General features: G+C 67.5%; 59 protein-coding genes (2 of these 59 cut by a window edge). 32 read left to right on the forward strand and 27 right to left on the reverse strand.

Annotated elements, in window-relative coordinates; all coding sequences use genetic code 11:
• The 3 genes from RMCB_RS25100 to RMCB_RS25110 form a co-directional block, all read left to right on the forward strand.
• Positions 1-928: the 3' portion of a septum formation family protein gene (locus tag RMCB_RS25100; protein WP_062830918.1), read on the forward strand. It extends 506 nt beyond the left edge of the window; 928 of the gene's 1434 nt are visible here — the last part of the coding sequence; its start codon lies beyond the left edge, outside the window; the stop codon is at positions 926-928.
• A gap of 3 nt (positions 929-931) precedes the next feature.
• Positions 932-1282: a metallopeptidase family protein gene (locus tag RMCB_RS25105; RefSeq protein ID WP_029371880.1), complete on the forward strand. Its 351-nt coding sequence runs from the start codon at positions 932-934 to the stop codon at positions 1280-1282.
• An 81-nt stretch (positions 1283-1363) separates the two neighbouring features.
• Positions 1364-1552, forward strand: a complete 189-nt coding sequence (locus RMCB_RS25110) for a hypothetical protein (protein ID WP_062830919.1) — start codon at positions 1364-1366, stop codon at positions 1550-1552.
• A gap of 5 nt (positions 1553-1557) precedes the next feature.
• Here RMCB_RS25110 and RMCB_RS25115 read toward each other — a convergent pair whose 3' ends face one another.
• Positions 1558-2244: a histidine phosphatase family protein gene (locus RMCB_RS25115; protein ID WP_029371877.1), complete on the reverse strand. Its 687-nt coding sequence runs from the start codon at positions 2242-2244 to the stop codon at positions 1558-1560.
• The gene (gene pheA / locus RMCB_RS25120) at positions 2241-3167 is read right to left on the reverse strand and encodes a prephenate dehydratase (protein WP_062830920.1); all 927 of its coding nucleotides are present in this window, start codon (positions 3165-3167) and stop codon (positions 2241-2243) included. Before pheA ends, RMCB_RS25115 begins: the two co-directional genes overlap by 4 nt.
• A 127-nt stretch (positions 3168-3294) precedes the next feature.
• Between pheA and RMCB_RS25125 the strand changes: the two genes are divergently transcribed.
• The 4 genes from RMCB_RS25125 to RMCB_RS25140 all read left to right on the forward strand — a co-directional run bounded on the left by RMCB_RS25125 (position 3295) and on the right by RMCB_RS25140 (position 6872).
• Positions 3295-4077 (forward strand): DUF2470 domain-containing protein, encoded by a 783-nt coding sequence (locus tag RMCB_RS25125; RefSeq protein ID WP_062830921.1) that lies wholly within the window; start codon positions 3295-3297, stop codon positions 4075-4077.
• Positions 4078-4125: 48 nt separating this feature from the next.
• Positions 4126-4887: a CPBP family intramembrane glutamic endopeptidase gene (locus RMCB_RS25130; RefSeq protein WP_062830922.1), complete on the forward strand. Its 762-nt coding sequence runs from the start codon at positions 4126-4128 to the stop codon at positions 4885-4887.
• Between the two features lie 183 nt (positions 4888-5070).
• Positions 5071-6198: an LCP family protein gene (locus RMCB_RS25135; protein WP_407662142.1), complete on the forward strand. Its 1128-nt coding sequence runs from the start codon at positions 5071-5073 to the stop codon at positions 6196-6198.
• Positions 6199-6323: 125 nt separating this feature from the next.
• Positions 6324-6872, forward strand: a complete 549-nt coding sequence (locus RMCB_RS25140; protein ID WP_029371871.1) for a ferritin — start codon at positions 6324-6326, stop codon at positions 6870-6872.
• On the opposite strand, the gene RMCB_RS25145 is transcribed toward RMCB_RS25140, so the two are convergent.
• The 3 genes from RMCB_RS25145 to RMCB_RS25155 are packed head-to-tail and all read right to left on the reverse strand — an operon-like array spanning position 6869 to position 9238.
• Positions 6869-7729 carry a glycerophosphodiester phosphodiesterase gene (locus RMCB_RS25145; RefSeq protein WP_062830923.1) on the reverse strand — a complete coding sequence of 287 codons (861 nt, stop codon included), beginning with the start codon at positions 7727-7729 and terminating at the stop codon, positions 6869-6871. The two genes, RMCB_RS25140 and RMCB_RS25145, sit on opposite strands and share 4 nt — an antisense overlap.
• Positions 7726-8862, reverse strand: a complete 1137-nt coding sequence (locus tag RMCB_RS25150; protein ID WP_062830924.1) for a DUF4328 domain-containing protein — start codon at positions 8860-8862, stop codon at positions 7726-7728. Before RMCB_RS25150 ends, RMCB_RS25145 begins: the two co-directional genes overlap by 4 nt.
• A 34-nt stretch (positions 8863-8896) precedes the next feature.
• On the reverse strand, positions 8897-9238 hold the full coding sequence (locus tag RMCB_RS25155) for a rhodanese-like domain-containing protein (RefSeq protein ID WP_029371868.1): 342 nt from the start codon (positions 9236-9238) through the stop codon (positions 8897-8899).
• Between the two features lie 549 nt (positions 9239-9787).
• Here RMCB_RS25155 and RMCB_RS36105 point away from each other — a divergent pair.
• The 4 genes from RMCB_RS36105 (at position 9788) to RMCB_RS25170 (ending at position 12529) form a co-directional block, all read left to right on the forward strand.
• Positions 9788-9946, forward strand: a complete 159-nt coding sequence (locus tag RMCB_RS36105) for a hypothetical protein (RefSeq protein WP_165606321.1) — start codon at positions 9788-9790, stop codon at positions 9944-9946.
• Positions 9947-10072: 126 nt separating this feature from the next.
• Complete coding sequence (locus tag RMCB_RS25160) at positions 10073-10696, forward strand: superoxide dismutase (protein WP_019972634.1); 624 nt, start codon at positions 10073-10075, stop codon at positions 10694-10696.
• A gap of 200 nt (positions 10697-10896) precedes the next feature.
• Positions 10897-11430, forward strand: a complete 534-nt coding sequence (locus RMCB_RS25165; protein ID WP_029371867.1) for a hypothetical protein — start codon at positions 10897-10899, stop codon at positions 11428-11430.
• Between the two features lie 700 nt (positions 11431-12130).
• Positions 12131-12529: a helix-turn-helix transcriptional regulator gene (locus RMCB_RS25170; RefSeq protein WP_062831006.1), complete on the forward strand. Its 399-nt coding sequence runs from the start codon at positions 12131-12133 to the stop codon at positions 12527-12529.
• Positions 12530-12631: 102 nt separating this feature from the next.
• Here the strand turns inward: RMCB_RS25170 and RMCB_RS25175 are convergent, their stop codons facing one another.
• The 3 genes from RMCB_RS25175 to RMCB_RS36660 are packed head-to-tail and all read right to left on the reverse strand — an operon-like array spanning position 12632 to position 15531.
• The gene (locus RMCB_RS25175; RefSeq protein WP_062830925.1) at positions 12632-13738 is read right to left on the reverse strand and encodes a hypothetical protein; all 1107 of its coding nucleotides are present in this window, start codon (positions 13736-13738) and stop codon (positions 12632-12634) included.
• Entirely contained in the window at positions 13735-14226 is a 492-nt protein-coding gene (locus tag RMCB_RS25180) for an ImmA/IrrE family metallo-endopeptidase (RefSeq protein ID WP_029371863.1), read from the reverse strand. Before RMCB_RS25180 ends, RMCB_RS25175 begins: the two co-directional genes overlap by 4 nt.
• A gap of 27 nt (positions 14227-14253) precedes the next feature.
• Positions 14254-15531, reverse strand: coding sequence for a hypothetical protein (locus tag RMCB_RS36660; protein WP_234792231.1), 1278 nt, complete (start codon positions 15529-15531; stop codon positions 14254-14256).
• 211 nt (positions 15532-15742) lie between these two features.
• On the opposite strand from RMCB_RS36660, the gene RMCB_RS25195 reads away from it, so the two are divergent.
• The 8 genes from RMCB_RS25195 to rraA all read left to right on the forward strand — a co-directional run bounded on the left by RMCB_RS25195 (position 15743) and on the right by rraA (position 20964).
• Entirely contained in the window at positions 15743-16399 is a 657-nt protein-coding gene (locus RMCB_RS25195) for a DUF6474 family protein (RefSeq protein ID WP_029371859.1), read from the forward strand.
• Between the two features lie 8 nt (positions 16400-16407).
• On the forward strand, positions 16408-16941 hold the full coding sequence (locus tag RMCB_RS25200; RefSeq protein WP_062830927.1) for a hypothetical protein: 534 nt from the start codon (positions 16408-16410) through the stop codon (positions 16939-16941).
• A 41-nt stretch (positions 16942-16982) separates the two neighbouring features.
• Positions 16983-17678, forward strand: coding sequence for a YcnI family protein (locus RMCB_RS25205; protein WP_029371856.1), 696 nt, complete (start codon positions 16983-16985; stop codon positions 17676-17678).
• Positions 17675-18181: a copper resistance CopC family protein gene (locus tag RMCB_RS25210; RefSeq protein ID WP_062830928.1), complete on the forward strand. Its 507-nt coding sequence runs from the start codon at positions 17675-17677 to the stop codon at positions 18179-18181. The genes RMCB_RS25205 and RMCB_RS25210 overlap by 4 nt, the downstream gene beginning before the upstream one ends.
• Positions 18157-19098: a CopD family protein gene (locus tag RMCB_RS25215; protein WP_062830929.1), complete on the forward strand. Its 942-nt coding sequence runs from the start codon at positions 18157-18159 to the stop codon at positions 19096-19098. Before RMCB_RS25210 ends, RMCB_RS25215 begins: the two co-directional genes overlap by 25 nt.
• 91 nt (positions 19099-19189) lie before the next feature.
• Complete coding sequence (locus tag RMCB_RS25220; RefSeq protein ID WP_062830930.1) at positions 19190-19648, forward strand: hypothetical protein; 459 nt, start codon at positions 19190-19192, stop codon at positions 19646-19648.
• Between the two features lie 48 nt (positions 19649-19696).
• Complete coding sequence (locus RMCB_RS25225) at positions 19697-20488, forward strand: MerR family transcriptional regulator (protein WP_062830931.1); 792 nt, start codon at positions 19697-19699, stop codon at positions 20486-20488.
• Positions 20485-20964, forward strand: coding sequence for a ribonuclease E activity regulator RraA (gene rraA, locus RMCB_RS25230; protein WP_062830932.1), 480 nt, complete (start codon positions 20485-20487; stop codon positions 20962-20964). Before RMCB_RS25225 ends, rraA begins: the two co-directional genes overlap by 4 nt.
• Positions 20965-21037: 73 nt before the next feature.
• On the opposite strand, the gene RMCB_RS25235 is transcribed toward rraA, so the two are convergent.
• Positions 21038-22507, reverse strand: coding sequence for a flavin-containing monooxygenase (locus tag RMCB_RS25235; RefSeq protein ID WP_062830933.1), 1470 nt, complete (start codon positions 22505-22507; stop codon positions 21038-21040).
• A 75-nt stretch (positions 22508-22582) separates the two neighbouring features.
• On the opposite strand from RMCB_RS25235, the gene RMCB_RS25240 reads away from it, so the two are divergent.
• The 3 genes from RMCB_RS25240 (at position 22583) to RMCB_RS25250 (ending at position 24895) form a co-directional block, all read left to right on the forward strand.
• Entirely contained in the window at positions 22583-23224 is a 642-nt protein-coding gene (locus RMCB_RS25240) for a TetR/AcrR family transcriptional regulator (protein WP_029371843.1), read from the forward strand.
• Positions 23225-23250: 26 nt separating this feature from the next.
• Positions 23251-24501 carry a DNA polymerase IV gene (dinB, locus tag RMCB_RS25245; protein ID WP_062830934.1) on the forward strand — a complete coding sequence of 417 codons (1251 nt, stop codon included), beginning with the start codon at positions 23251-23253 and terminating at the stop codon, positions 24499-24501.
• Between the two features lie 103 nt (positions 24502-24604).
• The gene (locus tag RMCB_RS25250) at positions 24605-24895 is read left to right on the forward strand and encodes a YiaA/YiaB family inner membrane protein (protein ID WP_029371839.1); all 291 of its coding nucleotides are present in this window, start codon (positions 24605-24607) and stop codon (positions 24893-24895) included.
• On the opposite strand, the gene RMCB_RS25255 is transcribed toward RMCB_RS25250, so the two are convergent.
• Positions 24884-25891: a PHP domain-containing protein gene (locus RMCB_RS25255; protein WP_062830935.1), complete on the reverse strand. Its 1008-nt coding sequence runs from the start codon at positions 25889-25891 to the stop codon at positions 24884-24886. The genes RMCB_RS25250 and RMCB_RS25255 overlap by 12 nt on opposite strands.
• A 91-nt stretch (positions 25892-25982) precedes the next feature.
• On the opposite strand from RMCB_RS25255, the gene RMCB_RS25260 reads away from it, so the two are divergent.
• Positions 25983-27617, forward strand: coding sequence for a SulP family inorganic anion transporter (locus RMCB_RS25260; protein ID WP_062830936.1), 1635 nt, complete (start codon positions 25983-25985; stop codon positions 27615-27617).
• Between the two features lie 26 nt (positions 27618-27643).
• On the opposite strand, the gene RMCB_RS25265 is transcribed toward RMCB_RS25260, so the two are convergent.
• Positions 27644-28987, reverse strand: a complete 1344-nt coding sequence (locus RMCB_RS25265; protein WP_062830937.1) for an NAD-dependent succinate-semialdehyde dehydrogenase — start codon at positions 28985-28987, stop codon at positions 27644-27646.
• Positions 28988-29125: 138 nt separating this feature from the next.
• Here RMCB_RS25265 and RMCB_RS25270 point away from each other — a divergent pair, with 138 nt between their 5' ends.
• Entirely contained in the window at positions 29126-29977 is an 852-nt protein-coding gene (locus tag RMCB_RS25270) for an LLM class F420-dependent oxidoreductase (RefSeq protein ID WP_062831007.1), read from the forward strand.
• A 671-nt stretch (positions 29978-30648) separates the two neighbouring features.
• Positions 30649-31494: a patatin-like phospholipase family protein gene (locus RMCB_RS25280; protein ID WP_062830938.1), complete on the forward strand. Its 846-nt coding sequence runs from the start codon at positions 30649-30651 to the stop codon at positions 31492-31494.
• A gap of 11 nt (positions 31495-31505) precedes the next feature.
• Here the strand turns inward: RMCB_RS25280 and RMCB_RS25285 are convergent, their stop codons facing one another.
• The 4 genes from RMCB_RS25285 to RMCB_RS25300 all read right to left on the reverse strand — a co-directional run bounded on the left by RMCB_RS25285 (position 31506) and on the right by RMCB_RS25300 (position 41372).
• Positions 31506-32846, reverse strand: a complete 1341-nt coding sequence (locus RMCB_RS25285) for a glycosyltransferase family 87 protein (protein WP_062830939.1) — start codon at positions 32844-32846, stop codon at positions 31506-31508.
• Between the two features lie 36 nt (positions 32847-32882).
• Positions 32883-34349, reverse strand: coding sequence for a glutamate synthase subunit beta (locus RMCB_RS25290; RefSeq protein ID WP_062830940.1), 1467 nt, complete (start codon positions 34347-34349; stop codon positions 32883-32885).
• Positions 34342-38937 (reverse strand): glutamate synthase large subunit, encoded by a 4596-nt coding sequence (gltB, locus tag RMCB_RS25295; protein ID WP_062830941.1) that lies wholly within the window; start codon positions 38935-38937, stop codon positions 34342-34344. The genes RMCB_RS25290 and gltB overlap by 8 nt, the downstream gene beginning before the upstream one ends.
• Before the next feature lie 380 nt (positions 38938-39317).
• Positions 39318-41372: a heavy metal translocating P-type ATPase gene (locus RMCB_RS25300; protein WP_407662143.1), complete on the reverse strand. Its 2055-nt coding sequence runs from the start codon at positions 41370-41372 to the stop codon at positions 39318-39320.
• Between the two features lie 69 nt (positions 41373-41441).
• Between RMCB_RS25300 and RMCB_RS25305 the strand changes: the two genes are divergently transcribed.
• On the forward strand, positions 41442-42260 hold the full coding sequence (locus tag RMCB_RS25305) for a PaaI family thioesterase (protein ID WP_062830942.1): 819 nt from the start codon (positions 41442-41444) through the stop codon (positions 42258-42260).
• Here RMCB_RS25305 and RMCB_RS25310 read toward each other — a convergent pair.
• The 3 genes from RMCB_RS25310 to RMCB_RS25320 are packed head-to-tail and all read right to left on the reverse strand — an operon-like array spanning position 42257 to position 44399.
• Positions 42257-43084, reverse strand: coding sequence for an MBL fold metallo-hydrolase (locus RMCB_RS25310; RefSeq protein WP_063979670.1), 828 nt, complete (start codon positions 43082-43084; stop codon positions 42257-42259). The genes RMCB_RS25305 and RMCB_RS25310 overlap by 4 nt on opposite strands.
• A gap of 46 nt (positions 43085-43130) precedes the next feature.
• The gene (locus RMCB_RS25315; RefSeq protein WP_029371824.1) at positions 43131-44030 is read right to left on the reverse strand and encodes a DNA-3-methyladenine glycosylase family protein; all 900 of its coding nucleotides are present in this window, start codon (positions 44028-44030) and stop codon (positions 43131-43133) included.
• A gap of 9 nt (positions 44031-44039) precedes the next feature.
• Positions 44040-44399 carry a DUF427 domain-containing protein gene (locus RMCB_RS25320; protein ID WP_029371822.1) on the reverse strand — a complete coding sequence of 120 codons (360 nt, stop codon included), beginning with the start codon at positions 44397-44399 and terminating at the stop codon, positions 44040-44042.
• 124 nt (positions 44400-44523) lie between these two features.
• On the opposite strand from RMCB_RS25320, the gene RMCB_RS25325 reads away from it, so the two are divergent.
• The 3 genes from RMCB_RS25325 to RMCB_RS25335 all read left to right on the forward strand — a co-directional run bounded on the left by RMCB_RS25325 (position 44524) and on the right by RMCB_RS25335 (position 46377).
• Entirely contained in the window at positions 44524-45501 is a 978-nt protein-coding gene (locus tag RMCB_RS25325) for an aldo/keto reductase (RefSeq protein ID WP_062830943.1), read from the forward strand.
• A gap of 13 nt (positions 45502-45514) precedes the next feature.
• Positions 45515-45982, forward strand: a complete 468-nt coding sequence (locus tag RMCB_RS25330) for an SRPBCC family protein (protein ID WP_062830944.1) — start codon at positions 45515-45517, stop codon at positions 45980-45982.
• A gap of 185 nt (positions 45983-46167) precedes the next feature.
• A complete protein-coding gene (locus RMCB_RS25335) occupies positions 46168-46377 on the forward strand; it encodes a hypothetical protein (RefSeq protein ID WP_062830945.1) in 210 nt (69 codons plus the stop codon).
• Positions 46378-46436: 59 nt separating this feature from the next.
• On the opposite strand, the gene RMCB_RS25340 is transcribed toward RMCB_RS25335, so the two are convergent.
• From RMCB_RS25340 to RMCB_RS25355, 4 genes are all read right to left on the reverse strand, one after another.
• Positions 46437-47255 (reverse strand): class I SAM-dependent methyltransferase, encoded by an 819-nt coding sequence (locus RMCB_RS25340; RefSeq protein WP_062830946.1) that lies wholly within the window; start codon positions 47253-47255, stop codon positions 46437-46439.
• Positions 47256-47319: 64 nt separating this feature from the next.
• Positions 47320-48345, reverse strand: coding sequence for an NAD-dependent epimerase/dehydratase family protein (locus RMCB_RS25345; protein WP_062830947.1), 1026 nt, complete (start codon positions 48343-48345; stop codon positions 47320-47322).
• Positions 48342-48854, reverse strand: coding sequence for a nuclear transport factor 2 family protein (locus tag RMCB_RS25350; protein WP_062830948.1), 513 nt, complete (start codon positions 48852-48854; stop codon positions 48342-48344). The genes RMCB_RS25345 and RMCB_RS25350 overlap by 4 nt, the downstream gene beginning before the upstream one ends.
• A gap of 19 nt (positions 48855-48873) precedes the next feature.
• Positions 48874-49275, reverse strand: a complete 402-nt coding sequence (locus RMCB_RS25355) for a hypothetical protein (protein WP_062830949.1) — start codon at positions 49273-49275, stop codon at positions 48874-48876.
• A gap of 72 nt (positions 49276-49347) precedes the next feature.
• Between RMCB_RS25355 and msrA the strand changes: the two genes are divergently transcribed.
• Positions 49348-49863 carry a peptide-methionine (S)-S-oxide reductase MsrA gene (gene msrA, locus RMCB_RS25360; RefSeq protein ID WP_062830950.1) on the forward strand — a complete coding sequence of 172 codons (516 nt, stop codon included), beginning with the start codon at positions 49348-49350 and terminating at the stop codon, positions 49861-49863.
• 3 nt (positions 49864-49866) lie between these two features.
• On the opposite strand, the gene RMCB_RS25365 is transcribed toward msrA, so the two are convergent.
• The gene (locus tag RMCB_RS25365; RefSeq protein WP_062830951.1) at positions 49867-51210 is read right to left on the reverse strand and encodes a cytochrome P450; all 1344 of its coding nucleotides are present in this window, start codon (positions 51208-51210) and stop codon (positions 49867-49869) included.
• A gap of 90 nt (positions 51211-51300) precedes the next feature.
• Here RMCB_RS25365 and RMCB_RS25370 point away from each other — a divergent pair, with 90 nt between their 5' ends.
• Complete coding sequence (locus RMCB_RS25370) at positions 51301-51933, forward strand: TetR/AcrR family transcriptional regulator (protein WP_029371808.1); 633 nt, start codon at positions 51301-51303, stop codon at positions 51931-51933.
• Here RMCB_RS25370 and RMCB_RS25375 read toward each other — a convergent pair.
• On the reverse strand, positions 51910-52479 hold the full coding sequence (locus tag RMCB_RS25375) for a TetR/AcrR family transcriptional regulator (protein WP_029371807.1): 570 nt from the start codon (positions 52477-52479) through the stop codon (positions 51910-51912). The two genes, RMCB_RS25370 and RMCB_RS25375, sit on opposite strands and share 24 nt — an antisense overlap.
• A gap of 53 nt (positions 52480-52532) precedes the next feature.
• On the opposite strand from RMCB_RS25375, the gene RMCB_RS25380 reads away from it, so the two are divergent.
• On the forward strand, positions 52533-53243 hold the full coding sequence (locus RMCB_RS25380; protein ID WP_062830952.1) for a class I SAM-dependent methyltransferase: 711 nt from the start codon (positions 52533-52535) through the stop codon (positions 53241-53243).
• Here RMCB_RS25380 and RMCB_RS25385 read toward each other — a convergent pair.
• The 3 genes in view from RMCB_RS25385 to RMCB_RS25395 are tightly spaced (at most 3 nt apart) and all read right to left on the reverse strand, a layout consistent with a single transcriptional unit that may run on beyond the window.
• On the reverse strand, positions 53240-54310 hold the full coding sequence (locus RMCB_RS25385; protein ID WP_062830953.1) for an MMP endo-(1,4)-3-O-methyl-alpha-D-mannosidase: 1071 nt from the start codon (positions 54308-54310) through the stop codon (positions 53240-53242). The genes RMCB_RS25380 and RMCB_RS25385 overlap by 4 nt on opposite strands.
• A 3-nt stretch (positions 54311-54313) precedes the next feature.
• Entirely contained in the window at positions 54314-55042 is a 729-nt protein-coding gene (locus RMCB_RS25390) for a class I SAM-dependent methyltransferase (RefSeq protein ID WP_029371804.1), read from the reverse strand.
• A protein-coding gene (locus tag RMCB_RS25395; protein ID WP_062830954.1) for an MMP alpha-(1->4)-mannosyltransferase crosses the window boundary here: on the reverse strand, positions 55036-55838 show its 3' portion. It continues 442 nt past the right edge of the window; only the last 803 of its 1245 coding nucleotides appear in the window; its start codon lies beyond the right edge, outside the window; the stop codon is at positions 55036-55038. The genes RMCB_RS25390 and RMCB_RS25395 overlap by 7 nt, the downstream gene beginning before the upstream one ends.

Consider the following 55838-nt stretch of genomic DNA (forward strand, 5'->3'; position numbering starts at 1 on the left):
CCTGCTGTGGTCCGGCGAAAAGGCCTGGAAGCAGTCCGGTGAACGACGCATGCTGTGCGGCCTCCAATTGCTCGGTCCCGGGGACACCCAGCTGCCGTTCCGGGGCAACGTCGCCGACATCGACCAGTCGAAGGTGTGGGCCGCCGGAACCTGCCTTGGCATCGACCCTGCCACCAACCAGCCCACCGATGTTCCTGTCGACTGCGCGGCGCCGCACGCCATGGAGGTCACCGGCGCGGTGAACCTCGCGGAGAAGTTCCCCGGTGGGCTGCCTGCGGACCCCGATCAGGACGCGTTCATCAAGGACACCTGCACCAAGCTGACCGACGCCTACCTCGCGCCGGTGCAGCTGCGCGCCACCACGCTGGCGCTGAGCTACAGCACCATCTCGCTGCCCAGCTGGTCGGCGGGCAGCCACCAGGTGTCGTGCAACATCGGCGCCACCCTGGGCAACGGCGGCTGGTCGACCCTGGTGAACAGCGCGAAGGGCCAGCTGCTGATCAACGGGCAGCCGCCCGTCGCACCGCCGGACATTCCCGAGGAGCGGCTCAACCTGCCGCCGATCCCCATGCCCGACACCTCGTCGGGCTCGCAGTCGTCGAGTTCCCAGTCCGGGTCGTCGTCGAGCTCGGGATCGTCCTCCGGCTCGTCAAGCTCGTCGGGTTCGTCCTCCGGCTCCTCGTCCTCGGCCAACCAGACCCAGCACATGCCGCAGCAGCCCGCCTCCAGCACGGCCGCACCAGCACCGGCGTCGAACACCAACCCGCCGCCTGCCGCACCCGCACCGGCGCCCGCAGGCGAACAGCCCGCGCCGCCACCGGCTCCCGCGGGCGAGGCACCGTCACCGGCTCCCGCCGGCGAGCAGCCCGCGCCGGGACCCGCACCCGGACCGGCACCCGAGATTCCGCCCGCTCCCCCGGGACCGTGATCCGTGGCCGCGCGGATGCGCCCGCAGCGGTTTGACGAGCTGGTTTCCGACGCGCTGGACCTGATCCCGCCCCAGCTGGCGGCCGCGCTCGACAACGTGGTGGTGCTCGTCGAGGACCGCAACCCCGACGAGCCCGACATCCTCGGTCTGTACCAGGGCATCGCACTCACCGAACGGGACTCCTGGTACGCCGGCTCACTGCCGGACACCATCACGATCTACCGCGACGCGATCCTGGACATCTGCAGCACCGACGACGAGGTCGTCGACGAGGTGGCGATCACGGTGATCCACGAGATCGCGCATCATTTCGGGATCGACGACGAGCGGCTCCACGAACTGGGCTGGGGATGAGCGCTTGCGCGAAGACCAGAAAGCTGGGGATGACCCGCGCGGCAACCGGGCGGTGTCGGCCCGCGGTGATATGAACAGGCCATGAGCATCCAGTGCCGAGATTGTCTGGCCGGGCTGGAGCACTGCCACGGCACGGTCATTCACCACGTCCGCTACCGCGCGGAGTGCACCGACGACGGCTGCACCACACCGGAATCCGCACACAGCTTCAGCATCGACTGCGAGTCCGTCGGCTGCCCCTGCGGGCGCGACATCGCGTTGGCGATGTAGCCCGCTCAGCCCATCGGGTCGGGTGCGCGCAGCGCTTCTTCCACCGGGCGCACGGCCGGTTCGGGGTAGAACGGCGGCGTCAGCTGGGCCCATTGCACGCAGCTCCACCGCCCTTCTGTGACGGGTGCCAGGACCACGGACTCGGTGTTGCCCAGGTGATGGTCGAGCGCGAATCCGCCGTCGACGCCTGCGAGCACAGCGGCCACCAGCCGGATGGCCGCGCCGTGGCTGACCAGGACGATGTCACCGGTGAAGGCATCGTCGTCCAGGTAGCGCAGCCGCAGCTGGGTGAGCACGGGAACGTACCGGTCGAGCACGTCGCTGGCGCTCTCACCGCCGGGCATCGCCAGGTCCCGCTCGCCTCGATGCCAACGCTGGTAGATCTCGTTGAACTCGGCGATCGCCGCGTCGTCGTTGCGGTTCTCCAGCTCACCGACCTGGACCTCGTGGACTCCCTCGAACTCCTGGGGTGAGAGGCCCACCTCGCCCGCGATGCCCGCCGCGGTCTGGGCGGCCCGGCGGGCCACCGAGTGGGCGACGATGTGCGGTCGGTTACCGAGTGCTGAGGCGAACTGCCGGGCCTGGTCGCGGCCGAGGTCGGTGAGTTCGGCGCCGGGCGGGCGGGTGTCCAGACGCCGGTCGACGTTGCCAAGAGACTGACCATGCCGGACGAGTATCAGTCGTCCACTCATGCCGTCCCTCCGCGCAGCCGCGTCAGCCACTGCGACGCCTCGTCGAGTTGCGGGGGCAGCGCGCCCGCCGCCGATCCAGTCGGCCAGGAACCCAGATATCGCACATCTGCACAACGACGGAAGAGCGCTTTGAGTGCCTCGGCCACCGAATCGTCGTCGATGTGCCCGACGCAGTCGAGGAAGAACATGTACGTACCCAACTCTGTTCTGGTGGGACGGGATTCGATTCGGGTCAGGTCGATGTCGCGGATCGACAGTTCGGTCATCGCGGCGACGAGCGCACCCGGCACGTTGTCCAGCCGCAGCACCACCGAGGTCCGGTCGGCGCCCGTCGCGGGTGGCGGCGGTCCCGGCTGCCCGGCGAGCACGAACCGGGTACGGGCATTGGCCTCGTCGACGACACCGTCGGCCAGCACGTCGAGCCCGCAGCGCTGCGCGGCCAGTCGGGTGCTCACACCGGCGTCGACGCGGCCTTCGGCGACGTCGTGTGCGGCCGCCGCGTTCGACGTGGTCGGGACCACCTCGGCGTCGGGAAGGTTGGCCGCCAACCAGCGCCGCACCTGCGCCAGGGCAACGGGAAAGGCCGCGACGGTCCGGACCGGGCCGGTGTGACCCGGGCGAGTGACGATCGTGAAGGCGACGTCGAGGGTGAACTCGGCGTAGATCTGCAGCGGGCTGCCCGCCGCGAGGCTGTCCATGGTTTGCAGCACCGAACCCTCGATGGAGTTCTCGATCGGGACGCACGCGTAATCGGCCTCGCCGTCGCGCACCGCGGCCAGCGCACCGGGTGTGGTGTCGGTCAGGACGGGCGTGAACTCGGCCTCGCCGTCAGGGATCCCCGGGATCAGCCCGGCGGTCACCATCTGCAGTAACGCCGCTTCGGTGAAGGTTCCTTCGGGGCCGAGGTAGGCGATGCGCAGCACGTCGCCAACCCTATCGGTTCGGCCACGGTGACCCGGCAGGCGAAAGGGAAGGCTTGCACTTTCGCGATGTCCAGTTAAGTTAGGCTTACCTCACTAACCGAGCCACGTAATCACGAAAGGCGGCGAGATGGCCCCAGCGGCACCGACGACAGCTGAACGAATCCGCAGCGCCTGCGCACGAGGCGGGGGCGCCATGCTGGCCGTCGAGGGCATCGAGCCGGTCGCATCGCCCGTGCACCACCTGCTCGACGACGGTTCGTTCGCCATCACCGTGCCGGCCTGCGGTCCGGTGCGCTCCCTGCTGCAGTCGTCCGGCGCGGCGGGCGTGCAAGCCGTCCTCGAGCTCACCGACTACGCGCCGCTGCCCCTGCGCGAACCCGTCCGCTCACTGGTGTGGGTCCGCGGCCGGCTGCAGCAGGTGCCCGCCGAGACCCTCGCACCCCTGCTGGACCTCATCGCCACCCAGGACCCGAATCCCGCTCTGCTGCAAGTCAACACCGGGCCCGAGACGGCCGACGACAGCTACGTCCTGCTGCGGCTGGAGATCGAGTCGGTGGTGGTGGCCGACTCGACCGGGGCCGAGTCGGTCAGCCTGGGCGCGCTCCTGCAGGCCCGCCCAGACCCGTTCTGCGCGATGGAATCCTGCTGGCTGCAGCACATGGAAGCCGCACACCGCGATGTCGTCGAACGCCTGGCCACCCGGCTGCCGATGGCCCTGCGCCACGGCCGCGTGCGCCCCCTGGGCCTGGACCGCTATGGCGTGCAACTGCGCATCGAGAACGCTGATGGCGACCACGACGTGCGCCTGCCGTTCGCCAAGCCGGTCGACGACGTCACGGGCCTGAACCAGGCAATCCGGATCCTCATGGGCTGCCCGTTCCTCAACGGATTGCGCGCCAAGCGCGTCTGACCCGCGCGGGCACCTCGTCACTCATCCCGTGCGGCTACCGTTGCTGCGGTGACCGCGGCCCCACCCACCGACCCGCAGCGTCGCGGCCTGCGCATCGAGATCGCCGTCGTCCTGGCGGTGACGTTCGGACTCAGTGCCTACACCGCGCTACTGAAGCTCACCGAGGCCGTCCTGCTCGGGCTGTCCGGCCAGAAGATCACGCTCAACCCGAAGCGCTCGCCGTTCGACCTGATCGACCTTGGCCTGCACCTGGCAGGCATCATGCAGCTGCTGGCCTGGGGTGCGCTGGCGCTGTACCTGTTGTGGCGCAGCGGTTTCAGCCCCCGCGCGATCGGCCTGGGCCGGCCGCGCTGGCGCGCCGACGGGCTGGGCGGCCTCGGGCTGGCCGCCGTGATCGGCCTTCCCGGCCTGGCGCTGTACGCCGGCGCGCGGCTGCTCGGCCTGTCCGCGTCGGTGGAACCGGCCCAGCTCTACGACACCTGGTGGCGCATCCCCGTGCTGATCGGCGCGGCGTTCGCCAACGGGTGGGCCGAGGAGATCATCGTGGTGGGTTTCCTGCTGACGCGGCTGCGCCAGCTCGACATCAGCCCGGGCCGTGCGCTGGTCATCTCCAGCCTGCTGCGTGGCGCGTACCACCTGTACCAGGGCTACAGCGCCGGAGTCGGCAACGTCGTCATGGGCCTGGTGTTCGGTTACGCCTGGCAGCGCACGGGCCGGCTGTGGCCGCTGATCATCGCGCACACCATCATCGATACCGTGGTGTTCGTCGGTTACGCACTCGTCGCACGCCATCTGGGCTGGTTGCAGTAACCGAAGGCGTCCGGCACGTACATTTTTTCTGTGGACGACAACCGGCACCCGCCTTCGCGGCCGCGCCGTGAGCCGTCGCAGGTGATCCGGCGCGATCCACACCATCGCCCCAACTGGCCGCCCAGTCCGCCCACCCCGTCGCAGCACCGCCAACCCCCTCGTCCCCCGCCGCCACCACCGCGGATGCCGCCGCCCCCGCGTATGCCGGGACGCATGCCACCACCAGCCGCTCGTCCCGCGCCGCCACCACCGCCGCCCCGCAGGCCACCACCACCAGGCGCAGCCACACTGCCCCGCCGGCCACCAGCAGCGGCACCGCCGCCGCCCGCCGCGCCCAAGCGCCGCCGCAAACGGCACTGGGGCAAGATCGTGCTGGCGCTGCTGCTGGTCGGCATCCTGGCCGTGGTCGGCTGCGGCGTGTGGATCGACACGTCACTGCACCGCATCCCGGCGTTCGAGGCGTATCCCGAGCGTCCGGCCCCGGGCCGCGGCACCAACTGGCTGCTCGTGGGCTCCGACAGCCGCCAGGACCTCACGCCCGAGCAGCAGGCCGCCCTCGCCACCGGCGGCGACATCGGCAACGGCCGTACCGACACCATCCTGCTGGTGCACATCCCGGCATTCGGCTCGAGCACGCCGCCGACCATGGTCAGCATTCCCCGCGACTCGTACGTTCCGATACCCGACAACGGCAAGGACAAGATCAACGCCGCGTTTTCCCTGGGTGGCGCGCCGCTACTGGCGCAGACCGTGGAGTCGGCGACCGGGTTGCATCTCGATCACTACGCCGAGATCGGGTTCGGCGGGTTCGCGGATCTGGTCGACGCCGTCGGTGGCGTCACCGTGTGCCCGGCCGAGCCGATCAGCGACCCGCTGGCCGGCATCGATCTGGCCGCGGGCTGCCAGCAACTCGACGGCCGCAACGCCCTGGGCTTCGTCCGGTCCCGCGCCACGCCACGCGCGGACCTCGACCGCATGGTCCACCAGCGCCAGTTCATGTCCGCCCTGCTGCACCGCGCGACCAGCCCGGGTGTGCTGCTCAATCCGCTGCGCTGGGCGCCGATGGCACATGCGGCCGCCAACACGGTGACCGTCGACCAGGACGCCCACGTGTGGGATCTGGCCCGGCTGGGCTGGGCATTACACGGCGATCCGGTCACGACCACCGTGCCCATCGGCGATTTCAGCGCGGGCGACGCCGGTTCGGTGGTGGTGTGGGATCACGACGCCGCGGGCCGCTTGTTCGACGCGTTGGCCTCCGATTCGCCGCCGCCCGCCGACACCCTCAACGTCAACGAGCCAAAAGGTTAGCCAAAGCTCGCACAGCAAATTCGAACCGCCGTATGTAAGCGCCGTCACACGGGTTAGGCAATGCTGACCTCAATGAGGCTGACCTTCGCTGACAATGCCATCTGACCTGCTATATCGTCGCTGCCATGACGGTTACCGGCGCAATCGACACGAAATTCCACGCCCTTGTGCAGGATCAAATTCGAAACGAATTCACGGCTTCGCAGCAATACATCGCGATCGCCGTGTATTTCGACGGCGCCGACCTCCCGCAGCTCGCCAAGCACTTCTACAACCAATCGCTCGAAGAGCGCAATCACGCCATGATGCTGGTGCAGTACCTGCTCGACCGGGACATCGAGGTCGAAATCCCGGGCATCGACGCGGTGTGCAACCAGTTCGACGAGCCCCGCGACGCGCTGATGCTCTCGCTCAAGCAGGAGCGCACGGTCACCGAACAGATCAGCCGGCTGGCCAGCGTGGCCCGCGAAGAGGGTGACTACCTGGGCGAGCAGTTCATGCAATGGTTCCTCAAGGAGCAGGTCGAAGAGGTGGCCTCGATGTCGACGCTGGTCCGCATCGCCGAGCGCGCCGGCGACAACCTGTTCCACCTGGAGGACTTCGTCGCACGCGAGCTCGCCGCCGCGGCGGCCGCGGACCCGTCGGCCCCGAAGGCCGCCGGCGGCAACCTCTAAGGGGTCGACCCGCCAGTCCCGCCCGCACCGGTGAGGCCGTTCTGCAGCCAGTCCTTGGTGCGGCCGGGATGGTTGGTGGCCACCCACGCCACCCCGATGTCCCGGCAGAAGTTGACGTCCTCGTAGTGATCGACGGTCCAGCAGTACAGCGCCCGACCCTGCGCTGCTGCCCGGTCGACCAGTTCGGGGTGCTCCCGCAGCGTCGTGATGGACGGCCCGACGGCCGTGGCTCCGACCGTCGTCGCCGCACTGCCGCCCAGATAGCGCGACGTCTCGCCCAGCAACACCGTCGGCAACATCGGCGCCGCACGCCGGATCCGCCACACCGCGGCCGCTGAGAAGGACATCACCACTGCCCGCGACAGATCCGCCGACGCGGGCGAGGCGATGCCGTAGCGGTGCAAGAGTGCCAGCACCTTGTTCTCGACCAATGCTCCGTAGCGCACCGGATGCTTGGTCTCGATGAACAGCTTCACCGGCCGGTTCCAGTCCAGCACCATCGAGACCAGCGCATCCAGGGTCAGCAGCCCGGTGTCGCCCTGACCGCCCTCGGCGTCCTTGCTGGCGTGCCACGACCCATAGTCAAGTTCGCGCAGCTCTGCCAGAGTCATCTCGCTGACCAGCCCGGTGCCCGTCGACGTGCGGTCGACCCTGCGATCGTGCACACACACCAGGTGCCCGTCACGGGTCAGCCGCACATCGCACTCGACGCCGTCGGCCCCCTCGCGCAACGCCAGATCGTAAGCGGCAATGGTGTGTTCGGGCCGGTCCGCGGATGCCCCGCGATGCGCCACCACGAACGGATGAGATGGACCCGGTGTCACTGACTCGTCGGCAGCGGCTTCGCCCGCGTTCATACCGCTAATGCTGCCGGGTTCTGCCCTTGGCTCTCAACCGGAACCGCCGATTCGGACTCATTCTCGGAGCCTGCCGGTTGCGCCGGACGGCCCGTTTCCGCCCCGACCACGACCCAGCGGTGGATGTGGCGTTCGGCCTGCGCACCCTCGAAGCCGAGGTACACCCGCGACACCAGCAAGACGGTGGCCAGGGCCAGGAGATACCCGATGGCGACCGTCACGTTGTTGTCGGCGAGGTGCTGTGTGGTGTTGGCAAAGAACGTGACGACGACGGTGTTCACCACCGACCACACCGCGATGATCGCGCTGAGCGCCCAGATGATCCACCACACCACGATGGGTCTCCTGAGCCGGGTCAGGCGGCCCTCCAGGGTCGCCAACTCGAGCACGTATACGGGCGCGAACAGCACGTTGGGCCCCGGTATGAGCGACATCAGCCACAATTCCGCGGCGGAGCGTGGGTCGGTCTGCCCGCGCGCGGCGTAGGCCGCGGCCCGCCGCGCGATGAGCCACTTGACGAGGATCACCGCGGTGATGACGAGAATCACGAGCGCCACCAGGCTCGCCATCACGCCGAAGGCGACAGCCGCGTCGGCGATGAACGGATGCAGCAGCACGCTGCGGTTGATCAGCATGAGCCCGTAGCGCAGCACATGGGCGAACGCCGCGACCCCGAGCGCCACCATGGTGACGACGAGCATGGTGCGCATCGTTGCCGGCGACGGCGCTTCCCGTTCGCGGCCGTCTTCCTCGGCGGCGACGTCGAAGTGCTGTTGCAGTCCCCAGCGTGGGATGACGGGATAGCGCGGGGTCGGGCCCAGCGGGCCGCGCCGGATCCGGCGGCGGGGCGGGGCGCCCGGGCGCAGCGCGACCCAGCGGTAGCCGGGCGCCAACCGCGGTGTCCCCGGCTGCGGCGGACGTCCCGCGGGCGAGGGCGCGGGCTGCTGTGGCGGTCGCGGATGCGCCTGCGGCGCGGGTGGAGGCGGCGGTGCCGGCAGCGCGGCGCCGCCCTGCTGGGGCGACCACTGCGGCGCTGACGGCGCGAGCAGCGTGCCGCCACACCGCGGGCACCACGACCGTTGCCGGTCACGCACATTCCAGCGCGTTCCGCACTGCGAACACACCTGGATCATCGGACCAGCCTAGCGACGTGGGCGCAGCGGTCGCTCACACGCTGCCGGGGCTGCCGTCGTCGGTGATGACGGGCCGACCCGCCCCCACCCAGGCCAGCATTCCGCCGTCCACGTTGGTCGGGGTGTATCCGTTGCGTGCGAGATAGTTGGCGACACGCAGCGAGCGGCCACCGGCGTGGCACACCACGAAAAGTTCGGCGTCCGGATCGATCTCGGCCATCCGGGCAGGCACATCGCCCATGGGGATGTGCTGGGCCCCTTCTGCGTGGCCACGCTGCCACTCGTCGTCCTCGCGCACATCGAGCAGAACCACGCCGCCGCCGAAAACCGTCGGAACAGCGGCGATATCAGCCTGCGCGACCTCCACGTCGTCCATGCCGTCCATGCTTACACGCGGATACGTGCGACGCACCCACGACCCGGGTGTACCCCCGGTTTAGCAATTCGAAACTATCCACAGTTTCCACAGGTCTATCCACAGGCCGACACCTGTGCCGGACCCGAACAACCGGGTTTAGCTGTGCACATGCTGATCAACAATGTGGATAACCCTGTGTTCGTGTGGCAGTCGATCAACAGCCGCCCAGGGTTCGAGCGAATGATTTGTTCGGCCCAGCCCGGGTTGCGAACCGCCGCGCGATCAGATGCCGCTTCGGGTTTCCGCCCGCGGTTGGAATCAGCCTGATTCATCGCCGAATTGCCGCCGCCGCGGCCACGCCGACCGCCCCGCTGTCCCACGCCTGCAATCCTTTCCGATTGGCGGGCTGACCTGGCATACCTCACGAACCGGGTGGTGATCCGGGTTTGCCGTCCGCATCGGCCGATTTTTGCCTGACAGTTCCAGGGTCTATGATCGGCGTCACACCAGCTGTTGTGACAGAACTCACTGGGGGCAAACATTGATCGTGCAGGTCAGGAGCATCTGATGGCGTCACATCCGATGGGGCCCGGGGGGGCCGTGCCGCATTCCGAGTGGCATACATCCGGCTACTTGCATACGCGCAATCAGCTGGTGTCGTTCGTTCGGGCCGGCGCCATCGCGCTGATCCTGCTCGGCATCCTTGCGCTGATCGTCTGGATCTGACTTCCCAGCCATCAGGTATAGGTGTGGGGGGCACCACACGTCGTTGCCATGAACCTTGTGATGAAGCAAGGTGGACGGCGATCTTGTGGACGCCTTACTTGATCGATCAACTGAGGAAGGAATCACGTGGCTGAATACACTCTGCCCGACCTGGATTACGACTACGGCGCGCTCGAGCCGCATATCTCCGGACAGATCAACGAGCTGCACCACAGCAAACATCACGCGGCCTACGTCAAGGGTGTCAACGACGCGGTCGCCAAGCTTGAGGAAGCCCGCGCCAACGGCGATCACGCCGCCATCTTCCTCAACGAGAAGAACCTGGCTTTCCACCTCGGCGGTCACGTCAACCACTCGATCTGGTGGAAGAACCTGTCGCCGAACGGTGGCGACAAGCCGACCGGCGACCTGGCCGCGGCCATCGACGACCAGTTCGGGTCGTTCGACAAGTTCCAGGCTCAGTTCACCGCGGCTGCCAACGGCCTGCAGGGCTCGGGCTGGGCGGTGCTGGGCTATGACAGCCTCGGCGACCGGCTGCTGACCTTCCAGCTCTACGACCAGCAGGCCAACGTGCCGCTCGGCATCATCCCGCTGCTGCAGGTGGACATGTGGGAGCACGCCTTCTACCTGCAGTACAAGAACGTCAAGGCCGACTACGTCAAGGCGTTCTGGAACGTCGTCAACTGGGAGGACGTCCAGAACCGGTACGCCGCCGCGACGTCGAAGGCCAACGGTCTGATCTTCGGCTGATCCGGTCGCATCCGATCCGAGGATCGATTCGATCTGCTCCAGAACGGGGCGTCGCGCAGTTTGCGCGACGCCCCGTTCTCGTATTGAGACCTGGCCTACTCCGTTTCCGCTTGCACGACCCACGTACCTGTCGCATGCTGAAATGATCGAGTAGCGGACAGAAAGGTGCCGGCACCCAACTCCTATGTCCGGGAGGCGAAATGGATTCGGGATCTTCTCGGGCGATCGAGATCGCCCCGTTTCATTCCGGTGGGTCACTCAAGGGATTCGTCGTGTCCGGACGTTGGCCTGACACCACCAAGGAGTGGGCACAGCTGCTCATCGTCACGGTGCGTATCGCGTCGGTGCCCGGATTGCTCTCCACCACAACGATTTTCGGGGTCCGCGAGGAACTTCCCGAGCAACCTCAGCCCGGCACGGTCGGGCTGGTGATTGCCGAAGGCCCCGTTGTCGGCGAGTCTGCGCTGCCGCCAGGCTATTTCGCCGATCATCAACCGCCTGCGCTGCTGATGCTGCATCCGCCTTCGGAGACCACGCCTTCGCTGCCCGAGTGCACGGGTGCCGCCTCGGGCTGCGTCCTGTTGCCCGGGCTGCCCTATCTGGGCCTCGATCACCGCGCCGCATGGGTTGAGGCCGAAGCCGACGGCACCGTCACGTCGATGGTGAGCCGCGTCGGCGTCGACCCGATCAGCCATCCTGACACCGCGATCCTGGCGATGCTGCTCGCTGCATGATCGGGACACCCGTCCCAGTGCTCGGAAGGGTGGTTCTCGCTTGGGCAGAATCCGACGGGCCAATATCGATAGCAGGTCTAGCGAACCACGCATTGCAACGCTAGGGTATTGACGTCAACGAAGAGAGTAGCCCTCGATCGCCGGGTCGCCCGCCGACCGACCGCGATGTCAGCCCCCGTCGTCCGGTTCAGCAACGCGGGTCGCCCAGCGCTTCGAGCGGATGCCAGCGCCACCCGATTTCGTCGCCGGAATCCACCTGAGCCTCTCGTGGCTATCGAATGACGCCTCCCCGAGAGGCTCTCGACAGCGCCGTCGGCCGCGCCCGTCGCGTGCTGCCCGCCAGCACCGCCGCGCGGCCGCACAGTGGTTGGCGCCCTCATTCCAGCAAATGCGTGTTTTCGTGGTTTACACGGAGGCCCTAGTTGCCCACAGGAAACTGGGAGGCTCCTGTACGGAGACGTGCCAGCAGCTCACCACCCGCAATACAACGCAACCGTCACTATTTGCCTTGTCACGCGGTGCAATCCCGCCGTTCACCCGTGGCGAAGGCCCCGGTTTCCGCGGCCAAGGTGGTAAAAACGGTAAGCTGGGTTAACTTTTACGCGGTTTGCACTTGGTAGTTGACACAGTTCTCGCTACGATGGTCAGCAAATACGCCGCCTATTCGTTACCGCTCAAGATGCATGTGGAGGTCAATTCGATGAGCAAGACGTTCGCCGCCCGTCTCAACCGGCTGTTCGACACGGTTTATCCCCCTGGGCGCGGACCCCACACATCGGCCGAGGTGATTGCTGCGCTGAAGTCCGAAGGCGTCACCATGTCGGCTCCGTACCTCTCGCAGCTTCGGTCGGGCAACCGCACCAACCCGTCAGTGGCCACCATGGCCGCCCTTGCCAACTTCTTCCGCATCAAGCCGGCGTACTTCACCGACGACGAGTACTACGAGAAGCTCGACAAAGAACTGACCTGGCTCGCGAGCATGCGCGATGAAGGGGTTCGCCGTATCGCCGCCCGTACGGTCGGCCTTTCGGCGGAGGCTCAGCAGGACCTTGTACAGAAGGCCGAAGAGCTGCGCCGCCTCGAGCGCCTCGACGACTGATCGGGCGGCCTCCGGCCGATCATCTGAGACAGCACCCAGACAAGCACCGGCGCTGCCGGTGCTTGTCTGGGTTTTTTCGGTTCAGGGCGTGGTGTGATCGCGTCAGCGACGGGACAGGTCTCGGTATTCACGCGCGATCGCCAGAATCCACTCGCGATCGGAGTACGACTCCGGCTGGCGCAGCCAGGTCAGCCCGGGAAAGGCCGACGCCGCGGCGGTGTCGCGGGTCTCGTAGATCCACTGCGCCACTGCGCGCGCCTGTTCGTCGGGAGTCACCGCACCCGGGTCCGATGAGCGGTCAGAACCGCCGGCCTTGCCCTGCGGACCGACGGCCTCACGCTGGTGTGCTGCGGCAGTCGCCTCCAGGTACAGCGAGTCCGATATCAGCGACATGCGCTCGGCCACCCGGAACACCAGCGGGCCGCGCGGGCGAACACCGATGCCGACGTCGGGGTGCCTGTGCCCGAGTTCGGTGAGCAGCGGACCGATGACCCGCAGCTCCTGCCGGGCGCCGAACCAGTCCTCGACGCTCGGCAGCAGCGAGCCGGCAGCAACGACCACCATGGCGCAGCCCAGCAGGGTCGCGGCCGACCCGACACCGACCAGTTGTGTGTGCCCGACCGCCCGCAGTAGGAAGAACGCACTGGCTGCGACGATCAACGCGATGCCGAGGCTGAACACGAAGAGCGCCCGGCCGCGGCGGCTCCGGTTCGAATATCGCAGGCCCGCCCAGACCACGAGCGTGAGCGCCAGCAGGACATACAGCAACGGCAACAGCCAGGTGGTGGCGCTGCTGACCAGGTCCCGTTTGAGGTATTCCTCCGGCGCCATCTCAGGTTGCCGGGGCGACCGGAAGAACAGCACCAGGCTGACCACTGCGACAACCGTCGCCACACCGTATTGCGCCATGGCAAGGCGGCGGGTGATTGCCGGTGAGTGGTCCGAGGCCGCGGTCGTGATCATGACGCAACTACCTGCGGCGCAAGCGATCAGCGCGACCTGACTGAGCGCTACGGCGATGTTGGGTAGCCGCACGAGGGTGTCGATGAGCAGCGCCAGCGGCTGCCAGTTAAGCGCCGCGACCAGGCCGAGGCTGCCCAGCGCGACGATCATCGCCGCGCTCACCAGTGATTGCTTGTTGACCAGGGCCCACCCGATGCGCAGCCCAGTAGCCATGCCGAGCAACCCGGCGATCACCCAGATGATCAACCAAACGCCTCTCCGAGGCGAACCTGCACGATCGACGACCGGTCGGACGGCAGCCGACCCAGCCGGTAGAGCAGCAATGCCGCGAAGTCCTCGGCCTCCTGCTCGATGTCCTCGCCGTTGGGGCCCATACATCCGGTCCGCTGGTTGAGCATGTAGGCGATCAGATCGGAGCTGGCCAGCTCGACCGATTCCTCGGCGGCCTCGACGATCGATATGCCCTCGTGCCCGAGCACCAGGTGCCCCAGCTCATGGGCCAGGGTCCGGTCCCAGGTCGGCAGTCCCTGCTGGATCAGGAACACGTCCCGGTCGCTGTACTGCCGCCATTGACCGCACACCCCGGGCGGAAGCTCTTCCATCGTCAACTCGATCGGTCGACCGCGATCCTCGCTGACCGCCGCGACCAGGCGAGTCAGGGTCACTTCACCGCGCCGCGGCGCGAGGTCGAGCACCGCGTTGACAGCGCGCGTGACGGTGCGACTGGCTGACATACCTCCCCCTTTCGACCGTTCGCCTCGTCAGTCGACGAACCGTGCGACGTTGGTCCGCACCGTGTGCCCGGCTCTGGCCTGCCGGTAGCCCACAATGCCCCCTGCCCCCGTCAGCGCCATGATCCCGACCGTCCCCGGCACAGCGAGCGCAGCCAGCTCCGTCGTCCCGGCCGTGCGCAGATAGTCGGCGTAGCCCACGCGGTACGTCGCGGGGACCGCCGCATGGTCGTGGCCCGCGGCCGGAGGCGTCGGCACCGATGGTTGCACCTGCTTGAGGGTGGGCTGCGCCGACGGGTGCCGATCCGACGGCACGCCAGACCCGTCGCCACCGCCCGGGGCGCCGAGCGGCGCGACGACGGGCGGCACGACCAGCGGCGGCACCACGATCGGGATCAGGACAGGCACCGCGGCAGCGGCCGCCAGGCCCGGTGGCGGCGCCACGACCGGTTCCGCGACCGCCGCGGCGGGCACCTCTTGTGGTGGCAGCTGCATCTCCGGTGGCACGGGACGGCTGAACGCCTGCGGCTGGCCGCCGCTGCCACCGCCGCCGCCACTGCCGATACCGATCGGCGGGATGCTGGCCCCGACCGAGCTGGACGTGGTGGTGGTTGTCGACGATGTGGTCCTCGTCGTGGTGGTCGTCGGCGAAGTCGTGGTCGTCGGCGGAGTCGTGGTCGTCGGCGGAGTCGTAGTCGTCGGCGGAGTCGTAGTCGTCAGCTGAGTCGTAGTCGTCAGCTGAGTCGTAGTCGTCAGCTGAGTCGTAGTCGTCAGCTGAGTCGTAGTCGTGAGCTTCGTACTCGTGGGCGCCGACGACTCCGTGGTCTCGGTCTCGGTTTCCGTCTTCGTCTCGGTATTCGTCGGTGACTGCTGGCCCGAGGTCGGGTCCGGAGTCCCCGACGAACCAGTCGGATCGCTTGTGCCGGAGGGTTTGCCCGTGTCGGAGGGCTTGCCCGTCGGTGAGGCTCCGCGGGTCTTGGTCGGGCTACCGGTCTTGGTGGGCTTGTCGGTGTTGGTCGCACCGGTCGGAGGCTTGGTGCCGCCGCCGGAGTCCTGTCCGCCCTGGCTGTCGCCCCCGCCGTTGGATCCGCCGCTCGGCCCGCGCGGCTTGCCACCGTTATCGTTACCCTGCGCGTTGCCGCCCTGGTTCTGGCCGCCGCCGGAGGCGCCGGAAGTGCCCGATCCGCCACCGGAATCGCTCCCACTGTGGCTGGGATCGGCAAACGCCAGCGCACCGCCGAGACCGGCGATGAACAGGCCGGAAGTCACCATGACGGTCGAGGCGGCGACGCGCACCCGCGAACGCACTGTGTCACCACCCTTCCGCGCATCGCCCGACGAGTTTATGAAGCAGTGATAATTGTCGCACAGCAGGGCTAGCCGGTTTGCTAGCTGTGATGATTCCCCCACCGGTTCCCGGGGCGTGACGGCGGAGCAAATCCGCTGGACGATACTGTGGGTCAGCAGCAGTGCAGCGGTGACCGCTAATACTCGACGAGAAGACCCGGAGGCAGCCGGAATGGGCCTGTTCACGCCACGCAAAAGCAGAGCAACCCGCCGCGCCGAAGCTCGCGCGATCAAGGCCAAGGCCAAGCTGGAAGCTCGGCTCACCGCAAAGAACGAGGCCCGGCGCATCAAAGGGGACCGCAAGGCCGAGAGCAAGGCACTCAAAGCCCAGCTCAAGGCTCAGCGCGACAGTGACCGCAACGCCCTCAAGGTGGCCGAGGCCCAGCTGCAGGCCGCCCGCGAGGGCAAGCTTCTCTCACCCACTCGAATTCGTCGGCTGCTGACGGTCACGCGTTTGCTGGCACCCGTCCTGGTGCCGCTGGTGTACCGCGGCGCGATGGCAGCCCGCGGCGCCATCGACGAACGCCGGGCCGATCAGCTCGGCGTGCCGCTGAGCCAGCTCGGCCAGTTCTCCGGCCACGGCGCCCAGTTGTCGGCCCGCATTGCCGGGGCCGAACAGTCCCTACGGCAGGTCGCCGACAAGGCTCCGAAGGACGCCGAGACCAAGCAGTTCGTCGCGGCCATCACCGATCGGCTCAGCGATCTCAGTGCCGCGGTGGCCGCCGCCGAGCACATGCCGACCGCACGCCGCCGGGGCGCGCACGCGGCCATCGCGGCGCAGCTCGACGGCATCGACGCCGACCTGCTGGCCCGGCTCGGTCTGGTCTGACCCGTGCGATGACCGACGCCCGTACCGATCCCGCGGCCCGGCTGCGCGGTACGTCCGTCGGGATCCTCACCGCCGTGTTGGCGGTGGCCTCGCACGGAGCCGCGGGTGGCGGATGGCCCGCCGGCGCCGTCATCGCGCAACTGGCACTACTGGCGGTCACGCTCGGCGCGGTGGCGTCGACCATGCGGGCCGCGAACCGCACCTGGGTGCTCGTCGGTCTGCTCGGCGCGGGCCAGATGCTCGGGCACGCACTGCTGGCCATCGACGGTCACACCCACGGGTCGCATCCGTTGCAGCCCGGGGCGGTGATGCTTGTCGCGCACCTCGTGGCCGTCACCGTGGGAGCCCTCCTCATCGCAGGCGGAACCCGGTTGTGCGCCGCGCTGTCCCGGGTCCTACTGTCGGTGGCGCGTCGCGTGCCTCCGATCCCGGCGGGGACCACCCACAGCGTCACCCGCAGCGCCGACCAGCCGATGCAATCCGCCCGGCTGTTGGCCACATCGGTGTCCCATCGGGGTCCGCCGGTCAGTGTCATTCACTGATCCTCCTATCCCCCGACATCCACGAAAGACACTGATTCACAATGAAATCCCCTCACGGGGCGCGTTGGCGCGCCCTGCCCGCCGCTGCTGCGGCGACCCTTGCGACCGGGCTGCTCACCGCAGCCCCGGCGTCTGCCCACGTGCACGCCGATGCCGACAACCCCACCCCTGGCAGCACATCGCTGGTGACGTTCCAGGTTCCCGGAGAATCCGATACCGGCGCTCTGACAACACAATTGAGTGTCGCACTGCCCAACGTAGCCTCAGCCCGCGCCGAGGTGATGCCGGGCTGGACGGCCAAGCTCGACCGGGACACGGCGGCAGGCACCGTCCGTTCAGTCACCTGGACCGCGGCGCCGGGCGTCGGTATCTCGCCCGATCAGTTCGCGCTGTTCCGGATCTCGGTCAAGCTTCCCACCACCCCGACGGTGAGTTTCCCTGCCACGCAGACGTATTCGGATGGCAAGGTGGTGCATTGGGATCAGGCCCCGCTGCCCGGTGGCGGTGAGCCCGAGTACCCCGCACCGGAACTGAAGCTGTCGGGCGCCCCCGCCGGCGACGACCACGACGACGACCACGGCGCCGCCCCGAGCGTGACGGCCACAGCGCAGCCCCCGGCAAGCGCGGCACCCGCTGCGGCCACCGCCGACAACACGGCGCGCTGGCTGGCCGGCGGAGCACTGGCGGTTGCGGCCGTCGCGGTGGTGGCAGCTCTGGCGGCGCGGCGCCGGTCATGAGGCGGGTGCTCGCGGCCGTCGTGGCCGGATTCGCTTTGGCGGCATTGTCATTGGCTGCCGCGGGTACCGCGTCGGCGCACGCCACCAGGATCGCCACCGATCCTGCCGATCACGCCGCGCTCACCGCGTCACCGCAGCGGGTCAGTGCGACGTTCAACGAGGCCCTGCAGCAGACATTCGCCGACATGACGGTCGTCGGGCCCGACGGCAACTCGTGGTCGACCGGCAATGCTCAGGTGCAGGGCGCGGTCATCGGCATCGACCTGCGGCCGCTCGGCCCGACCGGTACCTACACGGTGAACTACCGGGTCACCTCAGCCGACGGGCACGTGGTGTCCGGATCGTGGTCGTTCGACCTGACCGTCGCGGGCTCGGGAACCCCGGGTCCGCCGGTCGGCTCGGCGAGTGGCTCCGACGGCAGCCTGCCGGTGTGGCCGTTCGTGGTGGTGGCCGCGGTCATCGTCGGTGGCGGAGCTTGGTGGGTGCTGCGCCGGCGGGCGTGACGCGCAGGGTGGTGGCCGGCGCCGCGTTCATCGTCGCGGTGTCGGCGGCCGCCGCCTGGGCGCTGGGGTATCCGCAGAGCCCGTTGGGCGGTGCGGCGGCACGCGCCGCGGCCGACGGTGCGGCGGTGGTCGCGGTGGGATTGGCCGTGGTGCCGATGCTCGACGTGGCACGCTACCGCGCCGAACTGATCCGGTCGGCGACCACACCGTTGGTGTGGACCAGTGCGGTGTGGCTGCTCGCCGAAATCGTGCGGCTGATCGCCGAGACTGCCCGCGCGGCCGATGTGGGCGTGTTGCACCTCGGCGTGCAGACCACCGCCGAGTTCGCGTTGGCGACGACGGCAGGCCGCTCCAGCCTCGCCGGGGTGGTCGCAGCCTTGGCCCTTGGCATCGTCACGCTCGCTGTGCCGAGGACCACGGCGGCGGTGGCTGCGACAACCGGGATCGCCGCAGCAGGTCTGGTGGCGCGAACCCTGTCGGGGCATCTCGCCGAGAGCCCGGTCGGCGGGCTCGCGGTGGCCGTCCACGCGCTGGCCGCCGCCCTGTGGTGCGGCACGCTGGCCGCCCTCGTGCTCACGGTCACGCACCGGGGACAGTGGGCCCGGGTGCTGCCGCGGTACTCCCAGCTGTCGCTGAGCTGCGTCGTGGCGCTGTTGATCTTCGGCGTCCTCGGCGCTGCCATCCGGCTGAACACCCCCGCGGAACTGTGGGCGACCGGGTACGGAAGGCTGCTGTCGGCCAAGGTCGTGCTGACCGCGGGTCTGCTGGTCGTGGCCTGGCGGAACCGGGCGGGCTGGCTGCCTGCGGCACGCTCGCATCGGGCCAGCGCGACCCTGTCCCGCACCCGCTCGCTGATCGAGCTGGCCGTCATGACCGTCACCATCACGTTTGCCGCGGCGTTGGCCGTCGCGGGTTGACCGCTCGGCCGCCTGGCATGATGGGGGCGACTGCCGGCCACCCCGCACCCGCGTCGGCGCGGAGCACCAGACACCGCAAAGGAGCAGCCCGATGGCAGAGCAGCAGGATCCGTCCGAGGACAAGCCGGACGCCGGTTCCGGACCTCCCGCGGCAGGCCCATCCGATGCGGCCGCCGATCCTGGTGCTGTGACACCGCCTGCGAAGAAGGCTCCCGCCAAGAAGGCGCCCGCGAAGAAAGCCCCCGCCAAGGCCGCCGCGAACGCACCGGCCAAAAAAGCGCCTGCCAAAAAAGCTCCCGCGAAGAAGGCCCCCGCCAAGAAGGCGCCGGCCAAGAAAGCCGCCCCGCCTCCACCCACGCCGTCCGCCGATCTCGCGTCGGCAGCCAAAGAGACTGCAGCGCAAGCGAAGTCGACGGTGGCCGCGGCGGCCAACCCCACCTTGCCCGTCACGCCCCGCACGTCGCGGATGCCCTTCGTGGTCGCCGTGGCGGTCGGTGTGCTGGCGGTACTGATCGTGTTGCTCACCAGGCGCCGCTCCGGCTCCGAGTGAGTTTTTTCCCTTGACCCTCTCCCGACGTCAGGGTCGATAGTTAGGTTCGTGGACGCCAATACCGACGCCAGGACCGTCGGCGCCGTAGCCACCCTCACCGGGGTGTCGGTACGGACGCTGCACCACTACGACCGCATCGGTCTGGTGGTGCCGAGCGTGCGGACCGCAGCCGGTTACCGCGGCTATCTCGATGCCGACATCGAGCGGCTGCACATGGTGCTGGTGTACCGCGCGGCCAGCTTGGCCCTCGACGACATCCGGGTGCTGCTCGACGATGCCGAGGCCGATGTGCTCGCCCACCTGCGACGCCAACATGCGTTGCTGTGCGAGCAGGCCGAACAACTGGAGCACACGATCAAAGCAGTGGAGGAACTCATGAGCGCGCATCGCAGCGGTATCAAATTGACCGCCGAGGAGCAGGTGGAGATCTTCCGTACCACGAAGTTCGGGGACGAGTACGCCATCGAGGCCGAAGAACGCTGGGGCGACACCGACGCGTGGAAGCAGTCGCAGCGACGCACCGCCGAGCTGACCAAGCAGGACTGGATCGAGATCAAATCCGAGGGTGACGCGCTGCTGGCCGACCTCGCCGCAGGCAAGCGCGCCGGCGTCGTTCCCGGCTCGTCGGACGCCGATGCTCTGGCGGCACGGCACCGGGCCTCGATCGCGCGGTTCTACGACGTCGGGGACGAGATGCACGTGTGTCTGGCCGAGATGTACCTGGCCGACGACCGGTTCACCCGGTACTACGACGACGTCGAGCCTGGTCTGGCCCAGTTCGTGCACGACATCATCGTGGCAAGTGTGCACGAGGGCGGTCCTGAAATAATCGCGGAGTGAGTATCGAACCCCGCGCCACCGCCGATCTGGTCGACGAGATCTACCCCGATGTCCGCAGCTGCGATCTGCAGTTGCAGAACTACGGGGCCAGAACGATGTTCGCCGGCCGCATCACCACGGTGCGCTGCTTCCAGGACAACGCCCTGCTCAAGTCGATCCTGTCCACGCCGGGCGACGGCGGGGTGCTGGTGATCGACGGCGCGGGCTCCCTGCACACCGCGCTGGTCGGCGACATCATCGCGGGGCTGGCCCACGACAACGGCTGGTCCGGGGTGATCGTGCACGGCGCGGTGCGCGACGCGGCCACGCTGCGGACCATCGACGTCGGGATCAAGGCCCTTGGCACCAACCCCCGCAAGGGCACCAAGACCGGTGAGGGCGAACAGGACGTCGAGGTGAGCTTCGGCGGTGTGACCTTCGTGCCGGGCGACATCGCCTACTGCGACGACGACGGCATCGTGGTGGTCACCCCCTAACCGCGAGCAGACGCGAAATCCCCCTAAACCGCGTGGTTTAGGGGGATTTCACGTCTGCTCGGCGGAAAAGAAACTAGGCCGGCACTGCCACGCGGTGCTTGGTGAAGTGCAGCGACTGCTCGTCGACCTTGCCGTACCGGATGGTCCTCATGTCGAAGAAGTAGTTCTGCTTGAGCTTCCACGGCGCCTGCGATCCCGACTTGGGCAGGCTGTCCATGGCACGCCGGAAGTACCCGGGCGTGAAGTCCATGAACGGCAGCTCGTCGACGCTGTCGCCGGGGTGCTGCGCCTCGACGCGGTCAAAACCGTTGGCGTCCATGTAGTTCAGCAGACGGCAGATGAACTCCGACACCAGATCCGCCTTGAGGGTCCACGACGCGTTGGTGTACCCGAAGGTGATCGCCATGTTCGGGACGCCCGACAGCATGAGGCCCTTGTAGGTCATGCACGAGGGCAGGTCGATCGGCTCGCCGTTGCGGTTGGCGGTCGCGCCACCGAACAGCTGCATGTTCAAACCCGTTGCGGTGACGATGATGTCAGCCTGCAGCTCCTCACCCGACGTGAGCTTGATGCCGTTCTCGGTGAAGGTCTCGATGGTGTCGGTGACGACGCCCGCCTTGCCCGAGCGGATGGCCTTGAACAGATCGCCGTTGGGGGCCAAGCAGACTCGCTCGTCCCACGGGTTGTAACGCGGGCTGAAGTGCTTGTCGTAGTCGAAGCCCTCGGGCAACCGGCGCTCGGCCATCTGGCGCAGCGCCTTCTTGAACACGGCCGGGAACTTGCGGGCGAGCTGATACTGACCGGTGCTGTAACCGATCTGCTTCCAGCGGTTGACGAAGTGCGCCAGGTTCTTCGGCAGGTACTTGTTGGTCTTCGCGGCCACGGGATCGACGAGCGGCAGCGCGCCGATGTAGGTGGGCGAGCGCTGCAGCATGGTCACGTGGCCGACACCGCCGTCGACCAACGACGGGATCAGTGTGACAGCTGTGGCGCCGGAACCGATCACGACCACGTTCTTGCCGGCGTAGTCGAGATCCTCCGGCCAGTGCTGCGGATGGATGATCTGACCCTTGAAGTCGGCGGCGCCGGGGAACTCCGGCGAGTAGCCCTCGTCGTAGTTGTAGTAGCCACTGCACACCGACAGGAAGGATGCGGTGATCTGCTTGGTCTCGCCACCCGTCTCGACGTTGACCGTCCAGTGGTTCTCCGCGTCCGACCAGTCCACCGAGAGCACGCGGTGACCGGTGCGGATGTGCTTGTCGATGCCGTTCTCGACGGCGGCCTCGTTGATGTAGTTCCAGATCGACTGACCGTCGGCGATCGACTTCGCCGACTCCCACGGCTTGAACCGGAAACCGAGGGTGAACATGTCGGAGTCGGAACGGATGCCCGGGTACTTGAACAGGTCCCAGGTGCCGCCGATGTTCTCGCGGCGTTCCAGGATCACGTAGCTCTTGCCTGGGCAACGGTCCTGCAGGTGCCAGGCCGTGCTGATGCCGGAGATTCCGGCGCCGACGATCACGACGTCGAAGTGTTCGTTCATGGGACCGACGGTATCAACACCGTGTCGAGCCAGTCAACAGTCTGTCGAAAATCTCGACGCACTGTTAAACTCCTGATCGTGACCACTGCCCAGACCCGCGCACCTCGGGGCCGCCGCGCGACGAGACCGTCGGGTGACGACCGCGAAGCGGCGATCCTGGCGACGGCGTCGCGCCTGCTGGAGACCAAGAAGTTCGCCGATGTCTCGGTCGACGATCTGGCCAAAGGCGCAGGCATTTCGCGACCCACCTTCTACTTCTATTTCTCATCCAAGGAAGCCGTCCTCCTGTCGCTGCTCGATCCGCTGATCAAGCGCGCCGACACCGGCTTCGACGGCGCGTTGGAGGACATGCCCGCCGATCCGAAGCGGGCCATCCGCCGTGGCATCGAGATCTTCTTCAGTTCGTTTGGGTCCCATTCCGCCACCGCGAAGGCCGGGGTCGAGGCGGTCGGCACCATCCCCGAGTTCCGCGAGTTCTGGGCGGGGTTGATGCAGAAGTGGATCAACCTGACCGCCGCGCTGATCGGCGCCGAACGTCAGCGGGGCGCCGCCCCGGACACCATTCCGGCGATGGACCTCGCCACCTCGCTGAACCTGATGAACGAGCGCACCATGATGGCGGCACTGGCCGGCGAGACGCCGGGCATCGCCGACGACCGGGTGGTCGACACGTTGGCCCACATCTGGCTGACCAGCATCTACGGGACAGCCGCCTAGAGCTTGTCGCCCGTGCATGCGAACATATGTTCGTGTCCGACGGTCACACTTCTAGTGCGCAGGCTTCTGCCATTTCGCCTGCTCCGCAGGCGGCTATCCTGCACGCCGACCTCGACTCTTTCTACGCGTCGGTTGAGCAACGCGACGACCCCGCGCTGCGCGGCAAGCCCGTGATCGTCGGCGGCGGGGTCGTGTTGGCGGCCAGCTACGAGGCCAAGGCCTTCGGCGTGCGGACGGCGATGGGCGGGCATCAAGCCCGTGCCCTGTGCCCGCGGGCCATCGTCGTGCCACCGCGCATGGCGGCATACACACAGGCCAGCAGGGATGTCTTCGAAGTCTTCCGAGACACCACGCCCATCGTCGAACCGCTGTCAGTCGACGAGGCGTTTCTCGACGTATCCGGCCTGGGCCGGGTGTCGGGCACGCCGGTGCAGATCGCCGGGCGCCTCAGGCAACAGGTGCGCGACCGGGTCGGCCTGCCGATCACCGTCGGCATCGCCCGCACCAAGTTCCTGGCCAAGGTGGCCAGCCAGGAAGGCAAGCCCGACGGGCTGCTGTTGGTCCCTCCGGACCGCGAACTGGCGTTCCTTCACCCACTGCCGGTGCGGCGGCTGTGGGGAGTCGGGGCCAAGACCGCCGAGAAGCTGCACGCACACGGCATCGTGACGGTGGCCGACGTCGCCGAGCTGCCCGAGTCGGCGCTCTGCGCAATGGTCGGCGGCGCCATGGGCCGCCAGCTGTTCGCGTTGTCGCGCAACATCGATCGGCGCCGGGTCACCACCGGGGTGCACCGGCATTCGGTCGGGGCCCAGCGCGCGTTGGGTCGGCGCGGCAACACCATGTCAGCAGCCGAGGTCGACGCCGTGGTGATCAATCTCGTCGATCGCATCACCCGGCGGATGCGCGCCTCCGGACGGACGGGCCGCACGGTGGTGCTGCGGCTGCGGTTCGACGACTTCGGTCGCGCCACCCGCTCGCACACCTTGCCGCGGGCGACGGCGTCCACCGAGGAAGTCCTCGGTGCGGCGCGCGCACTGGTCGACGGCGCAGCACCGCTGATCACGCAACGGGGCCTGACCCTGATCGGGTTCGCGGTGTCCAACATCGACCGCGACGGCAGCCAGCAGTTGGAACTGCCGTTCGACAGCGCTCCGGATCTGGGTGCTGTCGATTCGGCCGTCGACCAGATCCGGGAGCGCTTCGGTACCGCGCTGCTCACCCGCGGCGTGCTGGTCGGCCGCGATCCCGGGTGGGAGATGCCTATGCTGCCCGATTGAAAGAACTGCGCGGCAACGCTACCCAGCTCCACGCCCGTGAGGGTACGAAACCTGAGTAGTCTCACGGATCCGCGCACCCGCATGCTGCGGCAGGCTGCGAATCATGAACGCAATCAACGACTTGTCGAAGATCACCGCAGCCTTCTTCATCCAGGCCGCAATTGCCTTCGGCGTGAGTTTCCTTGGTGTGCTGGGCGGTATCTATTTTCTGCCGCTGGACACCTGGCAGCGCCTGTTCCTGGCGATGTCGGTGCTCTTTCTCGTCACCAGTGCCTTCACGCTGGCGAAGGTGGTCCGCGATCAGCAGGAGGCGGCGACCATCCGGGTGCGGCTCGACGAGGCCCGGCTGGAAAAGCTGCTCGCCGAACATAATCCGTTCAACTCAGCGTCGTGAGGTCCACTCCAGCAGGTCATCGGCAGCCCACGTGTTGACGATGCGCTCCATCGGGACTTCGGCGTCGAGGGCCCGCTGGGCGCCGTAGCCGAGAAATTCGAGCTGGCCGGGCGCATGTGAATCGGTGTCGATACTGAACAGGCACCCGATCTCCAGGGCCTGCTTGAGCAGCCGGGTCGGCGGGTCGCGGCGCTCGGGCCGGGAGTTGATCTCGACAGCCGTGCCGTGGTCGCGGCACGCGGTGAACACTTTCTCGGCGTCGAACTTCGACTCGGGCCTGGTGCCGCGGCCGCCGGTGACCAACCGTCCCGTGCAGTGTCCGAGCACGTCGGTGTGCGGATTCGAGACGGCCTTGAGCATCCGGCGGGTCATCGCCGCGGCGTCCATGGATAACTTCGAGTGCACGCTGGCCACCACCACGTCGAGCCGCTCCAGCAGTTCGGGTTCCTGATCCAGCGCGCCGTCTTCGAGAATGTCGACCTCGATGCCGGTGAGGATCCGCATGGGGGCGACGGTGTCGCGGAGCTCGTCGATGACATCGAGCTGATGTCGGAGGCGATCGGGCGAGAGACCGTTGGCGACCTTCAGCCGCGGCGAGTGATCGGTCAGCGCGCAGTATTCATGGCCCAATTTCTTTGCGGCGAGCATCATCTCCTCGATGGGCGCGGAGCCATCCGACCAATTGGAATGCACGTGCAGATCGCCGCGCAATGCGGCACGGATCTCGCCACCACCGAGATCGGCTGCTGTCGAACGCAATTCGACGAGCACATCGGGTTCGCGACCCGCCCACGCCTGGGCGATCACGGTCGCCGTCTTCGGTCCGACACCCGGCAGCGACTGCCAACCGTTGGCCGCGCCGAGGCGTCGCCGCTGCTCGTCGCTCAGCGCCTCGACGACATCGGCCGCCCTGCGATAGGCCATCACCCGGCGCGGGTCTTCACGGGCCCGGTCTTTGTAGTACGCGATCTGGCGTAGTGCGGTCACCGGATCCATGGGCTCCAGTGTGCCCGTTTGCACCGCGTCGGGGCATCCGACTATTCTCAATTGCGATTTTCTTCAATCCATCAAATCATCAGGTCGTATCGTGCCTCATCGCTTCAGCCGGCTGCTGCCCCATCGCGACGATTACGCCGAGCTGCCGCGCTCGTGGCGTCGCGACATCCTCGCCGGAGTGACGGTCGGCGTCGTCGCGCTGCCACTGGCGTTGGCCTTCGGGATCAGCTCCGGCGTCGGCGCGGCGGCGGGCCTGATCACGGCAGTGGTCGCCGGACTGGTCGCGGCGGTGTTCGGCGGCTCGCACGTGCAGGTCTCCGGGCCGACGGGAGCGATGGCGGTGGTCCTCGCACCGATCGTCGCTCAACATGGACTCGGCAGCATCGCCCTGGTCACGGTGGTAGCGGGGCTGTTGGTGCTGGCGGCCGGCGTCACCGGACTCGGCCGCGCCGTGACGTTCATCCCGTGGCCGGTGATCGAGGGATTCACCCTCGGCATCGCCACCATCATCTTCCTGCAGCAGGTCCCCGCGGCATTCGCGCAGCATCCTCCTGCCGGTGAACGCACGCTGCCCGCAGCAATCACCGTGGTCACCCACGCCGACTGGACGGCAGCGGCGCAAACCCTGGGTGTGGTGGCCGTCGTGGCGCTCCTGATGGTCACGCTTCCCCGGTTGCACCGCGCCATCCCCGAATCGCTGACCGCGGTCATCGTCGCCACGGTGCTGGTGATCGTGCTGCACATCCCGGTCGCGGCGATCGGCGAGTTGCCGTCACGCCTGCCCGCGCCGGTGCTGCCCCACGCCGACCTCGCGGCGATGCGGCCGCTGCTCGGTGCCGCGCTGGCCATCGCCGCCCTGGCCGCCATCGAGTCGCTGCTCTCGGCTCGGGTCGCGGCAACAATGTCACCGACCGGGCCGTACGACCCCGACCGGGAATTGGTGGGCCAGGGGCTGGCCTCGGTGGCCTCCGGCGTGTTCGGCGGGATGCCCGCGACCGGTGCCATCGCCCGCACGGCGGTCAATGTGCGGTCCGGCGCCAGTACGCGGGTCGCGGCGATCGTGCACTCGCTGGTGCTGCTGGGCGTGGTCTACCTCGCGACCGGGCCGGTGTCGGCCATACCACTGGCCGCACTGGCCGGGGTGCTGATGGTGACATCGTTCCGGATGATCTCGGCTGCCACGGTTCGAAAGATCCTGCGCTCCACCCGATCCGACGCCCTGACCTTCGTGCTGACGGCCGTCGTGACGGTGTGTTTCGATCTGATCGAGGCCGTCGAGATCGGGATCGTGGTGGCGGCGTTCTTCGCGTTGCGGTCAATCGCACGGCGCAGCAGCGTGGTTCGCGAGGAGCTGCCCGGCCCCGCCCTGCCCGGCGATGACGAGATCGCGCTGCTGCGCCTCGACGGGGCAATGTTCTTCGGTGCGGCCGAGCGCATTTCGCAGGCGATCGTCGACAGCGAGCACCCGCACACATCCGTCGTGATCATCCGGATGTCGCAACTGGGCATGCTCGACGCCACGGGTGCGCACACGCTCGCGGAGATCGCCTCCGAACTGGAGGCCCGCGGCGTCACGGTGATCATCAAGGGAGTGCGGCCCGAACACGCCGAGTTGCTCGCCAACGTCGGCGTGTTCGAGTCGCTCCGACACGAGAACCACTTGCTCGATTCGCTCGACGACGCGATCGACCATGCGCGCACGCATGTCGCCCATCGCCCGCACTGAGCAGGTCCCGCGGGCAGATCCGTTCGCTAGACGGTACGGATCAGCTTTTTGTTGACGAACTCGTCGATGCCGTACTTGCCGAGCTCGCGCCCGTAGCCGGACCGCTTGATCCCGCCGAACGGCAGCTCAACGCCCTCGGCGCCGACGGCGTTGACGAACACCATGCCGGCATCGATCCGGTCGGCGACGCGCTTGGCCTGCTCGGCATCGGTGGTGAAGACGTAGGAGCCCAAGCCGAACGGGGTGTCGTTGGCGACGGCCACCGCTTCGTCCTCCGAGCCGACCTTGTACACCACGGCCACCGGGCCGAACAGTTCCTGACCGTAGATGGGGTTGTCCTCGGTGACCCCGGTGAGGACACCCGGCGGGAAGAACGCGCCGTTGCGCTCACCGGCCGACGTCAACTTCGCACCGCCCGCGACCGCGGCTTTCACCTGCTGCTCCAACGTTTCTGCCGCACGCAGCGAGGACAGCGGAGCGACACCGTCGGCGGCGGCGAGGATCTTCTCGGTGAACTTCGTCAGGAAGTCGTCGTAGATGTCCTCGGCGACGATGAACCGCTTGGCGGCATTACAGGCCTGTCCGGTGTTCTCCATCCGGCCTGCCACGGCTGCTTCGACCGTCGCGTCGAGGTCGTCGGTCGAGAGCACCACGAACGGATCGGAGCCACCGAGCTCCAGGACGCACTTCTTCAGGTGGCGCCCGGCGATCTCGGCGACCGCAGCACCGGCCCGCTCGGAACCGGTCAGCGACACCGCCGCCACCCGCGGGTCGGCGATGATCTCGGCGACCTGCTCATTGGTCGCCCGGATGTCGATGTAGGCGCCCTGCGGGAAACCGGCCTCCAGGAAGATCAGCTGGAGCAGCTCGGCCGACTCGGGGCACTGCGGCGCATGCTTGAGCACAATAGTGTTGCCTACCACCAGGTTCGGGCCGGCGAACCGGGCCACCTGGTAGTACGGATAGTTCCACGGCATGATGCCGAGCAGCACACCGACGGGCCCGCGCTTGACCACCGCGCTGCCTTCGCCGTCGAGCAGCGTGATCTCCTCGTCGGCGAGGAACTTCTCGGCGTTGTCGGCGTAGTACTGGTAGATCGCGGCGCAGAAGTCGACCTCGCCCAGGGATTGGTCCATGGGCTTGCCCATCTCGCGGTTGATGACCGTCGCCAGTTGTTCGCGACGTTCCTCGTGCAGCTTGGCGACTTTCGCGAGAAGAGCTGCCCGCTCAGCTACCGTGCTGGTCCGCGACCAGGTGCGTGCGGTCTTGGCTGCCGCGTCGATCGCAGCTTCGATCTCGGCTTCGGTTGCAGTCGGATAGGTGGCGACGACCTCGGCGGTCGCCGGGTTGGTGACTGCATACTCGCTCATGGTTTCACTCCTGGTTGTTGGCGCATTCAACGCACCCGAGACACTACCCAGCGGGGCGTCGACTTCGCGGCGAGATGCGCAATGAATTCACAGGTTTCCGGGGGAATGAATCTGTGCGGAGCCAAAGTTGGCATGGGCGTGCGATTCGCCTTCAAAACTTCCCCGCAGAACACAACCTGGGCCGACATGCTGACCGTCTGGCGTGCGGCCGATGCGATCGACGTCTACGAGTCCGGCTGGACCTTCGATCACTTCTATCCGATCTTCTCCGACTCCACCGGCCCGTGCCTGGAGGGCTGGACGACGCTGACAGCGCTGGCGCAGGCGACCGAACGGTTGCGCGTCGGCGTGCTCGTGACCGGTATCCACTACCGCCACCCCGCGGTGCTGGCCAACATGGCCGCCGCGCTCGACATCATTTCCAACGGACGTCTCGAGCTCGGCATCGGCGCGGGCTGGAACGAAGAGGAGTCCGGCGCATACGGCATCGAACTGGGCAGCATCAAGGAGCGCTTCGACCGGTTCGAGGAAGCCTGTGAGGTGCTCACGGGCCTGCTCACCCAGGAGACGACGACTTTCGACGGCTCCTACTACCAGCTCAAGGATGCCCGCAACGAGCCGAAGGGTCCGCAGCAGCCGCACCCGCCGATCTGCATCGGCGGCAGCGGCGAGAAGCGCACCCTGCGGATCACCGCGAAGTACGCCGACCACTGGAACTTCGTCGGTGGCCCGCCGGAGGAGTTCGCGCGCAAGCGTGACGTGTTGGCCGCCCACTGCGCCGATCTCGGTCGCGATCCGAAAGAGATCACGCTGTCGGCCCACGTGCGGTTGGGCGAAGACCGCGACTACGCGAAGGTGGTCGACGAGGCTGCCGCACTCGGCGCCGAAGGACTGGATCTGGCGATCATCTACCTGCCGCCACCACTCGACAGTGCTGTGCTCGAGCCACTCGCCGAGGCGATCCGGGACTCGGGCCAGCTCACCGCTTGACAGCTCTCCGCTTGACATACGGCGCCCGGCCGCGCGACCAGCGCGCCGGGCGCCGATGTTTTTGCCGACATTTTCGACCGGCAACGCCGGTACCACTCGTTATAACTGGTCAGACACTGACAGATTGAGCGAAGCAAATGCTGACGGCGGGCCGCCAGAGCCGGCGGCACAGTGCCGCGCGGAGAGCCTAGACTCCGAGGCGAAGTAGCTCGTCGGGGGTCACCAGGCGTTCGTTCTTGGCCGGAAATTCACGGCTCTTCACGGGGTGGCGGAACCATGACCAGGCGATTCGACCCATCCGCGACCGACTGAGCGGAATGTTGTACACGGTGATCACTCCTGCGACGTTCTGATAGCTGTACCCGTAGCTCTACGTTACCGCAGCACTCTCATGAAGTCATTAGATACCTGTTCGTTGGCAAACAGTGCGAGCCACGCCGGACAAAAAGCGGATGTTTCTGGTGATACTGGTGTGATAGTTGTGGTCTCAAATAACGCGGTTCGCGTGACCCCCATCACCTTCTCCGGTCGATTTCGCCGCAACATCACGATGACATAACAAAGCGGGCAAAGATTAAGAAAACTCCGTCAACGCAGGCGCCCCTGGGCGATACCCGGCTGCCCGGCGAACGGCGGTGCGATGATGCGGCGGTGACGAGGATCCCGGCACCATGACGACGGCATTCGTGCTGTCCGGTGGCGGCAGTCTCGGATCTGTCCAGGTCGGGATGCTGCTCGGCCTGGCCGAAGCCGGCGTGCGGCCCGACATGATCGTCGGCACGTCGGTGGGCGCTCTCAACGGCGGCTGGATCGCGTCACGCTCCGATGTCGCCGGCATCGAGAAACTCGCGGACCTGTGGCGATCGCTGACCCGGGAGAAAGTGTTCCCGACCAATCTGGTCCATGGCTTCCTGGGCTTCGTGGGACAACGCCGCAGCCTGGTGCCGGATTCGGGGCTGCGCCGGCTGCTGGTCGAGAACCTGCAGTTCACCCGCCTCGAACAGGCACCGATTCCACTGCACGTGGTCGCGACCGAGGTGCTCTCAGGCGAAGACATCCTGCTGTCGTCGGGAAACGCGGTCGACGCGATCGCGGCCAGCGCCGCGATTCCAGCGGTCCTGCCGCCGGTACGCATCGACGGTCACGACTTGGTCGACGGCGGGGTCGTCAACAACACTCCCCTCTCGCACGCGATTGCGCTCGGTGCGACCACGGTGTGGGTGCTGCCGACGGGTTTCGCGTGCGCACTCCCTCGACCGCCGCGCGGAACCCTCGCAATGGCGCTGCACGCCATGTCGCTCGCGATCAACCAGCGGCTGGCCGCAGACATCGACCGCTTCGAATCGTCGGTGGACATCCGCGTCGTGCCTCCGCTGTGCCCGGTCAAAGTACTGCCGTCGGACTTCTCGCAATCGGGTCAGCTCATCGAGCGGTCCCACCACACCACCCGGGTGTGGCTGACGAAGCGTCATCCCACGGTCGGCCAGGCCGCGCTTCTCGAGCCGCATCACGACTAGAACGGCTGGGTCTATCGCGGCTGCACGAGGCGATCGTCGACGGCTGCGGCGCCCTCGGCATCCGTGAGCGCCACGCGCTCATCGGGAAACTCCGGCGGGTAGTCGTCGAGATCGGATGTTGCCATCGCGATCTCGTCACGCGCGCTCAGCCGCAGCCAGCTCACCGCGCCGACCATGAAGCACCCGAACACCAGCGGATACCAGCCGCTCGCAACCTGGCCGACCCAAGAAGCGCGCAGGTCGAGGAAATTCCAGTACACCCCGCTGAAGTACATCGTGGTGTGGTTGCGGCCGGGGCGGTGCAGCGTCCACATGAACGTCATCGCCACCAGCACGGCAGCCCGGTAGGCCCAGCCGCGGGACCAGTGTCCGCGCGTCGTGCACGATTTCGCCACGAGCCAGAAGAACGCCGGCGCGAACCACACCCAGTGCGCTGCCCAACTGAACGGGGATACCGCACACCCCATCAAACCGACCGTCACCACTGCCAGCACCGGTTCTCCGCGCCGCTGGGCCCACGTCGCGACGGCCAGGCCGGCGGCAACCACCAGCAGGCTCAGGGCGATCCACAGCCACTCCGGCCGCGGATTCGGAGCGAAATACCGCGCCAGAAACCCGTTGATCGACTGATTCGCCAGATGGTCCAGACGGCTGATGTGGCTGGTGTCGCCGAGGTGACTCCAGAACCAGGCGCTGTCGCGCGGCAGCAGGGGCCACGTGAGCACTGCGGTGGCACCGAATGTGCCTGTGGCGGTGGCCGATGCCCGCCACTGTCGCGTGAGCAGCAGGTACGGCAGGAACACCAGCGGCGTGAGCTTGATACCGGCGGCGATACCCAAACCGATTCCACGCCAGCGCGATTCGGCAGGGCGCAACAGATCGAGCATCACCATCGCCATCAGCAGGACATTGATCTGCCCCCACCAGAGCGTCGCCTGCACGGGCTCGAGATCGATGACGATGACCGCGAGCGCACTACTGACCACGCCCAGCCGGGCATCTGCGCGAAACCCGGCCAGGCGCATGATGCGCCATGCGATGAGCCCCAAAACGCAGATCGACAGCGCCAGAAGGGCATACTTCGCGACATCGAATCCGAGCCAGGCGAACGGCGCAAGGGCCAGGGTCGCGAAGGGTGGGTAGACGAACCACGCACCGCGCAGCGCAGGCGTGTCGTAGAGACCCCTGCCGTCCCACACCTGGTGCACAGCCGCCCGGTAGGTGTCCAGATCGTAGTTGTTCTCGGTCAACCCGAAGAACTGCGTCTGGAACGGCACCAGGTGGTTGTGTACCACGACCGCCAACACGGCCATGATGACTGCGCCGCAGACGAAACGACGACGCAGTAGCATCCCCCTGTCCAACGGTCGCTTAGCTGTTCCGCCGGCTCATCGCTGCGGTGCGGCGGTCGGCTTGATCGGCGCGGGCAGCGCGCTGTGGCCCATCAGGTAACGGTCGACGCCTGCCGCGGCAGCGCGGCCCTCGGCGATCGCCCACACGATCAGCGACTGTCCGCGCCCCATGTCACCTGCGACGAACACGCCCTCTTCGGTGGTCTGGAAGTCCTTGTCGCGCGCCACGTTTCCGCGGTCGGTCAGCTCGACACCCAGCTCGGTCAGCAGGCCCTCGCGCTCGGGGCCGACGAAACCCATTGCCAGAAACACGATGTCGGCGTCCAGCTCGAAGTCCGAGCCTTCGACCTTCTCGAACTTACCCGCGTTCATGACAACCTCGTGCACCTTGAGCGAGCTCACCTTGCCGTCGACGCCGACGAACTGCTCGGTGTTCACCGAGAAGACCCGCTCGCCACCCTCTTCGTGCGCCGAGGATACCCGGAACATCAAGGGGTAGGTCGGCCACGGGGTCGAATCTGCGCGGGACTCCGGTGGCCGCGGCATGATCTCGAACTGGTGGATGCTGGCCGCGCCCTGTCGGTGTGCGGTGCCCAGGCAGTCCGCGCCGGTGTCGCCGCCACCGATGATGACGACCTTCTTGCCCTTGGCCGTGATCGGCGGCTCGCCGTCGGGGCCCAGTACATCGTCACCGTTCTGCACGCGGTTGGCCCACGGCAGGTACTCCATGGCCTGGTGGATGCCCTCGAGTTCGCGGCCCGGGATGGGCAGGTCGCGCCACGCGGTCGCACCGCCGGCCAGCACCACCGCGTCGAAGTCCTCGCGCAGTTGCTCGACGGTGAGGTCCACGCCGACGTTGACCCCCGTGCGGAACTTCGTGCCTTCGGCCTCCATCTGCTCGAGACGGCGGTCGATGTGGCGCTTCTCCATCTTGAACTCGGGGATGCCGTAGCGCAGCAGCCCGCCGATGCGGTCGGCGCGCTCGAACACCGTCACGTCATGCCCGGCGCGCGTCAGCTGCTGCGCCGCCGCGAGCCCTGCGGGCCCGGATCCGACGACCGCAACCTTCTTGCCGGTCAACACATCCGGCGGCAGCGGCTTGACCCAGCCCTGCTCGAAGGCATTGTCGATGATCTCGACCTCGACCTGCTTGATGGTCACCGGGTCCTGGTTGATCCCCAGCACGCACGACGCCTCGCAGGGCGCCGGGCAGAGCCTGCCGGTGAACTCCGGGAAGTTGTTGGTCGCGTGCAGCCGCTCGATGGCGTCGCGCCAGCGGTCCCGGAACACCAGGTCGTTCCACTCGGGAATCAGGTTTCCCAGCGGGCATCCGTTGTGGCAGAACGGGATACCGCAGTCCATGCAGCGTGATGCCTGTACCTGCAGGGTGTCGTGGGAGAAGTCCTCGTAGACCTCTTTCCAGTCCTGCAGGCGCAGCGGCACCGGCCGCCGGGCAGGCAGTTCGCGTTTGGTGTGCTTGAGGAAGCCAGCCGGATCAGCCACGGGCCGCCGCCATGATTGCGTCGTTGACATCGGAACCGGCAGCCTCGGCCTCGGCGATCGCCGTCAGCACCCGCTTGTAGTCCCGCGGCATGACCTTCACGAAGTTCTTCATCTCGCCATCCCAATCGGCCAGGATCCGCTGCCCCACGGCCGAATCCGTCGCGTCGACGTGCCCGGTGATCATGCCGTGCAGCCATTCGCGGTCAGCGTCGTCCAGAGCGTCGAGATCCACCATCTCTGCATTCACGTTCCCCGGCAGCGCGCCGGCCGGGTCGTACACGTAGGCCACGCCACCGGACATGCCCGCGGCGAAGTTGCGCCCGGTGGCACCGAGGATGACCACCTTGCCGCCGGTCATGTACTCGCAGCCGTGGTCACCCACACCTTCCACGACCGCGTGGGCACCGGAGTTCCGCACCGCGAACCGCTCGCCCACCACACCGCGCAGGAAGGCCTGACCGCTGGTGGCGCCGAACAGGATCACGTTGCCGCCGATGATGTTGCGCTCGGCGACATAATCCGCCGGGGCGTTCTCGGACGGCCGCACCACGATCCGGCCACCGGACAGGCCCTTGCCCACGTAGTCGTTGGCGTCGCCGTAGACCCGCAGCGTGATGCCCCTCGGCACGAACGCACCGAAGCTGTTGCCTGCGGAACCGTCGAACGTGATGTCGATGGTCCCGTCCGGAAGTCCCTGCCCGCCATAAACTTTGGTGACCTCGTGGCCCAGCATGGTGCCCACGGTCCGGTTGACGTTGGTGATCTTGGTCGAGAACCGGACCTTCGCACCCTTGTCCAGCGCCTCGCGGCTCTGCACGATGAGCTGCTGATCCAGTGCCTTGTCCAGGCCGTGGTCCTGTCGCGAGCTGCAGTACAGGTCCTGGTTCATGAAGGCCGATTCCGGCTCGTGCAGCACGGGCGTGAGATCGAGCTTGTGTGCCTTCCAGTGCTCGGCGGCCCGGCTGGTGTCCAGCGCGCCGACCTGGCCGACCATCTCGTTGACGGTGCGGAAACCCAACTGCGCCATCAGTTCCCGAACTTCCTCGGCGATGAACATGAAGAAGTTCTCGACGAACTCGGGCTTGCCGTTGAACCGCTCGCGCAGCACAGGGTTCTGCGTCGCCACGCCCACCGGGCAGGTGTCGAGGTGGCAGACCCGCATCATGATGCAGCCCGAGACGACCAGCGGTGCGGTCGCGAAACCGAATTCCTCGGCGCCGAGCAGCGCGGCGATCACCACGTCGCGGCCCGTCTTGAGCTGACCGTCCACCTGCACGACGATCCGATCGCGAAGACCGTTGAGCAGCAACGTCTGCTGCGTCTCGGCCAGGCCGAGCTCCCACGGGGCGCCTGCGTGCTTCTGCGAGGTGAGCGGGGTGGCGCCGGTACCGCCGTCGTGCCCGGAGATCAGCACCACGTCGGCGTGCGCCTTGGAGACGCCGGCCGCCACGGTCCCGACGCCGTTCTCGCTGACCAGCTTGACGTGGATACGGGCTGCCGGGTTGGCGTTCTTCAGGTCGTGGATCAGCTGCGCCAGATCCTCGATCGAGTAGATGTCGTGGTGCGGCGGCGGCGAGATGAGCCCGACGCCCGGCGTCGAGTGCCGAACCTCGGCCACCCACGGGTACACCTTGTGCCCCGGAAGCTGCCCGCCCTCACCGGGCTTGGCGCCCTGGGCCATCTTGATCTGGATGTCGGTGCAGTTGGTCAGGTAGTGACTGGTGACACCGAACCGGGCCGAGGCCACCTGCTTGATGGCACTGCGCCGCCAGTCGCCGTTGGCGTCGGGTTCGAAGCGGTCGACGCTCTCGCCGCCCTCACCCGAGTTGGACCGGCCGCCAAGGCGGTTCATCGCGATGGCAAGCGTCTCGTGTGCCTCGGCCGAGATCGAGCCGTAGCTCATCGCGCCGGTGGAGAACCGCTTGACGATCTCACTGGCCGGCTCGACCTCGTCGATCGAAATCGGCTCCCGCACACCTTCTTTGAACTTGAGCAGGCCGCGCAGCGAGGCCATCCGCTCACTCTGGTCATCGACCAGCTTGGTGTACTCCTTGAACACCGAGTACTGCCCGGTGCGGGTCGAGTGCTGCAGCTTGAACACCGTGTCGGGGTTGAACAGGTGGTACTCACCCTCGCGCCGCCACTGGTATTCACCGCCGACCTCGAGCTCGCGGTGCGCCCACTCGTCGGGACGGTCCAGGTACGCCAGCTCGTGCCTGGTCGCCACGTCGGCGGCGATGTCGTCGAGGTCGATACCGCCTGTGGGGCAGTGCAATCCGGTGAAGTACTCGTCGAGCACCCGCTGGCTGATACCGACGGCCTGGAACAGCTGGGCGCCCGTGTAGGAGGCCAGGGTGGAGATGCCCATCTTGGACATCACCTTGAGCACGCCCTTGCCTGCGGCCTTCACGTAGTTGGCCTTGGCCTGATCGCTGGTGAGCCCGGTGATGACGCCGCGGTCGATCATGTCCTCGATCGACTCGAAGGCCATGTACGGGTTGATAGCGGCCGCGCCGAATCCACACAGCATGGCCATGTGGTGCACCTCGCGCGCGTCGCCGGATTCGACGACGAGGCCGACCTGCGTGCGGGTGCGCTCGCGGACCAGGTGATGGTGCACGGCGGCGACGGACAGCAGCGACGGGATCGGCGCGAGCCATTCGTTGGATTCGCGGTCGGAGAGCACGATGATGCGGGCACCGTTGCGGATGGCCTGCGACACCTTGGTGCGCACGTCCTCCAGGGCCCGCCGCAGCCCGGCGCCGCCATCGGCGACCGGGTACAGGCAGCTCACCACGGCGGCCCGCATGCCGTGCTTGCGGCCGCGGATCTCGTGGTCGGGGTCGACGTCGATGAGCTTGGACAGCTCGGCGTTGCGCAGGATCGGCTGTGGCAGCACGATCTGGCGACAGGAGTTCTCGTCGGGGTTGAGCAGGTCGCCTTCGGGACCGATGACACCCTGCAGGCTGGTGACCACCTCTTCGCGGATCGCGTCCAGCGGCGGGTTGGTCACCTGCGCGAAGAGTTGCTGGAAGTAGTCGAACAGCATCCGCGGCCGCTGCGAGAGCACCGCGATGGGCGTGTCGGTGCCCATCGAGCCGAGCGCCTCGGCACCGGTGCGGGCCATGGGTGCGATGAGCAGGTTGAGCTCTTCGTAGGTGTAGCCGAAGGCCTGCTGACGCAGCACCACCCGGTGGTGCGGCATCTTGACGTACTTGCCCTGGGGCAGTTCGTCGATGTGGAAGAGGCCCGCGTCCAGCCATTCCTGGTAGGGATGCTCGGCGGCCAGCTCGGCCTTGACCTCTTCGTCGGAGACGATGCGGCCCTGCGCGGTGTCCACCAGGAACATGCGGCCCGGCTGCAGGCGCATCTTCTGCACGACGGTCGAGGGATCCAGGTCCAGCACGCCGGCCTCGGATGCCATGACGACCAGACCGTCTTCGGTCACCCAGATGCGTGACGGGCGCAGGCCGTTGCGGTCGAGCACCGCGCCGACAACGGTGCCATCGGTGAAGCACACCGAGGCCGGTCCGTCCCACGGCTCCATGAGCGAACCGTGGTACTGGTAGAACGCCCGGCGCGCCGGGTCCATCTCGGTGTTGCGCTCCCATGCCTCGGGAATCATCATCAGCACCGCGTGGTGCAGCGGGCGCCCGCCGAGGTGCAGCAGCTCGAGGACTTCGTCGAAGCGGGCGGTGTCCGACGCCCCCGGCGTACACACGGGGAAGATCTTGTTCAGGTCGTTGTGGTACCCGAAGACGTCGGTGTGGATGAGCGCCTCACGGGCCCGCATCCAGTTTTCGTTGCCGGTGACGGTGTTGATCTCACCGTTGTGGGCGACGCGGCGGAAGGGGTGCGCCAGCGGCCACGACGGGAACGTGTTGGTCGAGAACCGCGAGTGCACGATGCCCAACGCGCTGGTGAGCCGCTGGTCCTGGAGATCCAGGTAGAACGCGCGCAGCTGCGGCGTGGTCAGCATGCCCTTGTAGACGATCGTCTTGCCCGAAAGGCTGGGGAAGTACACGGTCTCGCGCCCGGGGCCGTCCTGGCCGGGGCCCTTGGTGCCGAGTTCGTGCTCGGCGCGCTTGCGGATGACGTAGGCGCGGCGCTCCAGCTCCATGCCTTCGGCGCCGCCGATGAAGACCTGACGCAGCGTCGGCATGGCATCGCGGGCCAGTGCGCCCAGCGAGGAGTCGTCGTGCGGGACGTCGCGCCACCCCAGCAGTTGCAGGCCCTCGGCCTCGACGATCTTTCCGACGGCCTCGCAAGCCAGCTTGGCGTCGCGTGAGGACTGCGGCAGGAAGGCGATGCCGGTCGCGTAGCTGCCCTCGGGCGGGAGTTCGAAGCCTTCTTGCTCCTTGCAGACCGCGCGGAGGAACTCGTCGGGCACCTGCAGCAGGATGCCTGCGCCGTCGCCGGTGTTGGGCTCCGCGCCCGCAGCACCGCGGTGCTCCAGGTTCAGCAGCGCGGTGATCGCCTTGTCGACGATGTCGCGGCTGCGACGGCCGTGCATGTCCGCGACCATCGCGACGCCGCAGGAGCCGTGTTCGTACGCGGAGTTGTACAACCCGATTTGCTTTGGAGCCATTATCACCTAGCCCTCCAACCACGCTCTGTCACGAGCTGGCGTTAGCCACTCGGCGAGGGAGGCCGTTCGTGCACCACTGAACGACGGCTATGTCCAACACGCCATAAGTGACAAAACAATAGGGCAAACACCGTGCGACATGCCAACTTAGCTAAGCCTAACCAGATTGCCCGCCCAACGCATTCCTGTGTTGCCGCCATATTACGACGGTTCGGAAAGAGGTTGTCCGCCTTGCCTTTTCGACTAACTGTCAAAACCCTGTGAGCGATACGCCGCGTTTACCCGGGGTCAACACCCTGCCCCGCCCATTTGCTACACAGGCTTAACGCGGGTGTTATACAGCCGTTATATAGGACCATTCGGTTTGCAGGAAAGCCTAGTCAGATTCTTAGAGTTTGCTCGCGAGAGGTTCTGACCGCGGTTTCCGGCCGCAGATCGAGCTTACGCAGCAGCTGTGCGTTGAGCGCGACCACCACCGTCGACGCCGACATGAGGATCGCTCCGACCGACATCGGCATCACGAAACCGATCGGCGCCAGCACGCCGGCCGCCAACGGAACCGCCATCAGGTTGTAACCCGCCGCCCACCAAAGGTTTTGCCTCATCTTTCGGTAGGACTGGCGGGACAGCTCGATCACCGACAACACCGAGCGCGGGTCCGAGCTGGCGAGAATCACGCCGGCCGACGCGATCGCCACATCGGTGCCTGCGCCGATCGCGATGCCGACATCGGCCTGGGCCAGCGCAGGCGCGTCGTTGACGCCATCGCCGACCATCGCGACCGGGCGGCCCTCGCGCTGCAGTTCGGCCACCTTGGCCGCCTTGTCCTGCGGCCGTACCCCGGCGTAGACGCGGTCGATACCGAGATCGGTCGCGACCGCATGGGCCACCGATTCGGCGTCACCGGTGATCATCACGACGGTTATGCCCTGCTCCCGCAAGGCATCGACGGTCTGGCGAGATTCCGGTCGCACCTCATCGGCCAGCCCCAGCGCACCGACCACGGCCCCGTCGACCAGCACATGCAGCACCGTGGCGCCGCGCCAGCCCGCCGTCTGCTCCAGCACGGCGTGTTCCAGGCCCTCCTGCTCCAGTAGCCGCGGGCCGCCGACCTGCACATGCCTGCCGTCGACCGTTGCGCTGACTCCGACCGCGGGAGACGAACTGAATGCGCTCGCAGCGGGCAGCGACAACCCACGACGCTGCGCAGCCTCCACGATGGCCCTGGCCAGCGGATGTTCGGAGTTGGATTCGGCGGCCGCGGCCAGGGTCAGCAGTTCGTTCTCGGTAAGGCCCGATGCCGACACCGCGGTCACCGCCGGTTCCCCGCGCGTCAGCGTCCCGGTCTTGTCGAAAAGCACCGCACCGACTGTGCGCATCGTCTCCAGTGCCAGGCGGTCCTTCACCAAGACCCCGCCGCGTGCCGCGCGTTCGGTGGCGATGGCCACCACCAGCGGGATCGCCAGGCCGAGAGCATGCGGGCAGGCGATCACCAGCACGGTGATGGTGCGCACCACGGCCTGGTCGGGTTCGCCCAGCAGGGTCCACACGGCCGCGGTCAGGACCCCTGCCCCCAGCGCGAACCAGAACAACCATCCCGCTGCCCTGTCGGCCAGTCGCTGGGCTCGCGAAGACGAGTTCATCGCGTCGTCGACGAGCCGCGCGATACCGGCCAGCGCGGTGTCGTCGCCCACTGCCGTCACACGGATCCGCAACCCCGAATCGGTGGCGACCGTGCCGCCGATGACGTCGTCGCCCACACTGCGGCGTACCGCACGCGATTCGCCGGTCACCATGGATTCGTCCATGTGGGCCGCACCGTCGATGATCCGGCCGTCCATGGGCACGCTGCCACCGGGCCGGACGAGCACCACGTCGCCCACGCGCAGCGCGTCGGGGCTGACCGTGACGACGCGCTCCGGATCGCCTTCGACGCGTTCAGCTTCGTCGGGCAGCAGGGCGGCCAGTGAATCGAGCGCGGACGTGGTCTGGGCGAGTGAACGCATCTCGATCCAGTGCCCGAGCAGCATGATGACGATCAGCAGCGCCAGCTCCCACCAGAAGTCCAGCTGGTGGTGTACCAGCCCGAGGCTCGCGCCCCATGAGGCGACGAACGCGACCGTAATCGCCAGGCCGATGAGCAGCATCATCCCCGGGGCCCGGGAACGGATCTCGCCGACCGCGCCGGTCAGAAACGGTCTCCCACCCCACAGGTACATCACGGTGCCGAGCACCGGCGACACCCAGCCGACACCGGGCACGTCCGGGATCGAGTAGCCGATGAGCATCGCGAACATCGGCGACAGCACCACCGTCGGTACCGCCAGGGCCAGCATGGTCCAGAACAGTCTGCGGAACTGGGCGACGTGATCGCCGTGCCCACCATGCCCGGAACAGCTGTGCTGTGCGTGATCGGTCATATCCATGCCCGTCATGTCCATACGACCCACCATATACCCCTAGGGGGTATATGGTCACGGGTGTCGGCGTAACTGTTGATCGCAATGCGATATCCCTCGAATACCCCGCTGGGCCGCTTCCAGATCGAAACGCTGGAAGAAGGCACCGACCGCTGCGTGGCCTCGATGCCGATCGCAGGGCTGGTGAACCCACTGACCGGGGCGCCGACCGTCGGTCCGCTGGCGATGCTGGTGGACCACATCGGCGGCCTGGCCAATCACCTGCGCCGCAATCCCGATGAATGGACGGTCACCAGCGAGTTGGCCATCGAATTCACCGGTACCGCGGCAACCGTCATCGCGAACTCGGCCGAGCAGCCGGTGACGGCGTCGGCCCGGCCGTTCGGCCCCAAAGGCCCGACGTCGATGAGCATCTGCGAACTGGCCTGTGGCCGCGTCCCGGTGGCCACCGCCACCGTGCGGTCGTTTCACATCCGCGCGCCTGAACATCTCGGGCGGTGGCCGACGCGCTCCGATGACACCGAGGCAGCCGCCGTGCCGCCGACCCTGGCCGCGCGCCTGTCGGTCGATGTCGCCGAAGGCGGCGGGGCCAAGGTGCTGCGGCAGCTGCAGGACCCGGCGCTGAACAACCTGATCGGCATCGTGCACGGCGGGATCTCTGCCACCGCACTGGAATTGGTGGCCTCCGCCGCCGTCAACGAGGGCCGCGCGCAGCACCCACTGCAGACCGCGTCACTGCGGGTCAACTATCTGCGCCAGTTTTCGGCCGGCGCTGAATCCCGTTATGAGGCAACCGCTTTGCGCGTGGGACGCAGTAGCGGCGTGGCCGACGCGAAGGCCATCGGCGCCGACGGGCAAGTGGCGCTGCTGGCCCGGCTCACGGCGTACCCGCGTATCGATTAGGTGAGGTGGTCGAACTCCCCGCTGACCCAGCGGATGTGGGTCTCGGCAGACCGGTGCACCACATCTTTTGCGGCGCTGTCGATCTCGTCGCCGCCGAGGGTGTAGAGCCGGTCGTAGTCGTAGGCGTCGAGACGTGTCACGATGCGCTGCACCACTGCCGCCGACAACGGAATGTTCTTGGGAAAACTGCGCTGGAACGACACCCAGTCGCGCGCCAGCCCGCCGCTGATGGTGTCCCCCGCCAGCAGCGTGCCGTCCGCGGTTATCGCCACCGAGCTACCCCGCATGTGCCCTCCGACGTGCACCAGGCGCACGCCGGGCACCGGCTCGACCTCGTCGTGCCACAGCTCGATCAGCAGATCCTGTTGCGGAAGCCATTCCTGGTCAAGGGCATTCACGTACACCGGCACCCGGTCGAACGCCCTGCTCCAGCTCAGCTGGGCGCCGAACATGTGCGGATGGCTGGCCGCGATCGCCGCGACACCGCCGAGCCTGCGCACCAGTGCCACGACGTCGTCGTCGAGATAGCTCGGCGCATCCCACAGCAGATTGCCGTGCGCGGTCTGCACCAGGAACGACCGGTGCCCGATCGCGAACCGAGGGACCCGGCGCAGGCTGTGCACACCGCGGCCGTGATCGGCGTATTCGGTGTGATGAGGCTGTGCGGCAAGAGCTTCCAGTGTCGTCCAGGTCCCGTGCGGCGGCAGGTCTCCGCGCTCCTCGATCGAGACCACCTCTGAGGTGAGCACGCAGCTGTTCTCCGGCGGGCGGGTATCGGAGTGAGCATGTTCGACACCGCATCCGGTGCATATCCAGGTAGGCATGCGCTCCAGGCTGACACCTCAACCGCCCTTGAGGTCAACCGTCGGGTTACAGGGCCCGCAGATTCGGTATCGCCTGCCGGGCGCCGCGGCGCGGATTGACCGCCAGCCCACTGGCTTCCAGTAGTCGGACCGCCCGTTGCCGGTGCGGCCGTAGCGGTTCCAGCAGCTCGACCATGGCGGCATCGTCGATGGGGGTACCCAGCAGGCTCAGGCCCACCACCTTGGCCAGGTGGTAGTCGCCGACCGAGAGCGCGTCGGCGTCCCCGTACACCCGTTGCACGGTCTCGGCCGCCGTCCACTCACCCACCCCGGGCAACGAACGCAGGCCGGCGACGGCCCGGTCCGCCGTGAGCCGTTCCAGCGCGTCGGCCCGCTGGGCACACCCGACGACGGTACGGGCCCGGCCCGGATCCACGTTGGCCCGGTGGAACTCCCACGACGGGATGCGGCGCCACACCTCGGCGCTGGGCGGCACCCGCATCCCGCTGGGCGCGGGGCCCGGCGCAGGAGCGCCGTACCTGCTCACCAGTGCGCGCCACGCTCGCCAGGCGTCCATGCCGGAGACCCGCTGCTCGATGATCGCCGGGATCAGGGCCTCCAGCACGCGCCCGGTGCGGCCGAGCCGCAGATGGGGCGTACGCCGATAGGCCTCGGCGATGGTCGGCTCGACTGGGTCGAAATCGCTGTCGTCATCGGCCGCGCCGAGCAGTTCGGGCAGCCCGTCGAGGAACTCGGTCGTCCCGTCGCCCCAGGCTTCGCATTCGACGGTGTCGGGCGCCGTCTTGAGGATCCGCGCGGTCACCGGGCCGGTGCGCATGAGGGTCGTGCGCCAGATGGACCCGTCGGGAGCGGTGCGATAACACGGGTCCCCACCGCCGCGGCGCAGCGGAGCCAGCGTCAGGCCAGGACTCGCCGGGCCGTCGAACACCACACTGGCGGTCGCCACCCGACCAGGTTATGCACCGACGCTGACATCCGCCTTGTCGGTGTAGAAAGCCACCCGCCCGGTGATCTCGGCGACCGCCGGATAGGCGTTTTCGTAGGTCCAGATCGCGTCGTCGACGCCGGCGACGTGGTAGTAGTTGGCCTCGCCCTTGAAGGGGCAGTACGTGGTGGTCTCACTGCGGGTCAGCGGCGCCACCACATCGGCAAGAGGGATGTACTGGACCGCGGGATACGTCGACTCCTGCAGGGTCAACGCGTCATCGGTCTGGGCGACCACCTCGCCGTTGATCCGGACGGTGACGCGCCGCCCGGTGGGTTCGATGGTGATGGGATGTGCCGCCGTCGGTTGCAGCACCGGTCGGTCTGTCATAGAGATCACAACGCGCGCTCGCGGGCGTCGAATTCCCGGCTGCGGGGTTGCGATACAACCTGGCAGAACCCGCGTGCGGCGCGTTGACTCGACACCGAGTGATCGACGAAAGGCAATGTAGGAGATGAAGCACGCAAAACTCGGTGACCTCGACGTGGCGCGGATCGGCCTGGGCACCATGGGCATGTCCTTCGCCTACGGCAGTGCGGGACGCGATGACGACGAGTCCATCCGCACCATCCACCGGGCCATCGACCTGGGCGTCACGCTGATCGACACCGCCGAGGTGTACGGCCCGTACGTCAACGAAGAGCTGGTCGGGCGGGCCCTGGCCGGGCGCCGGGACAAAGTGGTGCTGGCGACCAAGTTCGGCATGATCTCGCACACCGGCCGCGACGGCCTGGACAGCAGCCCGGCGAGCATCCGCACGGCGGTGGAGGGGTCGTTGAGCCGGCTGGGCACCGACCGCATCGACCTGTACTACCAGCACCGGCTCGACCCTGGCACGCCCATCGAGGACACCATCGGCACCCTCGCCGAACTGATCACCGAAGGCAAGATCCGGCACATCGGCCTGTCCGAGGTCGGTGTCGCGGCCATCCGCCGGGCCCACGCCGTGCACCCGATCACCGCACTGCAGTCGGAGTATTCGCTGTGGACGCGTGATCCCGAGGACGGCATCCTGCAGACCCTGCGCGAACTCGGGATCGGCTTCGTGGCCTATTCGCCGTTGGGCCGGGGCTTTCTCACCGGACAGATCCGGTCCGTCGCCGACCTGGCCGATGACGACACCCGTCGTGACAACCCCCGGTTCAGTGCCGAGAACTTCGAGCAGAACCTGGCTCTCGCGGACCAGGTGCGGGCGATCGCCGAGCAGGCCGGCGCCACCCCGGGCCAGGTCGCCCTCGCCTGGCTGCTCGCCCAGGGCGGCGACATCGTTCCGATCCCGGGAACCAAACGTGTTGCGCGACTGGAAGAGAACGTCGCGGCGGACACCGTCGTACTGACTGCCGAGCAACTGGCCACGCTCGACCAGCTGACGCCACCGGCCGGGGACCATCACACCGAGGCGCAGATGCAGATGATCGACCGCGCCCGCTGACTACGATCGGGCCATGACAGCTTCCGCCCCGGCCTGCGTGACTGCTTCTGTGTCGATCGCCGCCGATCCCGCAGCGGTGTACGCACTGATCACCGACCTGCCGACACTGGCGTCACTCGCCGAGGAGGCCTACACGATGCAGTGGAAGAAGGGCGATTCGGCCACGCCCGGTTCGGTGTTCGTCGGCCAGAACCGCAACGGCTCACGCACGTGGAGCACCACCTGCACGGTCACCGACGCCGACCCCGGCAGGACGTTCGCGTTCGACGTGAAGTCGCTGGTGTTCCCGGTGGCGCACTGGCGCTACGACATCGCCGCGACCGAAACCGGGTGCACCGTCACAGAATCGACGTGGGACCAGCGCGCGGGGTGGTTCAAGTTCGTCGGGGGCCTGGCCACCGGGGTTACCGACCGGGGCGGCGCCAACGCCGAACACATCCAGCGGACGCTCGAGCGGCTCAAGGCTCGCGCCGAACGGTGACCGCTCGTGCGGGTAGCCGGCGATGACGCCGGCGACCCGCGCGGACCCCGATATGCCGGGGAACATCGTTGTTCCTGCCATTCGCCGATCAATTTCTGCCACCGGAATTATCCCTCTGACCACTGTGTTTGGACAGGCAGAACGGCACGGACCACCCGGAGCCGGAGGTAAAGAGGGAGACAGAGATGAAGAAGTTCGGGATCGCCGTCATCACCGCAGGCGCACTGGGCACGGGCCTGCTCGGTCTGGCCGCCCAAGCGCAGGCCGCCGTTCCCACCGCAGTGTCGTCGACGGTCATCTCGACCGGTGTCGATCACCTGGGCTGGCTTGATCAGATCCAGCCGAAGGTGAACGTGCCCAGCGTCGACAACACGGTGCGTCACAGCGGCCGCTGACCGTACGCAGACGAGAAAGGGGCATCCCAGCAGGGGTGCCCCTTTCTCGTTGCCATGCCTCAGAACGCGTAGCGGTGGTACTGCGCCATGTACCGCAGTGCGGGCAGCGTTCCCATCACCTTCACGGTCCACCGGTAGTACCAGACCACGTGGTCGAACGCGTCGTCGTCGAACGGTGACGTCCAGGCCAGCAAGCGGGTGCCCGGTACGGCGTCGAGGATGTCCTCGGGTTTGTTGATCGCCCAGTGCAAGTGAGCTCCGGCCCGGCGCACGACGGCGTTCATCCACTGCGCCTTGATGCCCAACCGGTTGAACGCGTCGAATTGCAGTTCGCCGGAATCGAATCGGTCCACCACCCTGCGCAGCAGGGCGACCCCGTCCTGCTCCGTGAGGTACATCGTCAGCCCCTCACCGATCAACAGGGTAGGCCGATCGGCCGGAATGCCCTGCAGCCAAGCAGGATCCGTGACCGACGCGGAGACGACGTGGTAGTGCTCGGCAGCCGGATACAGCTGCGTGCGCAACCGCGCGACATCGGGGTAATCGATGTCGTACCACTCGACACCCGGGCCGGGTGCCAGCCGGAAAAACCGGCTGTCCAGCCCACACCCCAGGTGCAGCACGACGGCTTCGGGGTGCACCGCCAGGAACTGGCGGGCCCACCGGTCGAAGTGTGCGCTGCGGGTGGTCACCGCCGGCGAATTCGCGGCCGTGATGCTGGTCTGGCTCCAGTCGTAATCGATGCGGTCGACGATGTCCCTGGCCCAGGTGTCGTGCAGGACGGAGTTCGGCAGGTCGGCGTCGAGCGCCTTGGCGTAGAACGTCGCGAGCATGGTCTGCGGCGCGCCACGCAGGTCGACCTTGAGCTTTTCGGTCATGCTCGCCAGGCTAGCGCGGTAATACGGTTGCAGCACAAGCCTTTAACGCCTACCGGCGTGGCGTTCAGCCCTGCTTGGCGGCACGTCTCGCCGCGCGCACGCCCACCCAGAACCGAGCCGCCTCCCGCACGGCATCCTCGACCGACCCTGGGCGCCAACCCAATTCACGCTCGGCCTTGCCGTGGTCGACGGGAGCCTCGGCACGCATCAGCCGCAGCGATGCCAGCGACATCTGCTCCTCGGTGCCCTTGAGTCTGCCCTTGATCGTGCCGATCGTGGCCAGCGCGTACGTGAGCGGCAACGGAATTGTCTTCGCGGGTGGCGCGACACCGGCGGCGTCCGCGGCGATGCGGGCCACCTCGGCGTTACTGATCATCTTCGCCGAGATGAGGTAACGCTCGCCGACGCGCCCCTTGTCCGCAGCGAGGATCAGTGCCCGGGCGGCGTCGTTGACACCGACGGCTTCCAATTCGATCCCGCTCATCACGAACGGCAGCTTGCCGAATGCGGCGCCCGCGATGATGGATCCGTGCGGGGTGCGACCCCAGTCGCGGCCGCCGTAGGTGGTCGAGACGCACATCGCGACGGCGGGTAGCCCACGTTCGCGGGCGTACTGCAGCACCAGGTTCTCGGCCTGCACACGGGACCGCACGTACGGAGTGAGGCGTCTGAGCTGGTTGTCCCCGATGACGTGGTCCTCGGTGGACACCCGGCCGCGCCGTCGGTCCACGGTGGCATAACTGCTGGTGAATACGAAACGTCGTAACCCAGAAGCGATCTCGGGCTCAACGGCGATGTCGAGCACGTTGCGGGTGCCCTCGACGTTGGTGCGGAACAGCGGCGCTGGGTCGCGCAGCCAGCCGCGGGTGTCGACGACGCAGTAGTAGACGACGTCGGCGCCGGTCATCGCCGTGCGCAGCACATCGTTGTCCCAGATGTCGCCGAGAAACCGGGTGACGTCGAGATCGTCGATACCGATCGTGTTGGCGCCGGACCGCACCATCACCCGGACGTCTTCGCCTGCCTCGACGAGCTGGCGGGTGACGTGCGAGCCCAGGTAGCCGTTGGCGCCGATGACCAGAGCGGTCATGCCTGCCGTCCCATCTTCTCCATCCGCTGCATCCAGTGCGCCGCCTCGTCGGACAGCGTGCCGAGCTCGGCGGCTTTCCGGCACCACTTCATCGCGGCGGACACGAACCGCAGTGGGTTGTAGATGTCCTCTTGGCGGGACCACTGCCCGTCGCCGGCGTAGGTGATGATCGAGATGTTGGTCGCGCTGATGATGGTGCCGTCGCCCGGGTCGACCATCGGGTTGTCCAGCTCGCAGATGATCCGCCCAGTCGATTCGTCGATCACATGCCAGAGCGCCGGGAACGCCGTCATGTAGCTGCCCGGGAAGCTCGTCATGGTCTTCCAGATCCAGGACCGCACTTCGTCGCGGCCCTTCATGGTGCCCGCGGCGTGCTCGATGTACTCGACGTCGGGCGTGTAGTGCTCCACCCAGACGTCCCAGTCCTTGGTCGTGGCGGCGCGGTCGACGGTCTTCTCGAAGGTCGCGAACGCTGCGGCCAGCTCGTCGCGGCTGAACGTCTTGCTCACCCAAGAACTAGAACACGTTCTACCACTCGGCGGCAAGCACCTGCCGGTCCCCCAACGGCGCGGACAGCGGCACGTCCACCGTCCCGCGGACCGCCAGCGCGATACACATTCGTCCCACCGATTCCGGTGGCGTTCCGCCACGCAGGTCCACTGTGACGGTCCGATCGGTCTCCTGCGCGGTGACATGCACACCGAAGCAATCCGGGGTGCCCGCGGTGAAATTCACCGCGAGACCCTCGCCGCTGCGGGTCCAGGATTCGATGCGGGTGACATGCGGGGCGACGATGGCCGGGTTGTCGACGAATACCGTGCGGCCCGCGTCCGGCGCCGCCTCGGGCACGGCTGTCGGCTCTGCGGCAGCCTCGCCGGCTCCGGCGCTCAGGAGTAAACAGGCCAGAGCTGCGGTTACAGCTATGCGCATGGGTCCAACCGTAGCGCCGGAGCACAATGGGACCCACCAGCCCTACCGACCCCTATTGAAGGAGCGAGCGCAATGAGCAACTACTCCACGGCAATTCTCGCGGGCGGCTGCTTCTGGGGCATGCAGGATCTCATCCGCAAGCAGCCGGGGGTGGTGTCGACGCGGGTGGGCTACACCGGTGGGCGCAACGACCACCCCACCTACCGCAACCATCCCGGCCACGCCGAGGCCGTCGAGATCGTCTACGACCCCGCCAAGACCGACTACCGGGCGCTGCTGGAGTTCTTCTTCCAGATTCACGATCCGAGCACCAAGGACCGCCAGGGCAACGACGTCGGCACCAGCTACCGGTCGGCGATCTTCTACCTCGACGACGAGCAGAAGCGCATCGCGCTGGACACCATCGCCGACGTGGACGCGTCGGGGCTGTGGCCGGGCAAGGTGGTCACCGAGGTCACGCCCGCCGTCGACTTCTGGGAGGCCGAGCCCGAGCACCAGGATTACCTGCAGCACTTCCCCAACGGCTACACCTGCCACTTCCCGCGGCCGGGTTGGAAGCTGCCGAAGCGCCAGACCGCCAGCCAGTAATCGCTACTGTCCCAGCGGGGTGGCGCGCCGGTGCACGACGATCCGGCCGCCCGACTTCGGGGTGTAGGCCACTCCGCGGGAGTGCACTTTTTCACCCGGTGCCGTGGTGGTTTCGATGACGAAGTGCCGCAACACCGTTCGCAGCACGACGTCCATCTCGACATTGGCGAACGCGGCGCCCACGCACCGCCGGGTGCCGCCGCCGAAGGGGATCCAGCCCAGGCCCGGTCGGTTGCCCACGAAGCGCTGCGGGTCGAACCGGCCCGGGTCGGGGAACTCTTCGGGCCGTTCCTGGATCGCGGCGAGCGCGACGATCACCGAGTAGCCGCGCGGGATCATCCAGTCGCCGAGTTCGAATGAAGGCGCGTAGACGTGGCGGCCGGCGAAATCGATGACGGTGCGGACCCGCTGGATCTCGAGGATGGCCGCCTGGCGGTACTCGTTGCCGTCGGTCGCGGCCTCGGCGACCAGTTGCGCAAGAACCTCGGGGTGGCGGCTGATGCGTTCGAACGCCCATCCCAGCGTGGACGCCGTGGTTTCGTGGCCTGCCGCCAGCAGGGTCAGCAGCTCGTCGCCGATGTCCTTGCGGGACATGGCCGAACCGTCCTCGTAGGTGCTGCGGAGCAGCAGCGCGAGAATGTCGTCGCGATGCTCGAATTCCGGATCGGATTCGATCCGCTCGATCAGCTGGTCGATCACCGCGTCGTACTGCCTGCGGTATCTGGCGAGTCGCGCCCACGGGCTGAACCGGCCGTAGTCCCGCGTCGGGGTGGGCAGCACGGCGAGCCGTGACCCGAGGGTCACCCAGGGCGGGATGATGCGGCGCAGCTCGTCGAGTTGTTCGCCGTCGGCGCCGAACACCGCCCGCAGGATGGCGTTGAGGGTGATCCGCATCATCGGTTCGAGGGTTTCGAACTCCTCACCCTCGGGCCAGTTGGCCGATTCGCGGAGGGTTTCCTCTTCGAAGATGGCCTCGTAGTTGCGGATGCTCTTGCCGTGGAACGGCGGGGTCAGAAGCTTGCGGCGGCGCCGGTGATCGGTGCCGTCGAGGGCGAAGACCGAGCCGGAGCCGAGGATGCGGCTCAGGTTGGGCTGGACGTTGCCGACGTCCTCGGTGTTGGCCTGGAACAGCTGCTTGGCCAGCTGCGGTTCGGCGACGATGACCGTGCGCCCGAACATGGGTAACCGCAGGGTGAAGATGTCGCCGTAACGCCGGGAGATCCGTTTGACCATCCACCGCCGCGCCAGGGCATACCCGGCGCCCTGCAGCACGACGGGGATTCGGGGGCCGGGCGGAATACGCGCCTCGGTGATTTCGGGGTGTACGACGGTCACTGTTTCGGTCATGCCATCTCCAGCCACACGTTGGTACTGCCGTGTACCACTAACGTGTGTAGTACGGTACTCGCAGGTACCAAGAGACGCAAGGGTGGTGACATGACTGCTGCACTCGCGGGTTCCGGATCTCCCGCCGGAACCGACGCCTTCCGGTTGCGCCTGCTCGACGGGCTCGCGGCAGCCATCACCGACAAGGGATATCGGGAAACTACGGTGGCCGACGTCGTCCGGCACGCCCGCACCTCCAAGCGCACCTTCTACGACCAATTCTCCAGCAAGGAAGCGTGTTTCATCGAGTTGCTGCGACTCAACAACGCACGGCTGGTCGGCGAGATCCGGGCCGCCGTCGATGCCGACGGGCCCTGGCAGGACCAAATCGAACAAGCCGTCGGCGCCTACGTCGACCACATCGAATCAGCCCCCGCGGTCACCTTGAGCTGGATCCGGGAACTGCCCGCGCTCGGCGCCCAGGCCCGCCCGCTGCAGCGCGAAGCGATGCGCGAGCTCACCGATCTGCTCATCGATCTCAGTGCGAACGCGGGGTTCCGCCACGCCGAACTGCCGGAGCTGACCCGGCCGATGGCGATCATCCTGCTGGGCGGGCTGCGGGAACTGACCGCGATGATCGTCGAAGACGGCCGCGAAATCCGTGAGATCTACGGTCCGGCCGTGGCCGCGTCACAGGCCATCCTCGGCCCGCGCGCCGAGTCAGCCGAGCATCAGTCGCGCTGATTTCTCCAGTCGGCGCGCGATCGCCGGATATGCCTCGTAGCCCATGCCGGCCCGCACGAGCGCCCCGGAGTAGAGCAGCTCCAGCGAGTCGATGACATCGGGATCGGTGTCCGGGCCGAGCGCAGCGGCGAGCCGCCCGCGGATGTCGGCGCCGATGCGCTGGCGCAGGACCTCGACGTCAGGATCTCTGCCGAGCAGGGCATTGGTCACCGCACCGGCGAATTCGGGCTCGTCGGCCACCAGCGACGCGATGTGCTGCAGCACTTCCACGACCCTGGTCGCCGGGTCCGGCGAGGTATGCGGTGCGGGTGGAGCGCCTGCGAGCCTGCGCCAGAACACCTCGGCGACAAGGTGTTCCTTGGAAGAGAAGTAGGTGTAGGCCGTCGCTGACCCGACGCCCGCCTCGGCCGCCACCCGGCGCACGGTCAACCCCGCGAAACCTTCTCGCCGGATGAGTTCGACCGCGGCGCGGCCCAGACGTTCGACGGTGTCGGCTTGCCGCGCGGTCAGCCGACGGCGCGTCGACTCCAGGGCCGGATCGGACACGTGTCCGGACGCTACTACAACACCGGTGGACCAGCAACGTAGATTGGGGTCCCATGAGCGACGCAGGCGGCGCGAATCGACGCACGAGCACCACCGAAACTGTGCCACCTCCCCTGTCACCACGCGCCGAGCGTCTTATCGCACTGGCCGAGCAGGTCACCGGCTTCATGCCTGCCGACGAGGGCCGTGCCCTCTACGACGCCGCGCTCCGCTATCTCGACGGCGGGGTCGGCGTCGAGATCGGGACGTACTGCGGCAAGTCGACAGTGTTGCTCGGTGCAGCCGCGCAGGAAACCGGTGCGGTGATCTACACCGTCGACCATCACCACGGGTCCGAAGAGCACCAGCCGGGTTGGGAATACCACGACACGTCGCTGGTCGATCCCGTCACCGGACTGTTCGACACGTTACCGACCATGCGGCACACTCTGGACGCGGCCGGGCTCGACGAGCACGTCGTGGCGGTGGTCGGAAAGTCGCCGGTGGTGGCCCGCGGCTGGCGAATGCCGTTGCGGCTGTTGTTCATCGACGGCGGCCACACCGAGGAAGCCGCACAGCGCGATTTCGACGGCTGGGCCCGCTGGGTCGATGTCGGTGGTGCACTGATCATCCATGACGTGTTCCCGAATCCCGCCGACGGCGGCCAGGCCCCGTTCCACATCTACCAGCGGGCGCTGGGCACCGGTGCGTTCCGTGAGGTGGGTGTCACGGGGTCGATGCGGGTGCTGCAACGCACTTCGGGTGCAGCCGGCCGGCTGGACTAGCGGTCGCTGACCACGCACTCGCAGTCGAACTCGCCTTCCAGGCCGCGCGGCAGGCCCTCGCCCCGGAAGATGCCGCTGGCAGGCGTGGTCGACGACAGCGCGTCGGCAGCCAGGATCATCGCCGCACCTGTCCAGGTCGTGCGTTCCTCGGGCCAGCGTTTACCGTCCGCGAAAACCAGTCCGGTCCAATAGGATCCGTCGTCTTCACGCAGATGCTGCATGGCGGTGAACTGCTGGTGCGCCCGCCGGCTGTCACCGATCGCGTCCAGCGCCATCACCAGCTCGCACGTCTCGGCGCCGGTGACCCATGGCCGGTGATCCACACAGCGGATGCCCAGCCCCGGCACCACGAAGTCATTCCAGCGGTCCTCGATACGGGCCAGGGCCGCCGCTCCCTGCAGGGCCCCACCCAGCACCGGGTAGTACCACTCCATCGCGTGGGTGTCCTTGGCGGAGAAGGCTTCCGGATGTGCAACGATGGCGTGGCCGAGTCGCCCCAGCGCGACCTCCCATTCCGGCTGCGGATCGTCGAGGTAGTCGGCGAGCGCCAACCCGCACCGGATGCTGTGGTAGATGCTCGCGCAGCCCGTCAGCAACGCCTCGCGCACGGGGCCCGATGACGTACTGGCCCAATAGATCTCGCCACCGGAGGCTTGTAGTCCGAGGACGAAGTCGATGGCCGCGGTCACCACAGGCCACATCGTCTCGGCGAACCGTCGGTCGCGGGTGATCAGCACGTGATGCCAGACCCCGGTCGCCACGTAGGCACAGAAGTTGCTGTCGCTGTTGGCATCCTCGATGACGCCTGCTCGCAACTGGATGGGCCAGGACCCGTCCGGCCGCTGCGCGGTGCGGCACCAGTCGAACGCCGCCCGGGCCGGCTCGATGAGCCCGGCCACGGTGAGTGCCATGGCGTTCTCGACGTGATCCCACGGGTCGGTGTGCCCACCGTCGAACCAGGGCAGCGCACCTGAAGTCTCCTGGGTCGCCGCGATCGACTCTGCTGTCTTGCGGCACGCGGCGGGCGTCAGGACACCCGCGACCCCGGGAGCTTCAGTCCGTCGCAACGTTCACCGCCCGCTCGATGAAGTGGGCTTCTCGAAATACAGTGCGACACTCTTGCCGATCACCGGGTTGAGCAGGGACTCGGCCGCCCTGGTCAGCCAGGGCCTGCCCATCATGTCCCACACCAGCAGCTGGTGATATGCCTTGACCGCGGGGTGCTCGTTCTTGTCCGTGCCCACAAGGCATTTCAGCCACCAGTACGGTGAATGCAGGGCGTGGGCGTGATGGGTGTGGGTCAACTCCAGACCGTGGGCCAGCACCTTGTCGCGCAACGCGTCGGCGTGATAGATCCGGATGTGCCCGCCCTCGTTGGCGTGGTATTCGTCGGACAGCAGCCAGCACACCTTCTCCGGCAGCCAGCGCGGCACTGTGATGGCCAGCGTGCCACCAGGTTTGAGCACGCGCACCAGTTCGGCGATGGCGCGGTCGTCCTCGGGTACGTGTTCGAGGATCTCCGATGCGATGACGCAGTCGAAACTGCCGTCGGCATACGGCAAATCGAGGGCGTCGCCTTTGACGGCCGCACCCTTGGCCGAGAGGGGAACGTGCCCCTCGTCGCGCATGGCGCGCAGCATCGTCTCGACGTCGTTGAGGTCCGACACGCTCTGGTCGAAGCCGATCACGTCGGCACCGCGCCGGTAAGCCTCGAAGGTGTGCCTGCCGGCGCCACAGCCGACGTCGATCACGGTGGTACCCGGGCCGATGCCGAGCCGGTCGAAGTCAACGGTCAGCACCTCGTCATCCCTCCGCTCCTGGCACGCGCCATCTCGTACACCGAAACAGTCTGTGCAGCAACCGATTCCCAACTGAACACCGAGACCGCGCGCTGCCGTCCCGCCGCGCCGAGCCTGCGCCGCTCCAACGGCGAGTCGAGCAACTGGCCGAGCACCGCGGTGAGCTCGTCGACGTCGGCGGGCCGGACGAGCCGGGCGCACTCACCGTCGTTGCCCACCACCTCAGGCAGGGCTCCCGCCCGGCTCGCCACGATGGGCGTGCCGCTGGCCATCGCCTCCACCGCCGGCAGCGAAAAGCCTTCGTACAGAGAGGGTATGCAGGCGACCTCGGCAGAAGCCAGCAGGTCGGCCAGCTCTCCGTCGGACAGCCCGCTGGAACTGTGCACGATGTCGGAGATGCCGAGCTCGGCAATGAGTTTCTCGGTGGGGCCGTTGGGTTCCAGCTTGGACACCAGCTGGACGTCCAGGTTGCGTTCCACGCGCAATCGGGCAACCGCATGCAGCAGGTGACTGATGCCCTTGAGTGGTACGTCGGCGCTGGCGATCGCGATGATCCGGCCACTGACGCGCTTGTCGGACGGCTTGAACAGCTCGGTGTTCACCCCGAGCGGCACGACGTGCAACTGCTCCGGGGACACCCCGAAGTCCTCGGCGATATCTGCCGCGGAGGATGTAGACACCGTCAGCAGCTCCGGCATCCGCCGAGCCACCCGCTTCTGCATCTCCGCGAAGCCATACCACCTGCGCACCAACGGTTTACGCCACCACGTGGCAGCCGCGACCTCGACCAGCCGAT

It is taken from the genome of Mycolicibacterium brisbanense, from assembly GCF_001570425.1.
GTDB classification, from domain to species: domain Bacteria; phylum Actinomycetota; class Actinomycetes; order Mycobacteriales; family Mycobacteriaceae; genus Mycobacterium; species Mycobacterium brisbanense.

Bases quoted from the DNA above. Each gene is read 5' to 3' on its own strand.
- RMCB_RS25110 (WP_062830919.1), top strand. From the start codon at position 1,364: ATGAGCATCCAGTGCCGAGATTGTCTGGCCGGGCTGGAGCACTGCCAC.
- RMCB_RS25115 (WP_029371877.1), bottom strand. From the start codon at position 2,244: ATGAGTGGACGACTGATACTCGTCCGGCATGGTCAGTCTCTTGGCAAC.
- RMCB_RS25125 (WP_062830921.1), top strand. From the start codon at position 3,295: ATGGCCCCAGCGGCACCGACGACAGCTGAACGAATCCGCAGCGCCTGC.
- RMCB_RS25135 (WP_407662142.1), top strand. From the start codon at position 5,071: ATGCCGCCGCCCCCGCGTATGCCGGGACGCATGCCACCACCAGCCGCT.
- RMCB_RS25140 (WP_029371871.1), top strand. From the start codon at position 6,324: ATGACGGTTACCGGCGCAATCGACACGAAATTCCACGCCCTTGTGCAG.
- RMCB_RS25145 (WP_062830923.1), bottom strand. From the start codon at position 7,729: ATGAACGCGGGCGAAGCCGCTGCCGACGAGTCAGTGACACCGGGTCCA.
- RMCB_RS25150 (WP_062830924.1), bottom strand. From the start codon at position 8,862: ATGATCCAGGTGTGTTCGCAGTGCGGAACGCGCTGGAATGTGCGTGAC.
- RMCB_RS25155 (WP_029371868.1), bottom strand. From the start codon at position 9,238: ATGGACGACGTGGAGGTCGCGCAGGCTGATATCGCCGCTGTTCCGACG.
- RMCB_RS36105 (WP_165606321.1), top strand. From the start codon at position 9,788: ATGGCGTCACATCCGATGGGGCCCGGGGGGGCCGTGCCGCATTCCGAG.
- RMCB_RS25165 (WP_029371867.1), top strand. From the start codon at position 10,897: ATGGATTCGGGATCTTCTCGGGCGATCGAGATCGCCCCGTTTCATTCC.
- RMCB_RS25170 (WP_062831006.1), top strand. From the start codon at position 12,131: ATGAGCAAGACGTTCGCCGCCCGTCTCAACCGGCTGTTCGACACGGTT.
- RMCB_RS25180 (WP_029371863.1), bottom strand. From the start codon at position 14,226: ATGTCAGCCAGTCGCACCGTCACGCGCGCTGTCAACGCGGTGCTCGAC.
- RMCB_RS25195 (WP_029371859.1), top strand. From the start codon at position 15,743: ATGGGCCTGTTCACGCCACGCAAAAGCAGAGCAACCCGCCGCGCCGAA.
- RMCB_RS25200 (WP_062830927.1), top strand. From the start codon at position 16,408: ATGACCGACGCCCGTACCGATCCCGCGGCCCGGCTGCGCGGTACGTCC.
- RMCB_RS25205 (WP_029371856.1), top strand. From the start codon at position 16,983: ATGAAATCCCCTCACGGGGCGCGTTGGCGCGCCCTGCCCGCCGCTGCT.
- RMCB_RS25210 (WP_062830928.1), top strand. From the start codon at position 17,675: ATGAGGCGGGTGCTCGCGGCCGTCGTGGCCGGATTCGCTTTGGCGGCA.
- RMCB_RS25220 (WP_062830930.1), top strand. From the start codon at position 19,190: ATGGCAGAGCAGCAGGATCCGTCCGAGGACAAGCCGGACGCCGGTTCC.
- RMCB_RS25235 (WP_062830933.1), bottom strand. From the start codon at position 22,507: ATGAACGAACACTTCGACGTCGTGATCGTCGGCGCCGGAATCTCCGGC.
- dinB (WP_062830934.1), top strand. From the start codon at position 23,251: ATGTTCGTGTCCGACGGTCACACTTCTAGTGCGCAGGCTTCTGCCATT.
- RMCB_RS25250 (WP_029371839.1), top strand. From the start codon at position 24,605: ATGAACGCAATCAACGACTTGTCGAAGATCACCGCAGCCTTCTTCATC.
- RMCB_RS25255 (WP_062830935.1), bottom strand. From the start codon at position 25,891: ATGGATCCGGTGACCGCACTACGCCAGATCGCGTACTACAAAGACCGG.
- RMCB_RS25265 (WP_062830937.1), bottom strand. From the start codon at position 28,987: ATGAGCGAGTATGCAGTCACCAACCCGGCGACCGCCGAGGTCGTCGCC.
- RMCB_RS25280 (WP_062830938.1), top strand. From the start codon at position 30,649: ATGACGACGGCATTCGTGCTGTCCGGTGGCGGCAGTCTCGGATCTGTC.
- RMCB_RS25285 (WP_062830939.1), bottom strand. From the start codon at position 32,846: ATGCTACTGCGTCGTCGTTTCGTCTGCGGCGCAGTCATCATGGCCGTG.
- gltB (WP_062830941.1), bottom strand. From the start codon at position 38,937: ATGGCTCCAAAGCAAATCGGGTTGTACAACTCCGCGTACGAACACGGC.
- RMCB_RS25300 (WP_407662143.1), bottom strand. From the start codon at position 41,372: ATGACGGGCATGGATATGACCGATCACGCACAGCACAGCTGTTCCGGG.
- RMCB_RS25305 (WP_062830942.1), top strand. From the start codon at position 41,442: ATGCGATATCCCTCGAATACCCCGCTGGGCCGCTTCCAGATCGAAACG.
- RMCB_RS25310 (WP_063979670.1), bottom strand. From the start codon at position 43,084: ATGCCTACCTGGATATGCACCGGATGCGGTGTCGAACATGCTCACTCC.
- RMCB_RS25320 (WP_029371822.1), bottom strand. From the start codon at position 44,399: ATGACAGACCGACCGGTGCTGCAACCGACGGCGGCACATCCCATCACC.
- RMCB_RS25325 (WP_062830943.1), top strand. From the start codon at position 44,524: ATGAAGCACGCAAAACTCGGTGACCTCGACGTGGCGCGGATCGGCCTG.
- RMCB_RS25330 (WP_062830944.1), top strand. From the start codon at position 45,515: ATGACAGCTTCCGCCCCGGCCTGCGTGACTGCTTCTGTGTCGATCGCC.
- RMCB_RS25335 (WP_062830945.1), top strand. From the start codon at position 46,168: ATGAAGAAGTTCGGGATCGCCGTCATCACCGCAGGCGCACTGGGCACG.
- RMCB_RS25340 (WP_062830946.1), bottom strand. From the start codon at position 47,255: ATGACCGAAAAGCTCAAGGTCGACCTGCGTGGCGCGCCGCAGACCATG.
- RMCB_RS25345 (WP_062830947.1), bottom strand. From the start codon at position 48,345: ATGACCGCTCTGGTCATCGGCGCCAACGGCTACCTGGGCTCGCACGTC.
- RMCB_RS25355 (WP_062830949.1), bottom strand. From the start codon at position 49,275: ATGCGCATAGCTGTAACCGCAGCTCTGGCCTGTTTACTCCTGAGCGCC.
- msrA (WP_062830950.1), top strand. From the start codon at position 49,348: ATGAGCAACTACTCCACGGCAATTCTCGCGGGCGGCTGCTTCTGGGGC.
- RMCB_RS25365 (WP_062830951.1), bottom strand. From the start codon at position 51,210: ATGACCGAAACAGTGACCGTCGTACACCCCGAAATCACCGAGGCGCGT.
- RMCB_RS25370 (WP_029371808.1), top strand. From the start codon at position 51,301: ATGACTGCTGCACTCGCGGGTTCCGGATCTCCCGCCGGAACCGACGCC.
- RMCB_RS25380 (WP_062830952.1), top strand. From the start codon at position 52,533: ATGAGCGACGCAGGCGGCGCGAATCGACGCACGAGCACCACCGAAACT.